The following is a 57,671-nucleotide window of genomic DNA, read 5'->3' as shown; positions in this document are numbered from 1 at the left end:
AGGCATGTACCACGGCTTTAATCAGCGTGGCGAGCGGGATCGCAAAGAACACGCCCCAGAAGCCCCATAGCCCACCGAAGATCACCACCGACAGAATAATCACCAGCGGATGCAGGTTCACCGCCTCCGAGAAGAGCACCGGCACCAGCAGGTTGCCGTCCAGTCCCTGAATGATCAGGTAGACCGCAAAGCAACTCCAGAACTCCGTTCCCAGACCAAACTGAAACAGCGCCACGCCGATCACCGGCAGGGTCACAACAAACGCGCCGATATAAGGGATCAGCACCGAGAAGCCCACCAGCACCGCCAGCAGCAGCGAGTAGTTAAGACCGAAGAGAATAAAGCCGATCCACGTCGCCACGCCGACGACAATCATCTCCAGCACTTTGCCACGGATATAGTTAGTGATCTGCTGGTTCATCTCCACCCACACCTGGCCTGCCAGACCACGGTTACGCGGCAGAATGCGGCGCACGGCGTTGAGCATCTGCTCCTTGTCTTTCACCAGGAAGAAGACCATCAGCGGAACCAGCACCAGGTAGACCGCCAGAGTCAGCAGCCCCACCAGCGAGGCGACGGAGTACTTCACTACCGAATCACCCAAACTTTGCATACGGGCACGCATGTTCTCCGCCATGGCATCGATAATGCCCGCGTCCATCAGCGCCGGATAGCGCTCCGGCAGTCTGGCAGCAAAATCGGAGAGCTTGTTGAGCATCCCTGGCATATCATGAATAAGATTGATCCCCTGCTGCCAGGCAACGGGCATCACCACGAAGGCCATTAGCATGAGAATACCGACAAACAGCACCAGCACGATGCTGGAGGCGACGGTGCGCGAGCAGCCGATGCGCTCGAGCCGGGCGGTAGGCCACTCCAGCAGGTAGGCCAGCACGATGGCGACCAGCAGCGGGGCTAATAACCCGCTAAAAAAGAACAGGATACTAAACCCTGCCAGCAGAATGACCAGCAGCGCAATCGCCTCCGGATCGCTAAAGCGACGGCGATACCACTGCATTAACATTTCGAGCATAACTTACCTTACCTGTAGGTCTCCGGTGGGGTTTTCCGGAGGAATTGTATCGGAGTGAAACAAAAAAGACTTCGCTTTTCGACGCTGCCACAGGAAACTAACGCATCAATTGATTAAGATGTTCATCATGCTCGCCATACAGGATTGAGGTTATGTTCAGGACGTTGAGAAAAACGCTGGTTGCTACCCTGATTGCTACCCTGACGCTGGGCCAGGCCGCGCCGGTCTTTGCGGATTCAGCGGATACCCTGCCAGATATGGGTACCTCGGCAGGCAGCACGCTGTCGATTGCCCAGGAGCTGCAGATGGGCGACTACTACGTTCGCCAGCTGCGCGGCAGTGCGCCGCTGATTAACGATCCCCTGTTGGTGCAGTACATTAATGGCTTAGGGATGCGCCTTGTGGCCCATGCCAATTCGGTGCGTACCCCCTTCCACTTCTACCTAATCAATAACGACGAAATTAACGCCTTCGCCTTCTTTGGCGGCAACGTGGTGCTGCACTCGGCTCTCTTCCGCTACGCCGATAACGAGAGCCAGCTCGCCTCGGTGATGGCCCATGAAATCTCCCACGTTACCCAGCGCCACCTTGCGCGGGCGATGGAGGATCAGAAAAACAGCGCGCCGCTGACCTGGGCGGGGGCGTTAGGCTCTATTCTGCTGGCGATGGCCAGCCCGCAGGCGGGGATGGCGGCGCTGACCGGTACTCTGGCGGGGACGCGTCAGGGAATGATCTCCTTTACCCAGCAGAACGAGCAGGAGGCAGACCGCATCGGCATTCAGGTGCTTCAGCGCTCGGGGTTCGATCCGCAGGCGATGCCAACCTTCCTCGAAAAGCTGCTGGATCAGGCCCGCTACTCCTCACGGCCGCCGGAGATCCTACTCACCCACCCGCTGCCGGAGAGCCGCCTCTCGGATACCCGCAACCGTGCCAACCAGATGAGGCCGGTGGTAGTCCAGTCCTCAGAGGATTTTTACCTGGCGAAGGCGCGCACCCTGGGGATGTATAACAGCGGGCGCAACCAGCTTACCAGCGATCTGCTGGATGCCTGGGCCAAGGGCAACGTCCGCGAACAGCGTGCCGCCCAGTATGGCCGGGCGCTGCAGGCGATGGAGGGCGCTAACTACCCCACCGCCAGCCAGGCGTTGCAGCCGCTGCTGAGCGCCGAGCCAGGCAACAGCTGGTATCTCGATTTAGCGACCGATATCGATCTCGGGCAGAAAAAGTTTGATCAGGCGATTAACCGGCTGAAAAATGCGCCAAAGCTGAAAACCGACCCGGTGTTGCAGCTTAACCTTGCCAACGCCTATTTACAGAGCGGGCAGGCAAACGAGGCGGAGAAGATCCTCAACCGCTACACCTTTAACTATAAAGATGATACCAACGGCTGGGAGCTGCTGGCTCAAACCGAGGGCACGCTCGGCAATCGCGATCAGGAGCTGGCCGCCCGCGCCGAAGGCCTCGCGCTGAACGGCCAGCTGGATCAGGCTATCTCCCTGCTGGGCAGCGCCAGTGCGCAGGTCAAGCTGGGCAGCATGCAGCAGGCGCGCTATGACGCCCGCATCGATCAGCTCCGGCAGATGCAGGAACGCTTTAAGCCCTATACCAAGATGTAACCAGGAGAATGTATGTCCGACGCGGTCACTATCTACCATAATCCCCGCTGCTCGAAGAGCCGTGAGACGTTGAGCCTGCTGCAATCCCACGGCGTCGAGCCGCAGGTGGTGCTCTATCTGGAGACGCCGCCGGATGCGGCCACGCTACGCGACCTGGTGCAGATGCTCAATTTAAGCAGCGCCCGGGATCTGATGCGCCAGAAAGAGGAGCTTTACCGCACGCTCAACCTGGCGGACAGCGGTCTTTCGGAAGAGGCGTTAATTCAGGCGATGGTCGAGAACCCGAAGCTTATTGAGCGCCCTGTCGTGGTGAAGCGCGGCCAGGCGCGCATTGGCCGTCCGCCTGAACAGGTGCTGGAGATCCTGTAGGCCGGTAAAACATCGTGCCGCCCGGCGCAATCACAGCTTCAGAATTTCCTTCACAAACGGGATCGTCAGCTTGCGCTGGGCGGTAATCGAGGCGCGGTCCAGCTGATCCAGGGTCTCAAACAGGGTACGCATCTCGCGATCCAGCCTTTTCAGCAGAAAACGACACACGTCCTCCGGCAGCTCGAAGCCGCGCTGCCGAGCGCGCAGCTGTAATGCCAGCAGCTTATCCTCATCCGACAGCGGCTGCAGCCGGTAGATCTGCCCCCAATCGAGGCGCGAGGCGAGATCCGCCAGGTGCAGGTTGAGCTGGCGCGGCGGGCGATCGCCGGTGATCAGCAGGCGCGTGCGGCCTGATTCAAGAATGCGGTTATAGAGATTGAAGATCGCCATCTCCCAGGGATCGTCCCCGGCGATGCACTCAATATTGTCGATGCAGACCAGTGAGAGCTGCTCCATACCGTCCAGCACCTCCGGCACGAACCAGGTACGCTTATCAAGCGGCACATAGCCGACGGCGTCGCCGCGCGCGGAGAGTTCAGCGCAGGCGGCGTGCAGCAGATGGCTGCGCCCCGCGCCTTCCCGCGACCAGAAGTAGATGTATCCGCTATGATCCTGACGCAGCACGTTTTGCACAGCCGCCAACAGAGAGGGGTTATCACCCGGCCAGAAACTGGCAAAGGTTTCATCGTCGGGAAGATAGAGTGGCAGAGAGAGCTGCGCCGGTGCGTTCAGAGATACCTCAACAGGGCTTACGTTAAACGCAGCGAGTTTACCACAAAACGATGCGCGGTTTGAACCGGGCACGACGCCCGGTTCAATTTCCAGATTAATGCGGAGTGACGTCGTTCTCCTGGGCGTCAATCACCTCTTCTTCCGGACGCAGAACGCTGATCAGCTTGAAGATCAGCGCCAGGCCGATGCCGACGATGGTGGCCAGCGCCATGCCCTTCAGCTCTGCCGCACCGATGTGCACCTTCGCCCCGCTGACGCCGATGATCAGGATCACCGAGGTGAGGATCAGGTTCTGCGCTTTGCTGTAGTCCACCTTGGACTCAATCAGCACGCGAATACCGGATGCGCCGATTACCCCGTACAGCAGCAGCGACACGCCGCCCATCACCGGAACCGGGATAATTTGGATAGCCGCCGCCAGCTTGCCGACGCAGGAGAGCAGAATGGCAATGATCGCCGCCCCGCCGATCACCCAGGTGCTGTAGACGCGGGTAATCGCCATCACGCCGATATTCTCGCCGTAGGTAGTGTTTGGCGTAGAGCCGAAGAAGCCGGAGATGATGGTAGAGAAGCCGTTGGCAAACATCGAGCGGTGCAGGCCCGGGTCGCGGATCAGATCGCGCTTGACGATGTTGGCCGTGACCACCAGATGGCCAACGTGCTCGGCAATCACCACCAACGCCGCAGGCAGGATGGTGAAGATGGCAAACCACTCAAAGCGCGGGGTGTAGAAGGTCGGCAGAGCAAACCAGTGCGCCTGGGCAATCGGGGTGGTATCCACCACGCCCATGGCGAACGACAGCGCATAGCCCGCCAGCACGCCGATCAGGATCGGGATAATCGCCAGGAAACCACGGAACAGCACCGAGCCAAACACGGTTACCGCCAGCGTGACCAGGGAGATGATCACCGTTTTGCTGTCCGCAGACTGCCCTTCTGCCGGCAGCAGGCCCGCCATGTTGGCGGCAACGCCTGCCAGCTCCAGGCCGATAACGGCCACGATCGCCCCCATCGCCGCCGGAGGGAACATTACGTCCAGCCAGCCGGTGCCCGCTTTCTTAACGATAAACGACACCAGGCAGAACAGTACGCCGCACATAATAAACCCGCCGAGCGCCACCTCGTAGCCGAGCGGCAGCAGGAGCAGCACCGGAGAGATAAACGCAAAGCTGGAACCCAGATAGGCAGGGATCTTACCCTTACAGATAAAGAGATAGAGCAGCGTCCCGATGCCGTTAAACAGCAGCACGGTGGCCGGGTTAATGTGAAACAGGATTGGCACCAGCACGGTTGCGCCAAACATGGCGAACAGATGCTGTAAACTAAGCGGGATTGTCTGTAAAAGCGGCGGTCTTTCACTCACCCCGATAGCACGGCGCGTCATAGTGTTTTCCTCTGAGTTGTGTTTTGTATAAGGCGAACTGCGTCTTTTATTCAAAAAAAAGCCGACTATCAAAGTCGGCTCTTTTTCATTTATTCAATCACTTGGTACCAAAAATCTTGTCGCCGGCATCGCCGAGGCCAGGAATAATGTACCCGTGCTCGTTAAGGCCCTGATCGACCGATGCGGTATAGAGTTCGATATCCGGATGCGCCTTCTCCAACGCGGCCACGCCTTCCGGAGCAGCAACCAGAACCAGCACCTTGATGCTGGTGCAGCCCGCTTTCTTCAGCAGGTCGATGGTGGCGATCATCGAGCCGCCGGTTGCCAGCATCGGGTCCACCACCAGCGCCATACGCTCGTCGATGTTCGATACCAGCTTCTGGAAGTAAGGTACTGGCTCCAGGGTTGTTTCGTCGCGGTAGACACCGACCACGCTGATACGCGCGCTCGGCACGTGCTCCAGCACCCCTTCCATCATCCCCAGACCGGCACGCAGGATCGGCACCACGGTAATTTTTTTACCTTTGATCTGCTCGATTTCCACCGGGCCGTTCCAGCCCTCAATGGTCACCTTCTCGGTTTCCAGATCGGCGGTCGCTTCATAGGTCAGCAGGCTGCCTACTTCAGAGGCGAGTTCACGAAAGCGTTTGGTGCTGATGTCATGCTCACGCATCAGTCCCAGCTTGTGTTTGACGAGTGGGTGTTTTACTTCCACGATCTTCATACTCTTCTCCTTCCCCAGACAGTTGGCAGCCACAAAAAAAATCGCCGGATTATACCGCTTTTTTTCCGTTGCGCTATAGGTAGAGCGTTGATCCCGATCAATCAGACTGAAAATCAGTATATCGCAACGTTCTCTGAGAGCCATGAATAATGGACTCGCAAACGTTTGCCTTGGCTGTTAGAATTGCGCCGAATTTTATTTCTATCGCCATGTGGGGATCCAAGCAGTGACCGATAAAACCTCTCTTAGCTACAAAGATGCCGGTGTTGATATTGACGCAGGTAATGCACTGGTTGACCGAATCAAAGGCGTAGTGAAGAAAACCCGCCGCCCGGAAGTGATGGGTGGACTGGGTGGCTTCGGTGCGCTGTGCGCGCTGCCGCAAAAATATCGTGAGCCGGTGCTGGTTTCCGGTACTGACGGCGTGGGCACCAAGCTGCGTCTGGCGATGGACCTTAAGCGTCATGACACTATCGGTATCGATCTGGTGGCCATGTGCGTTAACGATCTGGTGGTTCAGGGCGCTGAGCCGCTCTTCTTCCTCGACTACTACGCTACCGGCAAGCTGGACGTCGACACCGCTGCCAGCGTAATCAATGGCATCGCAGAAGGCTGCTTGCAGTCCGGCTGTGCGCTGGTGGGCGGCGAAACTGCTGAAATGCCAGGCATGTACCATGGCGAAGATTATGACGTCGCGGGCTTCTGCGTGGGCGTAGTTGAGAAATCGGAAATCATCGACGGCTCTAAAGTGACCGACGGCGACGTGCTGATCGCCCTTGGCTCCAGCGGCCCGCACTCTAACGGCTACTCGCTGGTGCGCAAAATCGTTGAGGTAAGCGGCTGCGATCCGGAAACCACCCAGCTCGACGGTCAGTCGCTGGCGGATCACCTCCTCGCCCCGACCCGCATCTACGTGAAAAACATTCTTGAGCTGATTGCCAGCGTTGACGTGCACGCCATCGCCCACCTCACCGGCGGCGGCTTCTGGGAGAACATTCCGCGCGTGCTGCCGGACAACACCCAGGCCGTGATCGACGAATCCAGCTGGCAGTGGCCTTCCGTCTTCAACTGGTTACAGCAGGCAGGCAACGTGAGCCAGCATGAGATGTACCGCACCTTTAACTGCGGCGTCGGCATGGTCATCGCCCTCTCTGCCCAGGATGCAGATAAAGCGATCGAACTGATGAACGCGAAAGGTGAAAAGGCATGGAAAATCGGTATGATTAAAGCCTCTGATTCCAGCGAGCGCGTGGTCATCGAATGAAAAACATAGTGGTGCTCATTTCCGGTAACGGAAGCAACTTGCAGGCAATTATCGACGCCTGTACGCAGAAGAGAATTAACGCCACTATCCGTGCGGTATTCAGTAACAAGGCCGACGCGTTCGGCCTGCAACGCGCGCGTGAGGCCGAGATTGCGGCCCACGCCATCACGGCTGACCAGTTTGCCAGCCGTGAAGCTTTTGACCGTGAGCTGATGATGGAGATCGACGCCTACGCCCCGGATCTGGTGGTGCTGGCGGGCTATATGCGCATTCTCAGCCCTGAGTTTGTCGCCCACTATCAGGGCCGCCTGCTGAATATCCACCCCTCCCTGCTGCCGAAATACCCTGGCCTGCATACTCACCGTCAGGCGCTGGCCAACGGCGACGAAGAGCACGGCACCTCCGTGCATTTCGTTACCGACGAGCTGGACGGCGGACCGGTGATCCTGCAAGCCAAAGTGCCGGTATTTCCCGGCGACAGTGAAGAGGACGTGACCGATCGCGTCCAGACCCAGGAGCATGCGATCTATCCCCTGGTGGTAAGCTGGTTTATTGATGGCCGTCTGGCGATGCGCGACGGCGCCGCGTGGCTCGATGGCATCCCGCTCCCCCCGCAAGGACACGCCGCCGAGTAGTATATTTACTGCCGGACAGCCTGCCTCGTCCGGCAATAAACGCTGCATTATCAGATTACTGTCATACTTATCTGTCACAATTGGACAAGCTGTGGTAATTCTCACCATAATAAAGGCTGAGATGGATTTGCCACGTCCCGAGATTGAACCGGAGTGTGAGTTGTAATGGGTCAGGAAAAGCTATACATCGAAAAAGAATTAAGCTGGTTAGCGTTTAACGAACGCGTGCTGCAGGAAGCCGCCGACAAGAGCAACCCTCTTATTGAGCGAATGCGTTTCCTGGGCATCTACTCCAACAACCTTGATGAGTTCTACAAGGTGCGCTTTGCTGAGCTAAAGCGCCGGATCATCATCAGCGAAGAGCAAGGCTCCAACGCCCACTCCCGACACCTGCTCGGTAAGATCCAGACCCGGGTATTAAAAGCTGACCAGGAGTTCAACGGTCTCTATAACGACCTGCTGCTGGAGATGGCCCGTAACCAGATCTTTTTGATCAACGAACGCCAGCTCTCCGAGAACCAGCAAACCTGGCTGCGTCACTACTTCAAACACTATCTGCGCCAGCACATTACGCCGATCCTGATCAACCGCGAAACCGATCTGGTGCAGTTCCTGAAGGATGACTACACCTATCTGGCGGTAGAGATCATTCGCGGGGAGACCATTCGCTACGCGCTGCTGGAGATCCCATCGGATAAGGTTCCGCGCTTCGTCAACCTGCCGCCGGAGACGCCGCGCCGCCGTAAGCCGATGATCCTGCTGGATAACATTCTGCGCTACTGCCTGGATGATATCTTCTACGGCTTCTTTGACTACGATGCGCTCAATGCCTACTCGATGAAGATGACCCGTGACGCCGAGTACGATCTGGTGCACGAGATGGAGTCGAGCCTGATGGAGCTGATGTCGTCCAGCCTCAAGCAGCGCCTCACCGCTGAGCCGGTACGCTTTGTCTACCAACGCGATATGCCGGACGCGATGGTTGAGATGCTGCGCGAGAAGCTGACTATTTCGCGCTATGACTCTATTGTACCGGGCGGCCGCTACCACAACTTCAAAGACTTCATCAACTTTCCGAACGTGGGCAAAGCCAACCTGGTAAACAAGCCGCTGCCGCGCCTGCGTCATGTCTGGTTCGATAACTTCCGCAACGGCTTCGACGCCATTCGCGAGCGGGACGTGCTGCTCTACTATCCGTACCACACCTTTGAGCACGTGCTGGAGCTGCTGCGCCAGGCCTCGTTCGACCCTAACGTGCTGGCGATCAAGATCAACATCTACCGCGTGGCGAAAGATTCACGCATCATCGATGCGATGATCCACGCCGCTCACAACGGCAAGAAAGTGACCGTGGTGGTGGAACTCCAGGCGCGCTTCGATGAAGAGGCCAACATTCACTGGGCGAAACGCCTGACGGAGGCCGGGGCGCATGTGATCTTCTCCGCGCCAGGGCTGAAAATCCACGCCAAGCTGTTCCTCATCTCGCGTAAAGAGAATGATGAGGTGGTGCGCTACGCCCATATCGGTACCGGTAACTTCAACGAGAAGACCGCCCGGCTCTATACCGACTACTCCCTGCTCACCGCCGACGCGCGCATTACTAATGAAGTGCGCCGGGTGTTCAACTTTATCGAGAACCCCTACCGGCCGGTACACTTCGAGTACCTGCTGGTGTCGCCGCAAAACTCGCGCCGCCTGCTGTATGACATGATTGACCGTGAAATTGCTAATGCGCAAAACGGCCAGCCGTCGGGGATCACTCTGAAGCTCAACAACCTGGTCGATAAAGGCCTGGTGGATCGGCTCTATGCTGCCTCCGGCTCCGGCGTGCCGGTTAATCTACTGGTGCGCGGTATGTGCTCCCTGATCCCAGAGCTGGAAGGGCTGAGCGACAATATCCGGGTGATCAGCATCGTGGACCGCTATCTGGAGCACGATCGCATCTATATTTTCGAAAATGGCGGTGATAAGCAGGTTTATCTCTCGTCTGCCGACTGGATGACGCGTAATATTGATTACCGTATTGAGGTTGCGGCCCCGCTGCTCGATCCGCGCCTTAAGCAACGCGTGCTGGATATCATTGAGCTTCTGCTCAGCGACACCGTAAAGGCGCGGTATATCGACAAGGAATTGAGTAATCGCTATGTGCAACGGGGCAACCGCCGCAAGGTTCGCGCGCAGTTGGCGATTTACGACTACATCAAATCACTCGAACAACCAGACTAATCTATGCCGATAAATGACAATACCCCACGCCCGCAGGAGTTTGCTGCGGTCGATCTCGGTTCGAACAGTTTCCACATGGTCATTGCCCGCGTGGTGGATGGGGCCATGCAGATCATTGGCCGCCTGAAGCAGCGCGTGCACCTGGCCGATGGCCTGGATGAGAATAGCGTTCTTAGCGAAGAGGCGATTGAGCGCGGCCTGAGCTGCCTGTCGCTGTTTGCCGAACGCCTGCAGGGCTTTGACCCGGCCAACGTCTGCATCGTCGGGACGCACACCCTGCGCCAGGCCGCCAACGCTGCGGACTTCCTCAAGCGTGCGGAGCAGGTCATCCCCTACCCGATTGAGATCATCTCTGGCAACGAAGAGGCCCGGCTGATCTTTATGGGCGTTGAGCACACGCAGCCGGAAAAAGGCCGCAAGCTGGTGATTGATATCGGCGGTGGCTCTACGGAACTGGTGATCGGCGAAGATTTCCAGCCTATCCTGGTGGAGAGCCGCCGCATGGGCTGCGTCAGCTTTGCACAAACCTACTTTCCGGGGCGAATCATCAACCGGGAGAACTTCCATCGTGCTCGCATGGCGGCGGTGCAGAAGCTGGAGAGCCTCACCTGGCAGTATCGCATTCAGGGCTGGAACGTGGCGCTGGGGGCATCAGGCAGCATCAAGGCTGCCCATGAAGTGCTGCTGGCAATGGGCGAGAAAGATGGTTTCATCACTCCCGAGCGGCTGGATAAGCTAGTCGCCGAGGTGCTGAAGCATACCAGCTTTGACACTCTCAACCTGCCGGGGCTTTCCGACGACCGCAAAGCGGTCTTCGTACCTGGCCTGGCAATTCTCTGCGGCGTGTTTGATGCGCTGGCCATTCGCGAGCTGCGTCTCTCTGACGGTGCGCTGCGTGAAGGGGTGCTGTACGAAATGGAGGGGCGCTTCCGTCATCAGGATATCCGCAGCCGCACGGCGCAGAGCCTCGCCAACCAGTACAATATTGACCGGGAGCAGGCCCGTCGCGTACTGGAGACGACGACCCATATGTACGCGCAGTGGGAGGCGCAGAATCCGAAGCTGGCGAATCCGCAGCTGGCCGCCCTGCTGAAGTGGGCGGCGATGCTGCATGAGGTTGGGCTGAACATCAACCACAGCGGGATGCACCGCCACTCGGCCTACATTCTGCAACACAGCGATCTGCCGGGCTTTAATCAGGAGCAGCAGCTGATGATGGCGACCCTGGTGCGCTTCCACCGTAAAGGCATCAAGCTCGACGAGCTGCCGCGCTTTACCCTGTTCAAGAAGAAGCATTTCCTGCCGCTGATCCAGCTCCTGCGCCTCGGCGTGCTGCTGAACAACCAGCGCCAGGCGACTACCACCCCACCGACTCTGCGTCTGACCACCGACGATCACCACTGGACCCTTAGCTTCCCTCGCGACTGGTTCAGCCAGAACGCGCTGGTGCTGCTGGATCTGGAGAAGGAGCAGGACTACTGGGGAGGCGTCACCGGCTGGCTACTGAAGATCGAAGAGGAGCACTCCTCAGGTGTCGCAGCCTGATCCTGCCCCTCTGATGCTCAGGCACGTTTAAACAGTGCCTGAGCATCCCCCATCAGCGCCTCAAGCGGCGCGGGTTTACCAATCAGATACCCTTGCAGATAGTCGATCCCCAGCGACACGGCTGCGCTGCGCACCTCCTCGCTTTCTACATACTCTGCCACTACCTGCATCTTTTTCATTCGTGCCAGATGGCAGATAGAGGCCACGATCTGATAGTCGAGACTGTTTGAGGTCAGGTTGCGGATAAAGCTGCCGTCGATCTTCAGGATGTCGGCGTTAACATTTTTCAGCCGCGCATAGCTGGCATAGCCGGTACCAAAATCGTCGATAGCTACCCGACAGCCCATCTGCTGGAGCTGGCCCAGCGTCTGGTTTGCCTGGTTGATATTGCTCAGCGAATTGCTCTCGGTTACCTCAAAGATGAGCTGCCAGGCCTCAATCTCATAGCATTTAAGCAGTCTGGCGACCTCATGAGCAAAGTTGCTCCGGCAGACGGAGGTGGGTGACAGGTTGATGGAGAAGCGCGCCCCAGGCTCCTTCTCCCGATAGTGCGCCATAAAACGCAGGGTATGCTCAATCACCCACAGGTCGATGCGTGACGAGAGACCAAACTCATGGGCCACCGGCAGGAACGCATCCGGGCCGATCGGCTCCCCGTTATCGTCAAGCATACGCAGCAGTATCTCATGGTAGTCGTCGCCGCGTACGCCCGCGATCGGCTGCGCCATCAGGCGGAACCTGTCCTCCTCCAGCGCTCGCTGCAGGCGGTTCATCATCTCCACCTTGCTTTTCAGGCTGCGCTGGAGGTTGACTGCCCCGCGATGCTGGAGGCTTTCCGGGCTGTGGGTCTCCAGAGAGAGATCCGCCGTGGTGCTCAGCTCCCCTAATAAGAGATAGAGATGCGACACGGGCGAGCGCACGTAGCAGTAGCTAATCCCCACCTGTGGCTGGAGCGGCATGCCGTCCCAGGCGAAGCGGAACTGCTTGATCAGCTTATCCAGCCCGGCAATGCGCAGCGCATGGGATTCGGTATTCAACCGGATCACGATATCGTGCCCCGACAGGTGGTAGACGCACTCATTGTGGTGCAGGCTCTGCTTCAGCCACTCCGATAGCATCTGCTTGTACTGAATGCGCAGCATTACACCATAATGCCGCCCCAGCAGCTCCAGATCGGGGATACGCAAAAAGCAGAGCACCGACCAGGGGGCATCCGCCAGAGCGCGGTTGAGCGCCCGCAGGTTGGGCATATTGAGCACCGGATCGAGCCAAGCCAGGCGGCTGGCCCGCTCGTGCATCACCCGCTGACGCGTTGCCAGCATCGACATCCAGGTGATGATAAACGAGAACACCAGGTAGCTGGCTGTAAGGATCGTCAGCTGGATATCGTAGCGCGGCGAAATGGGCGTATAGCGGTAGAAATAGTGAATGCTTACCATCAGGAACGGTGTCCAGACGATAGACATAAAGCGGTAGCCATAGCGCATCGATCCCCACAGCATCACCGGGAGCAGGAGCGCCAGCGTATAGTTGGTGCTGAAAAGGCTGGGACTTTCATCCCATGGGGAGAGCATCAGCATCATGAGCAGCGCGATGACGGCAAACCAGGCGACTACCTCCAGCCGGGACACCTTTGGGTCAAAATCCTGACGCAGGCGGGAGAGATAGCCCTTCAGGTGACGCGGATGGTGGATCAACCTGATCAGCAGATAGCAGAGCGGCGTCCCAGTCAGGCCGCTGACCAGTAGCGCCTGATAGTTGATCAGCGTGCGCAGACAGAAAGGCGTCACCCCGGTCAGGGCCTGATAGTTCTCATACAGGCCAAGCCAGGTGATGGTATGAAAGATCAGCAGGAACAGGGTGGCCGGACATAAGACCTGCCAAAACATGCGCTGCGCGGTGAGCTGGGCATCGCCGTAGGAGACGTTGTGCCGCCGGGTAACGAAGACGCGATAGCCGCCCCAGCTCACGATGATGGGCACCATAAAATGGAGGATTTTGGTCAAAGTCTCCGGGGCGCTGGTTTCGGGATAGTAGTGCCAGGCCAGGGAGAGAATAATGCCGGGCAGCGCCGCCCAGCCGTAGAAAAGCATCAGGCTCAGAAAGAGCGACAGCGGCAGATAGTAGAGCACTACGCTGCCATCAACGGCCCAGGTAAAGGTGTTGACCATGCGGGCCAGGGGCAGCATCAGTAAGGGCAAGACGAGCGGTAGCGCCCACCATTTAGCTTTATAGAGATTATAAATTTTCGTGTAGCTCATTGATGTTCAGTGTAAAACCCAGTGTCCTGATGAGTGTGTCAGGCCGGGTTCCAGGCTAACCATGAAGATTATAGCGTCGGTCAGACTGTGACATTTGTGAAGAGTTTAGTGCCACAAAAACGGCGCCGATTGACCAGGATCAAGCAACCGTGTGCCTTTCAAAACATCCTACTCTCTTACCAGCGCAATTTTTCTAGAAAATTCATGCGCTTTATCATTATTTCATTATTATGGCTTTAGTAAATGCTTTCTTTGACGAAATTTTACATAATGGCCGATTGATCTGCGCTTCGCTCTGTGCATTAATACACCAATCGCCCGCCTGTCGGGTTAACCCTTAGGAACCTCTTGTGAGTCAGTCACACAGTATGCGAAAACGACAGCGATTTGACAGTCGCATGACCCGTATCGTATTGCTTATCAGCTTTATCTTCTTCTTTGGACGCTTCGTCTACTCCTCTATCGGTGCCTGGTACCATCATCAGGACAAAGCCCAGTCACAGCAGATTAGCCAGCCAGTCGACACGACAGCATCACAACGCTGACAAAATCTGTTTTATTCGACGGCAGTAACATTCCGGAACACAACGCATGTAGTAGTTTTTTCCCTCTTTTTCGCACCTGGCGTACCTCGCATCGAACTGCGCCAGCCCGTGATTATCTCTGAAAAGTTAATACAGATAACGTCTCTACAATGAGAATCAACGATGTGCCCTGAAGTTAAAAAAGGCTCAGAAGTGAGCCTTGTTTACGTTAATTATCTTTCTATCCCTAAATCACTTGCAAAGTAACTTGCCAAATTTATTTGATAATTTGATAGATGGCATATCTATATACCTTTCAAAAAATATAGCAACAGGGATTGAAATGCATACAGTTAATAAGGATGCTGCCAAAAACATAGAGAAGCCAACCTCACCATACTTTGATTTTAAAACAAATGATATTACATAAATTATTGTGGCATGAGTTAAATACAGCGGGAAGGATATCTTGCCAAGAAATCTCATTAATGGCGTTGTCAATACTTTGATGGACAATGTAGAACCAACAAGTGATGCAAAGAGAATCATGCTACCGATAATCTCAAGGTATCTTGAAACCTGCACATAGTTATAATCTTTGAGTAGCTCAAGATATATGTAAAAACCACCATGAGGAATCACATTATCTCTTGGGAATGGCGTGGTTGCTAAAAACAAACCAACCACGAAAAGGATCAGCCTTATGCCTGGGCTGATCTTGAAGTTTCCGCCTTTGGTCAAATCGCAAATGATGACCCCAAAAATGAAGAGTGTATAATATACATTCTCCAGGCTGAATAAAAAATAGACCATGACAAACAGGTAAAAAGATATACGATATTTACTCGTTCCAAATATTGCAAGGATAGCAAATACTAAAAAAGAGCCAAAAAGTTCATATGATATTGTCCATAGCGGATAGTTTGTTAATGCATTATGAGTGAACGGTATTTCCACCATGATCTGCTTAAAAATAAACAAAAAAGAGTCCCACGTTCCTGACCAGAAATTATGCCCTATAAACTTATCTGAAAGCAATAATATAAAAAACATAAATAACATGGATGCCGCAACTGGAAGCATTATTCTGGGGTATCGCTTCACCACGCCTGAAAGAATATATTCATAGTTTTTTGTTTTGTTGAATTTTAGCGACAAAACAAAGCCACTCAAAATAAAAAATATAGCCACTGAGATATCGCCACTATAAATAAAGTTGAGAGGGGAAAGGCTTACAACCCTTCTTATCATGCCAGCAAAACCCTCAAGCTCTGTAAAACGTATATCCGGCTTGTAGAAATTAATACAATGTTCAATAACCACTAAAAAACAACATATCCCTCTTAATCCATCAAGATATCCGAGATTATTATTTTTTGCTTCATCTTTTCGTATAGCATCAATTACAGAGGTCATAACCCACCCAATCCATTTAACAAAATGATACACTCTTTATAAAATTTTGCCGAAACACTAACCATTTCTCTGGTTTTTTGCAACTAAAGGTTTATGGTGAAAACCCTTTCGCTGTGCTACCGATTTTTGGCACCCTGATTAAAAAGATAATTTTGGATGTTAGATGTGTTGTCTTGGTCAATTCATAACGATTAATGCGTATCCATTGTCAGCCACAACCGGCGCGGTCCGATTTGCTTTAGTTGCGTATGGGAACAATTAGCTAGCTTAACTATGAGCGGTAATTGGCATAAAAAAACCCTCTGTAAAAGAGGGTTAACATCTTTAAATGGGATGAATTGCCATCATCTAGCTACCCATCATTCCCACTCAATCGTAGCCGGTGGCTTCCCGCTGATATCATAAACTACACGCGATATCCCATTGACTTCATTGATGATCCTGTTCGACACGCGCCCTAAGAAATCATACGGCAGGTGCGCCCAGTGTGCGGTCATAAAGTCGATGGTCTCAACTGCACGCAGGGAGACAACCCAGTCGTACTTACGACCGTCGCCCATCACGCCTACGGAGCGTACCGGCAGGAACACGGTGAAGGCCTGGCTGACTTTGTTATACAGGTCAGCTTTACGCAGCTCTTCAATGAAGATAGCGTCAGCGCGACGCAGTAGGTCGCAGTACTCTTTCTTCACTTCGCCCAGAACGCGGACGCCCAGACCCGGACCCGGGAACGGGTGACGGTAGAGCATGTCGTACGGCAGGCCCAGCTCGAGACCAATCTTACGTACTTCGTCTTTGAACAGCTCACGCAGCGGTTCAACCAGGCCCATCTTCATCTCTTTCGGCAGGCCGCCCACGTTGTGGTGGGATTTGATGACGTGTGCTTTACCGGTCGCGGACGCAGCGGATTCGATAACGTCAGGGTAGATAGTCCCCTGCGCCAGCCACTTAACGTCTTCCAGCTTCAGCGCCTCTTCATCGAATACTTCCACGAATACGCGGCCGATAATTTTACGTTTCGCTTCCGGATCGTTCTCACCGGCCAGCGCGTCGAGGAAGCGTTTCTCGCCTTCAACGTGAACGATGTTCAGGCCGAAGTGGTCGCCAAACATGTCCATCACCTGCTCGGCTTCGTTCAGACGCAGCAGGCCGTTGTCCACGAATACGCAGGTCAGGCGATCGCCAATGGCGCGGTGCAGCAGCATTGCGGTAACGGAGGAGTCTACGCCGCCGGAGAGGCCAAGGATCACCTTGTCATTGCCAACCTGCTTGCGGATACGCTCAACGGCATCGTCGATGATCTTAGCCGGGGTCCACAGCGCTTCGCACTCGCAGATGTCGCGCACAAAGCGCTCCAGCATACGCAGGCCCTGACGGGTGTGGGTCACTTCCGGGTGGAACTGCACGCCGTAGAAGCGCTTCTCTTCGTTAGCCATAATTGCGAACGGACAGGTCTCGGTGCTGGCAACGGTCACAAAGTCTTCCGGGATAGCGGTAACTTTGTCGCCGTGGCTCATCCACACGTCCAGCAGCGGGTTGCCCTCTGCGCTCAGGGAGTCTTCAATGCCACGCACCAGCGCGCTCTGCGTTTTTACTTCAACCTGGGCGTAGCCAAACTCACGCTCGTTCGAGCCTTCAACGTGGCCGCCAAGCTGCATCGCCATCGTTTGCATACCGTAGCAAACGCCAAATACCGGTACGCCTGCCTCAAATACATACTGCGGCGCGCGCGGGCTGTTGTGTTCAGTGGTGCTCTCCGGGCCACCGGACAGGATGATGCCGTTCGGGTTGAACTCACGGATTTGGGCTTCGGTGACGTCCCAGGCCCACAGCTCACAGTAGACACCCAGCTCACGCACGCGGCGGGCAACAAGCTGAGTGTACTGCGAACCAAAGTCGAGGATAAGAATGCGATGCTTATGAATATTGTCGGTCATTGACGATTGTTCCGAGGCAGAAACAGATAGAGAAAATAAGTGCCGGGTAGCGTTACGCCTACCCGGCCTATAAATTAAATCAGGAACCCATGCGGTAGTTCGGGGACTCTTTGGTGATCGTCACGTCGTGAACGTGGCTCTCCTGAATGCCCGCCCCGCTGATGCGTACAAATTCAGCCTGCGTACGCAGCGCGTCGATAGTACCACAGCCGGTCAGACCCATACAGGAGCGCAGGCCGCCCATCTGCTGGTGAATGATCTCTTTCAGGTAGCCTTTGTACGCCACGCGGCCTTCGATACCTTCCGGCACCAGCTTGTCAGCGGCGTTATCGGTCTGGAAGTAGCGATCGGAGGAGCCTTTGGACATCGCGCCCAGCGAGCCCATGCCGCGGTAGGATTTGTAAGAGCGGCCCTGGAAAAGTTCGATCTCGCCCGGGGACTCTTCGGTACCGGCCAGCATGGAGCCAACCATTACCGCCGCCGCGCCTGCGGCAATCGCTTTAGCGATATCGCCGGAGAAGCGGATGCCGCCATCGGCGATAACCGGAATGCCGGTGCCTTCCAGCGCTGCAACCGCGTCGGAAACTGCGGTGATCTGCGGAACGCCGACGCCAGTGACGATACGGGTAGTACAGATAGAGCCTGGGCCGATACCCACTTTCACTGCGCTGACGCCAGCGTCGGCCAGGGCACGTGCGCCTGCACCGGTAGCGACGTTGCCGCCAACGATCTGCAGATCAGGATATTTAGCACGGGTCTCACGAATACGCTGCAGCACGCCTTCGGAGTGGCCGTGGGAGGAGTCGATCAGCAGCACGTCAACGCCTGCGGCAACCAGCGCATCGACGCGCTCTTCGTTGCCTGCGCCCGCACCTACCGCAGCGCCCACGCGCAGACGGCCATGCTCGTCTTTACAGGCGTTCGGTTTACGTTCGGCTTTCTGGAAATCTTTTACGGTGATCATGCCGCGCAGATGGAAGCTCTCGTCTACGACCAGCGCCTTCTCAACGCGTTTTTCATGCATTTTAGCAAACACGGCGTCGCGGGCTTCGCCTTCGCGCACGGTAACCAGACGCTCTTTCGGTGTCATATAAACGCTTACCGGCTGGCTCAGGTCAGTAACAAAGCGCACGTCACGACCGGTAATGATCCCCACCAGCTCGTAGTCAGCGGTCACGACCGGATAACCAGCAAAACCGTTACGCTCAGTCAGCTCTTTCACTTCACGCAGGGTAGTGGTCGGCAGCACGGTCTGCGGATCGGTTACCACACCGGACTCATGTTTTTTCACGCGGCGTACTTCTTCCGCCTGGCGTTCGATGGACATGTTTTTATGAATAAAACCGATGCCCCCTTCCTGCGCCAGGGCGATAGCCAGGCGTGCTTCCGTCACGGTGTCCATTGCTGCGGAGAGCATAGGAATATTCAGGCGAATGGTTTTGGTAAGCTGGGTGCTGAGGTCGGCAGTATTCGGCAGAACGGTAGAATGAGCGGGAACGAGGAGGACGTCGTCAAACGTCAGGGCTTCTTTAGCGATACGTAGCATGGGCAATATCTCTGACCGGGTGGTTAAATATTGCCGTGGCATTATACAGAGCGTAACCGTTTGCATCTACACTTTTTTCGAAAAATAGTTGCGATTGCAGCCCATCGGGTTACTATCGATTAATTAACCTTCTGATTTAAAATTTGATCTGGCTCACATGTCATCGATGCAATCCCCCGCAATTTTTACCGTTAGCCGCCTGAATCAGACGGTGCGCCTGCTGTTGGAACGAGAAGTTGGCCAGGTCTGGATCAGCGGTGAGATCTCAAACTTTACCCAGCCTGCGTCCGGTCACTGGTACTTCACGCTGAAGGATGATACTGCCCAGGTGCGCTGCGCGATGTTCCGCAACAGCAACCGTCGGGTTACCTTTCGTCCCCAGCACGGACAGCAGATCCTGGTGCGCGCCAGCATTACGCTCTACGAGCCGCGCGGCGAATATCAGATTATTGTCGAGAGCATGCAGCCGGCAGGCGAAGGCTTGCTTCAGCAGAAGTACGAGCAGCTCAAGGCCAAGCTGGCGGCTGAGGGGCTTTTCGATCAGCAGAACAAGCAGCCGCTCCCCTCCCCCGCCCACTGCGTGGGGGTGATCACCTCGAAAACCGGGGCCGCGCTTCACGATATTCTGCACGTGCTTAAACGACGCGATCCCTCCCTGCCGGTGGTGATCTACCCTACCGCCGTTCAGGGTGAAGATGCGCCGGGACAGATCGTTCGCGCTATCGAGCTGGCGAATAGCCGTCAGGAGTGTGACGTGCTGATCGTCGGGCGCGGCGGCGGCTCGCTGGAGGATCTCTGGAGCTTCAACGACGAGCGCGTGGCCCGGGCGATTTTCGCCAGCCGCATCCCCATCGTCAGCGCCGTCGGCCATGAAACCGATGTTACGATCGCTGACTTTGTGGCCGACCTGCGAGCGCCAACCCCGTCCGCCGCCGCAGAGATAGTCAGCCGCAACCAGCTTGAGCTGCTGCGTCAGCTGCAAAGCGGCCAGCAGCGGCTGGAGATGGCGATGGATTACTACCTCGCTAACCGCACCCGTCGCTTTACCCAGCTGGAGCACCGCCTGCAGCAGCAGCACCCGCAGCTGCGGCTGGCGCGTCAGCAAACCGTGCTCGATCGCCTGCGCCAGCGGATGACCTACGCCATGGATACCCAGCTTAAGCGTTCAGGCCAGCGCCAGCAGCGGATGACCCAGCGTCTGAACCAGCACTCTCCACAGCCGCGTATTCACCGCGCCCAGAACCGGGTGCAGCAGCTGGAGTACCGTCTGGCCCAGCTGATGAGCGCCAGACTCAGCGCCACCCGGGAACGCTTCGGCAACGCTATGACTCATCTTGATGCCGTCAGTCCTCTGGCTACCCTGGCACGCGGCTATAGCGTGACCACGGCCAGCGACGGCAACGTATTAAAGCAGGCGAAACAGGTGAAAGCCGGGGAGATGCTCACCACCCGCCTGGCTGATGGCTGGGTGGAAAGCGAAGTGAAAGGCGTGACCGTTGCTAAAAAAACCCGGGCACGCAAAAAACCTGACGCTAGCTAGCTTGCCTGATGCTTGCCGTCAGGCGTAACGGCAAGCATCACCCAGGACAGACCGGAGAAAACAGCCAATGCGCCAACCGCACCGATGGTGCCATAGAGCTGTCCAAAGAGAATCGAGCCAGCTACCTGCCCAGCGGCCAGCATCAGGAAAGCAATACTGACGCCAGCCGCCGGTGAAGGTTGGGCAATCGCAGCGCCCTGTACCAGCAGCACGCCGGACAAAATGACATACCCCGCGCCACTCATTGCCACCACCGGAAAAAGCCACCCGCTAAAACCGTGGCTCACGGCCAGCGCAGCCAGAGAGGCGGCCATAAAGAACTGCGATCCCCAATAAACGCCCCGCATGCCGATACGTCGCGCAGCGGTGCCGGTAAACACGGCGATAACGCCTGCCCCGCCGCTCACTAGCCACAGGACATTTGTCATCGCGCTATCTACCCTGGTGTGCTGCTGAAGTAACTCAGGCCCAAAGCTCCACCATGCCGCGCTGGCAATGCCGCTAACAAAAGCGATAACTAACAGCCGAAACATTCCCGGCTTGCGAAAGAGGATGTGCCAGCGCAGCACTTCCTCTGTTGATTTAGACGCACTTTTAGGAAGATGACGCCACGCCGCGATCAGGCATACCAGCGCCAGTAAAGCGAATACGCCGCAGGCCACGCGCCATCCACCCGGCATGAAAAACAGAATGGGAACAGACAGAATGATGCCTCCGCTGGTCCCGGCATTAATCACCGTATTTACCTGTGTTTGTCGCTCAGGGGGAACCCTGTCGTTTACGGCCCCGGCAAGGGACGGGGAGGCCAGCCCAGAGCTGAGACCCGCGATAAACAGGCCGATCGCCAGCCAGAGCGGTGCCGCCGAAAAGGCCAGAATGAGTAACCCGGCGGCGGCCACAGTGGCAGCCAACATTGCCGGGATGCGTGGACCGAAGCGGCTGGTTAAGGAGGAAGCGATGAAGACAGATAAGCAATACGCTATATAGCTGCAGGCAGCAATCAATCCGGCAATCTCGGGGGTGAAAGGGATCTCCTGCCGAATATCGGGCAGCATGATCCCCCATGAAAATCTCGCCATCCCATAGGTTACGGCGATCAAAGCAAAGCCGGTAATTCCCAACGCCACGTCTCTTTTCATTACGTTTCTCTTTTTATGAGTCGTTAAAAAACGTAAGTGCTAAGAGACGATTGCGCAAATTTTGTAATTAGGCGTCAGACCTGACGAACTCGACGCGCTTTTTAGAGATCAGCCCGTGACCGTGCTGGCAGAAATAATCCACGGCACCGCATGCCTTGAGCACCTCTAATGGCTTGTGGCAATCGGGGCAGAGCGCATGCAGCTGAATATCTTTATTGCAATTTTCACAGTGGGCTACGCCGTTGTGTGGCTCCAGCTCTGCATGACAATCTGGGCAGGTTATCGACATAGTGACTCCTTTACAGGGAATGCATAACTATTTTGATTTTAACACGATATGCGATAGGACGTTACCGGAGCATGGCGCCTGCCCCGGCAACGTTGAGGTATTACCCGGCGTTAGCGGCCGGTTTAGCCTGCGCATTTTCCAGCATGCGACGGACCGGAATAATCAGGACGATCAGCACGGCGGCACAGATTAAGAGGGCAACGGAGCAGCGGGCAAAGAGATCCGGCAGCATATCGAGCTGGTCGGCCTTCACGTGACCGCCAATCAGGCCTGCCGCCAGGTTACCCAGCGCGCTTGCGCAGAACCACAGCCCCATCATCTGACCGCGCATTCTTTCCGGTGCCAGCAGGGTCATGGTCGCCAGACCAATCGGGCTGAGACACAGCTCGCCGAGCGTCAGCATCAGGATACTGCCCACCAACCAGAACGGAGAGACGCCTGCCCCGCCGTTATTCAGCACGTTCTGTGCCGCCAGCATCATCAGGCCAAAGCCTGCCGCCGCAAAGAGAATACCGATCACGAACTTAGTAATACTGCTCGGGCGAACGTTCATGCTCGCCAGCTTCGGCCATGCCCAGCTGAATACCGGGGCCAGCAGAATGATGAACAGGGCGTTGATCGACTGGAACCACACGGCAGGGATTTCAAAATCACCGATCATGCGATTCGTATAGTCATTGGCGAACAGGTTGAACGAGGTCGGCTTCTGCTCAAACGCAGACCAGAAGAACGCCGCGGAGACCAGCAGGATAAAGCAGACCAGCAGTCGAGCGCGCTCTTTACGGTTCAGGCCCGCAAAGACAAACAGGTAGATGAAGTAGAGCGCTACCGATGCCGCAATCACGTAGACCAGCATGCTGGCGACCGCGACCGGGTTGATGACAATCACGCCCTGCGCAATCAGCGTAACGACGACCGCCACCCCGAGTGCCAGCGCCAGCAGCCACATGCCCACGCCCTTTCTCTTCACTACCGGGCTGTTCCAGGTGGAGTCCAGACCCACTTCACTGTCGTAGCGTTTCATGGCTGGAACGGCAAACACGCGGAAGATAATCAACGCCACCAGCATCCCGATGCCGCCGATACCGAAGCCCCAGTGCCAGCCGTGGCTTTTAATCAGCCAGCCGGAGATCAGCGGTGCAATGAAGGAGCCCATGTTGATGCCCATGTAGAACAGCGAGAAACCGCCGTCGCGACGTGCATCGCCTTTCTTATACAGTGTGCCGACCATGACCGAGATACAGGTCTTGAACAGACCAGAGCCGAGCACGATGAACATCAGGCCGATAAAGAACAGGTTGTCGCCCATAAAGGCGGAGAGCGCAATCGACAGGTGGCCGAGGGCAATCAGGATCGAGCCATACCAGACCGCGCGCTGCTGGCCGAGCCAGTTATCCGCCAGCCAGCCACCCGGCAGCGCAGCAAGATACATAGTACCGGCAAAGATACCGACAATGGCGGAGGCGTTCTCACGTGCCAGCCCCATCCCACCGTCATACACCGTGGCAGCCATAAACAGGATCAGCAGCGGACGAATGCCGTAAAACGAGAAACGCTCCCACATCTCGGTGAAGAACAGCGAGCCGAGCGGATAGGGATGGCCGAAGAACGTTCGGCTCTCTTGATGATTAACAGAGGATTGCATATTTCTCCCGAAAGGTATGTCGTTGTGCAGGCAAACGCCGCGATATACGCCGATCAGTTACGTATCTGACCGATTTTTTTACATGCGGCGAAGAGTTATATAACTATTTGATAATCTGGCGCTAGTTTTGTCTAGTACCAACCCCGGGACTTTAAGATGAAAACTCGACGTTTGTCTACTTTCTTAGATTTAAAGTTGGTCAGAAGCGAATAGTGTTTGACACAGCGCAGGAAAATTTATGCTTTCAATAGACGAAAAAAACCCGCGACAGGCGCGGGTTTTATCGATGTTGGCATAAGCTACTGGCTTATACGAAGCCGCTGGCAATGAGCTTAAAGTCCCGCCAACATAGAAAAAATAGCGGCCCCAATCAGGATACAATCCTCATTAACAATGAAGGGATTGGAATGCAGGGGGTTATCGATCCCATTACTGTGGTCACCACTTCCCAAAAAGAAAAAAGCGCCGGGTTTCTCTTTAAGGAAAAAAGAGAAATCTTCGGATCCCACCATGGGTGGATGGTCCGTCAAAACATTCTCTTCGCCAAGAAAAAGCCGCGCTGTTTCAGTCAATATTTGTGTTTCTGCAGGGTGGTTATTAATGGCTGGATAACCCCTCATCTCAAGCTCTACGGTATACCCTCTGCGACGTGACTCCTGAATTTCCTCCATAAAACTACCAATTAGCATTTTGTGTACAGTAGGGTCAAAAGAGCGTATAGACCCTTGTAATTCAGCAGTTCTGGCCAGAATATTGGGTGCCTCCCCAGCATTTAGCATACAGGTTGAAATCAAGGCTGCTTTGTTTGGATCTATACGGTCTGTGATAACAGCCCGGAACGCCGTCAGCAGACGTACCGCTTCTGATAACGCATCCAACCCTAGATGCGGAGAAGAGGCATGTGCACTTTTCCCTGCAATGTTAAGCCGAAACTGGTCGCCATTAGATGACATGATCCCCGGGTGGACAGCAATTTGCCCGCAGTCAATCTGTGGGTCGTTATGCAGGCCATAAACTGCGTCCACTCCTTCCAGTGCGCCTTCTCCAATCATCCCTTTGGCACCGCCCCGGAACATCTCTTCGGATGGCTGAAAAAGAAAACGGATATTGGCCTGCAAGCGAGTTCGCTGATCGCTCATCATTCTTGCGGCTGTCAGGGCAATGGCCATGTGGAGATCGTGCCCACAAAGATGCGCCACGCCGGGATTCTGGGAGATGACGACTTCACCGGGCTTTTCTGTGGCTGGCAGGGCATCCATATCAGCTCTGAAGGCGAGCCGGGGAAGTGTGTCGCTCACATGAAGATCAGCATAAAACCCAGTGCCAAAACAAAGGGTAATATCGTAGCCCATCTGCTTCAGCTGATTAACACACCAGAGCTGGGTTTCACATTCCTGGCGGCCAAGTTCTGGATGCTGGTGTAAGTGTCGGCGCATACTGACGCCATAATCATGGTAGGTTTGATGATTCATATTTATCTCCATCAGATGATGCCCTGAATATTTAGAATGAATTGCGCAACAAAAGCCGCGCCAAAAAATGCGGTGGTGAAAACGAGTAATGAAATAATGATAATGCGCCAGCTGAGGGATTTCAGTTTATCAAGGCTGTTACCAACAGACAGTCCGGCGAATGCAAGTAAAGGTGTAGTCGTAGCCAAAAAGTCGATCCGGTTGGTGTAGTGCATGAATAATTTACTTACCGGTGAATATGGAACACTAAGTAATAGTGCGATAAGCGTGGCCCAGGCGAAAGCTGGTAGGGGCAGTTTGGGTAGCCAGGCTTTTATTTGTAGTGAGGCCAGAATAATCGACAGCATCATCAGAGCGCCGGGGATGGCTGCAACAGGTGACATTCCCTTTCCGACCCATTGAGCGATCAGCACTAGAAAAATGCACGGAATAATAATGCGGGCACTGGATACGTATTCTTTCAGTGTCATGGTGATTTATCCTTTTAAATCAATGTGATTTTTTAGGCAGCAACCGGTACATTAGATTACTGAGCGGCAGGGCAAGAAAGATCAGAGCGTACATTCCAGTAAACGCGGCCAGCATGTTACTGGTTGCTGCGAAAGCCAGAATTTGCGAGGACATAGCTGGAACTGCGGCAGAGAGAGATGCAGAGGCGGCTGCCATCATACTGCCGGATCCGAGTCCGCATGCGACGGCAAGTGATAACGGGTGAAGCCCGAGCTGTAGCCCCAGCGGGCTGATAACACCGAAAAAGACTGTACCTATCACGGAGCCGACTAGATAGGTGCCAAGTACGCCGGTTCCTTCCGGACTTTCAATACCATATTTTTCGCCAATAACTCCCAGAGAGGGTTCACGAGAAATACTTGAACAGGCACCAATCGCTTCGCGGCGCATGCCTAGCATCAACGCTACGGGCATCGCGATGAGAACGGACCCGAGATTACCAATCTCTTGAAGAATTAATGCGGGCCCAGCATTGATAACAGCTTCAATATTTGGGCCAACTAGCGTGCCATACTTAACGCCGAGGGGTAACAGTGCCATCATCACCACATTCCCGGTAATACTAATTTCTTTACAGGTAATAAACCGCCCAAGTAATTTTATATGCTTACCAAGGAGATCGGGAGTTATGATTACTCCCAAAATAACGGCGTACAACATAGGCAAGAAACCAATCGTGGTTTTGCCAAAATGAATTGACGTTACGCCGATCCACTCGGAAATGATCACAAGAATTAACACTGCGACCATTATTTTAACCAACGAAATAATACAATTACATTTTCCATCCGCACTCATATTAAATCTCCATATAAATAAAAAGTGAGTGCGCACATCATGATTAGATATTAAAAAAATTTGAAGACCAAAAATACCTATCGTGATAATTAAAAGTTATCAACTTTTGTTAAAAATTGATCTCAGTCAATAAAAAATAGCGTAATTGATAAGAAAGCATTTTCAATTCAAAAGGTTATGAAAATTGATACTTGTATCACAAAATGCGAAAAGCAATTTTTGCACATCTTAGAATAATGAACAGTGAGAGTATTTATACTATTTAAAACCCTAAGATTCACAAAATGAATACACTACCAAAAACTCATCATTTAATTATATTCCATGAGGTTGTTAGATGCGGAAGTATCAGGGCGGCAGCGAGGTCATTAGGAATTACTCAACCTTCAGTAACCAAAACAGTTCATGCTATTGAGCACTATTTTGGACTTGATTTAATCGTTAGAAACAATAATGGTATAGAGTTAACCGAAGCTGGAAAACTACTCCTGCCGCACTCAAGAACGGTACTCAAGGATCTAACGCAGACGGTAAATGATATGCGCAGATTATTGAACGATCCCGTAACCGAAATTGCTTTTGGATTTTCTTCATTAATCGCTTTTACAGCTATACCTGATATTGTTCAACAGTTTAACTGCTTATACCCTACGGCCAGGGTAACCATTCAGGAGGCGCAGCTTTCGACGCTGTTACCGGCTCTGCGGGAAGGTCGGCTGGATTTTGCTATAGGAACCGTGACGCCGGATATGCCGGTCCAGAATATGACTGTTCATCCATTGTTTGATGCAGAATTTGCCTATATCTCAAGTCAGGATCATCCACTCGCCGCCTGTGAGACGCTGAATGCCCTGCAACATGCTCGTTGGGTGTTACCCCGAACCGACATGGGTTATTACCAGGCTCTATCAGAGCTACTGGAAAACAATGTTGTGAATACAGATCGCGTGGTGAGAACCGATTCGGTTATCACGATATTTAACCTGGTAGCGCATGCAGGGTTTATCACGGTACTGGCCAATGCCATGTCTACACCATTCGACGGATGTCAATTTACGGAAGTGCCAATCAGAGAGATGCTGCCCAGGGCGCACTATGCTCTGGTGTATTCGAGAAACAGGCGACTGAATCCAGAGGCAGAAGCGCTGATTTCTATCATCCGCAATTATAACTGGTCTCTTTTTCCGGGGTTGTGTAAAGCATAAAGGTTAGCTCAGGCCACATTGAAATACGGCCCGCCTATATCGCATAAATAAAAAAGCCCGCAATATGCGGGCTTGATAATAGCGTTACGCTCAGGACTGTTACTTGCCTTTCTTAATATGCTTGATCAAACGCTTACGCTTACGCATCTGGTTCGGGGTCAGGGTGTTGCGCTTGTTAGCGAACGGGTTATCCCCCTCTTTGAACTGAATGCGGATCGGCGTACCCATAACGTCCAGCGATTTGCGGAAGTAGTTCATCAGGTAGCGCTTGTAGGAATCCGGCAGGTCTTTCACCTGGTTACCGTGGATCACCACGATCGGCGGGTTGTAACCACCGGCGTGGGCGTATTTCAGCTTCACGCGGCGACCGCGCACCAGCGGCGGCTGGTGATCTTCTGCAGCCATATTCATAATGCGGGTCAGCATCGCGGTGCTCTGGCGGCGGGTTGAGCTGTCATAGGCTTCGCGTACGGATTCAAACAGGTTACCGACGCCGCTGCCGTGCAGGGCAGAGATAAAGTGCACGCGAGCAAAGTCGATGAAGCCCAGACGGAAGTCGAGGGTCTCTTTCACCTGCTCTCTCACTTCATTGCTCAAGCCGTCCCACTTGTTGACGACGATGACCAGCGAGCGGCCGCTGTTGAGGATAAAGCCCAGCAGGGAGAGATCCTGATCGGAGATGCCTTCCCGGGCGTCGATCACCAGCATCACTACGTTGGCATCTTCAATCGCCTGCAGGGTCTTGATTACCGAGAACTTCTCTACGGTATCGGTGATCTTGCCGCGCTTGCGCACGCCCGCGGTATCGATTAGCACGTATTCACGTTCGTCGCGCTGCATCGGGATGTAGATGCTATCGCGAGTGGTGCCCGGCATGTCGTACACCACCACGCGATCTTCACCGAGAATGCGGTTGGTCAGGGTAGATTTACCGACGTTAGGACGACCAACAATGGCCAGCTTGATCGGCAGATCCAGCGGGTTGAAGTCGTCTTCCGGCTCTTCAGCTTCTTCACCGTTCTGCTCGGCTTCAAACTGCGCCCAGTAGGCCGCGTCTTCATCCACCTCTTCCTCTTCACGCGGATCGACTTCCTGCATCCACGGCACCAGCACGTGCTCCAGCAGGCTGGTCACGCCGCGCCCGTGAGAGGCGGCAATTGGGTGGATCTCGCCCAGACCAAGAGAGTAAAAATCAAGGACTGCCTGATCGGGATCGAGACCGTCGGTCTTGTTAGCCACCAGGAAGGTCGGTTTTTCACGCGAGCGCAGGTGCTTGGCGATGGCCTCATCGGCAGGCATCAGGCCTGCGCGGGCATCTACCATAAACAGCACCACATCCGCCTCTTCAATCGCCAGCAGGGACTGCTCCGCCATGCGGGTTTCGACGCCGTCTTCCGTACCGTCAATACCGCCAGTATCGATACAGATAAACTCGCGGCCTTCGACCTCGGCCCGACCGTATTTACGGTCGCGCGTCAGCCCCGGGAAGTCCGCTACCAGCGCATCACGAGTACGCGTTAAGCGGTTAAAAAGGGTGGATTTGCCAACGTTCGGGCGTCCGACAAGCGCGACCACAGGAATCATGTTTAAAGCCTCATTCAAAAAATCATTGTCAACGTCGCCAATTCGCGCCGCTGGTAAATCAGTAAAAATTAAAAACAGTAAAACGGCCCCTGAAACAGGAGCCGTTTTTCAACGCCAACGACCGCCGTAATTAACGCGTAATCGCGTAGAGCGTACCGTCTTTCGCCTGGATCAGCAGTTTGCCATCGGCGACAACCGGCTCGGTCAGCAGACCGGAGCTGTCAACTTTCTGCTGTGCCACAAAACGTCCGTCTTCCGGATTGATCCAGTGCATGTAGCCTTCGCTATCACCCACTACGATGGATCCATTATACAACGCCGGCGAGGTCAGGTTACGGTGCAGCAGATCGCTTTGTGTCCAGAGCGTGACGCCGCCGTCAGTCGTCAGGGCCAATACGCGATCGTTCTGGTCAACCAGGTAGATGCGGTTGCCATCAACGATGAAATCATTCACCGAACCCAGCTCGCGTTTCCACATAATCTGGCCGCTGCGCAGATCCAGCGCGGTCAGATTACCGTTATAGGCCAGCGTATAGACCACGCCGTTCACCACTACCGGGGTAGTATCAACGTCGCTCAGACGGTCAATCTCCGTTGCGCCAGTGGCCTGGGAGATACGCTGCTGCCAGATCATCTGGCCCTCTTTCAGCATAACCGCGCTGACGCGACCGTTATCACCGCCGACAATCGCCGCACCAAAGGCCGGAGCCGGGGCGGACTCACCGCGCAGCGACAGGGCTGGCATGTCGAGGTTAACGGTCCACTTCACCAGACCATCGCTCTCGTTCAACGCCTGCAGCTGGCCGTTGCTGGTATGGATCAGCACCAGGCCGTCGCTCACGACCGGACGGGAGAGCACTTCCCCGGCGGCGGTGGTCTGCCAGGCCTGGGAGCCATCGTTGGTGTTCAGGGCATAGACCTGCGCCTTTTCACTGCCGACGTAGACGTGGCCGCCAGCCACCGTCAGCCCGCCAGAGAGCAGCGCTGGACGGGTGGAGAACCAGCCGCTCTTCTCGGCCAGGCTAATGGACCACACCTCTTTTCCATCGTCGGCATTGATGGCTTTCACCACCCCGTGACGATCGGCAGCGTAAACCACGCTGTCAGCAAACGCCGGATGCAGGTTAGAGTAGAAATCGCCAATGCCGTCACCGACAGAGGTGCTCCACGCGGTCGACGGGTCAAACTGGTTCTCCACCGTCGGCAGCGGAGACATTTTAACAACGTCCTCTTCGCCATTAAACAGAGAACAGCCACTCAGCAAGGTGACCGAAAGCAGCCCTGGCAGAAGTAATTTACGCAATTGCATCGGGTCCCTCTCAGATGGACAAATTATTGATTTTCATCTGCAACATTTCACTCAGCGCTGGCGAAGCGTCGCTTTTCGCGCCCGTTTCCCATGCGCTGCGCGCACCTTGTTTATCGCCCTTGCTGAGCAGGGCTTCGCCGCGCAGATCGGCTACGATGGCCGTCCAGCCTTCACCCTTGATTGACTCCAGGGTTTTCAGCGCTGCATCGGCCTGCTTCAGCTGTACCTGAACACGCGCCAGGCGCAGGTTGATCACCGCTTTCAGATTCTCATCGCTGGCGGCGGCCAGACCCTGCTGCAGCTGCGCTGCGGCTTTATCCAGCTGGTTGCTCTCTACAAACTGCTGGGCCAGCTCAAGGGAGGCAAAGGCACCATAGGTGTTTTTGGTATCAGCAGCAAACTTCTCTGCGGCTGCCAGCGTCTCTGGCTTATCCGCCCGCAGCGCCGAGACGGCATTTTCATAGGCATACGATGATTCACGCACGGAATCATCCTGATGGCTCGCCCAGTAGCGCCAGCCTACCAGTGCCCCAACGCCTAAAATAACCCCAACGGCCAGCGCTTTGCCATTCTCGGCAAAGAAGCGTTTAATCGCATCAACCTGGTCGTGCTCGTTCTCGTAGATTTCCACGCAGTCCTTCTCCTAAACGATAATTCCCCGGGGAGATTAGCCCAGTAGTGTGCGCAAATGCGCGGCAACGCTATCCTGCGCTACGGTCGTCTGCTCACCAGAGCGTAAATCTTTCACTACCACGTTGCCGTCAGCCACTTCTGACTCACCCAGCACCAGTGCGACGCGAGCGCCCCACTTGTCGGCACGGGCAAACTGTTTCTTGAAGTTGCCGCCGCCGTGGTTGGTCATCAATTTTACCTCTGGCACTGCATCGCGGACCCGCTCAGCCAGCTGCAGCGCAGCGGCCTGCGTATCGGTACCCGACGCGACCAGGTATATATCGACAACGGGATCGGCATTAAATTCCGGATTAACTGCCTGAACTAACAAAACAAGTCGTTCAAGGCCCATCGCAAAGCCAACCGCTGGCGTTGCGCGTCCGCCAAGCTGCTCAACCAGGCCGTCGTAGCGGCCGCCTGCGCAAACCGTACCCTGCGAGCCAAGGCTGGTGGTCACCCACTCAAAGACGGTGCGGTTGTAGTAGTCGAGACCGCGCACCAGGCGCTGGTTCACGGTATAGGCGATGCCTGCCGCTTCCAGCAGTTTGCACAGGCCGGCGAAGTGCTCGCGAGAGTCGTCGTCCAGGTAGTCGCCCAGCGCCGGAGCGTCATTTAACAGCTGCTGCACGTCCGGATTTTTTGAGTCCAGCACGCGCAGTGGGTTGCTGTACATGCGGCGCTTACAGTCTTCGTCAAGCTTATCTTTATGCTGCTCAAGGAACGCAACCAGCGCATCGCGGTAGTTAGCACGCGCCTCCAGCGAGCCGATGGAGTTCAGCTCCAGGCTAACGTGATCGGCAATGCCCAGCGCGCGCCACCAGCGGGCGGTGAGCAGGATCAGCTCGGCGTCGATGTCCGGACCTTGTAGGCCAAAGACTTCACAGCCCAGCTGATGGAACTGGCGGTAGCGCCCTTTCTGCGGACGCTCGTAGCGGAACATCGGCCCGACGTACCACAGACGCTGCTCCTGATTGTACAGGAGACCATGTTCGATGCCGGCGCGTACGCAGCCCGCCGTACCTTCCGGACGCAGCGTCAGGCTATCGCCGTTGCGGTCGTCAAAGGTATACATCTCTTTTTCAACCACGTCGGTCACTTCACCGATGGCGCGTTTGAATAACGGGGTCTGCTCTACAATCGGCAAGCGGATTTCACTGTAACCGTAGCTGCCGAGCACGTTCTTAAGTGTGCCTTCAATGCGCTGCCAGATGGCGGTGTCGCCTGGCAGGTAATCGTTCATGCCGCGAATGGCTTGAATATTCTTTGCCACGTTTATTCTCTTTATAAATATAAAAATGAACCCTCAGGGCAAATCCGAACGTGCGGACCCTGCGGGTTCAATCATACACGGGAAGCCAGCCGCTTCCCAGCTACGTTATTTTTCCAGCTGCTGAACGTCAATGCGGCGGGCTTCATCAAGCATAGAGGCCTTGGCGCGGATGCGGGCTTCCAGCTGGGCAATCATGTCGCCGTTGTCCAACCGATCCTTACGCACGCCGTCTTCGTACAGGCCGCTCTTCTTGTTGCCGCCGGTGACGCCGAGGGTGGAGACCAGCGCTTCGCCGGGACCGTTCACCACGCAGCCGATGATAGAGACGTCCATCGGGGTAATGATATCTTCAAGGCGCTGCTCGAGGGCGTTCACCGTGCCGATTACGTCAAACTCCTGACGGGAGCAGGTTGGGCAGGCAATAAAGTTAATGCCACGGGAGCGGATGCGCAGGGATTTGAGGATATCGAAACCGACTTTGATCTCTTCAACCGGATCCGCCGCCAGCGAGATACGCAGCGTGTCGCCGATCCCTTCCGAGAGCAGCAGTCCGAGGCCAATGGCTGACTTCACCGAGCCTGCACGCGCGCCACCGGCTTCGGTGATGCCGAGGTGCAGGGGCTGATCGATCTGCTTCGCCAACAGGCGGTAGGATTCAACGGCGAGGAAGACGTCGGAGGCTTTGACGCTCACCTTGAACTGGTCAAAGTTGAGACGATCGAGATGATCCACGTGGCGCATGGCGGACTCCAGCAGCGCCTGCGGCGTCGGCTCGCCGTACTTCTCCTGCAGATCCTTCTCCAGCGATCCGGCGTTAACGCCGATGCGGATCGGAATGTTTTTGTCACGCGCGCAGTCAACAACGGTACGAATACGCTCTTCGTTACCGATGTTGCCTGGGTTGATACGCAGGCAGTCAACGCCGTACTCCGCCACCTTCAGCGCAATACGGTAGTCAAAGTGGATATCCGCGACCAGCGGAACGCTAACCTGCTGTTTGATGAGCTTAAAGGCTTCCGCCGCGTCCATGGTAGGCACGGAGACGCGGACAATATCCGCACCTACGCGCTCAAGGGCTTTGATCTGGTTGACCGTGGCTTCCACATCCGTGGTACGCGTATTGGTCATTGATTGAACGGCGATAGGGGCACCATCGCCGATCGGCACATTCCCCACGTAGATACGTTTCGATTTTCTACGCTGAATAGGGGCCTGGTTATGCATTGAAAACTCTCCCGCGTTGCCCGTCAGTTACTGAGCTGCTGATTGTTCGGCATTGAGGGTCAGGCGCGCAACCTGGTTCGTTCTGATAAAGCGGCTCAGATCGACGGGCTTGCCCTGGAACTGGATCTGCACGGCTGACGGTGCACCAATTTTTAATTTATAAGGGGTCTGGCCGGCCAGGTTCAGGCTGGCACCGCTACGCTGGATACCGCTGAACAGCTTCTTGCCGGTGGCGTCGGTCACTTCCAGCCAGCAGTCGGCGGTAAAGGTCATCGCCAGCGCGTTGGCATCGACGGTATTCGTCACGCCTGCCTGATCGATCGGCAGCGGGGCTGCGTCCGGTGCGGTATTCGCTGTCGCATTCGCCGCTGGCGCAGCGGTTGCTGCAGGGGCAGCAGCGGCGTCAACGTTAGCCTGGGACGGAGAGACCACGGCGTTTTGTGCGTTACTCTGCGCTGGCGCGGTGGTTGCCGCCGCTGGCGGTGTCTGGGTTGCTACGTCGGCCGGCGCGGTACCGGTGGTCTGCGCGTCAGCAGGCTCGGCCGGGTCGGTATTCAGAGGGATGCTTTGCGTTTCGCCGTTGCTGGCAAGTTCTGCGGAGGATTGATCGGCCATGGTGCTGATCTCCTCCTGCTGGGCTTTGTGGTTCTGCCACCACCATGCGCCGGTCAGGCCAACCACGACAAAAACAATCAGCCAGGTGATGCTCGACAGCCAGCCATCGCGCTTCTTACGGCGTTTGCCAAGGGAAAAAGAGTGCATCGGGGCGACCTTTGCCGCTCTGACCGGAGCCTGTTTTTCCATCATTGGCAGCAGCTCTTCTTCCGGGATGTGCACGAGGCGTGCATAGGAGCGGATATAGCCCCGCAGGAAGGTGGAAGCCAATTCGGCAGGCGCTTTGTCTTCTTCGATATCGCGAACGGTGGAAACCTTGAGGCACAGGCGTTCAGCGACCGCTTGTTGGCTTAGCCCAAGCTGCTCGCGGGCGTTGCGCAGGCGGACGCCAGTGGTTTGTGTTGCATTTAGGTCTTGAGTGGCTTCAGTATTCATTCGCTACAGCTGCTGGTACGTGAAATGTAAAATCAGGTGCCGGTAAGTCACAATGCCCACCCGCACCGCGAAACTTCTGGGTCAGTTAACCTTAGACCGACAGTATAGAGCTGTCAGGCCGGGGATAACAGAACAGCTTTTACCTCGTGGGCTAAACTGTTGTTCCATCGTTACATACTGCCTCAATCACGACGGAAACGCACCGTAATTATTTATCGAAACTGTATATTTGAGTAAGTTACGCCACGCAATTATGCTGCACGATCCCGTTTCGGGACCGTGCAGAAAGCATAATTAGACGGCTTTAACCGAAATTGGCTCGCCCTGCATACGCTTGCGCAGGGTGCGCTTGGTACGGTCGATCACCTCACCCGCCAGCTGGCCGCAGGCTGCGTCGATATCATCACCGCGGGTTTTACGCACGATAGTGGTAAAGCCATACTCCATCAGCACCTTAGAGAAGCGATCGATACGGCTGTTTGAGCTACGGCCATACGGCGCGCCGGGGAACGGGTTCCATGGGATCAGGTTGATCTTGCAGGGAGTGTTCTTCAGCACTTCTGCCAGCTGGTGCGCATGCTCGGTGCCGTCATTGACGTGATCCAGCATAACGTACTCAATGGTGACGCGGCCCTGGTTAGCGTTGGATTTGCTAATGTAGCGGCGAACGGCATCAAGGAAGGTTTCGATATTGTACTTTTTGTTGATCGGCACAATTTCGTCACGGATCTCATCCGTCGGCGCGTGGAGCGAAATCGCCAGCGCCACGTCGATCATATCGCCCAGCTTGTCCAGCGCAGGCACAACGCCCGAGGTGGACAGGGTCACGCGGCGCTTGGAGAGACCAAAGCCGAAGTCATCCAGCATGATCTCCATCGCCGGAACGACGTTGTTCAGGTTGAGCAGCGGCTCGCCCATGCCCATCATCACCACGTTAGTGATTGGACGCGTGCCGGTGACTTTTGCCGCGCCGACGATTTTCGCCGCACGCCACACCTGGCCGATGATCTCAGAGACCCGCAGGTTGCGGTTAAAGCCCTGCTGGGCGGTAGAGCAGAATTTACACTCCAGGGCGCAGCCGACCTGGGAAGAGACGCACAGCGTGGCGCGATCCTCTTCCGGGATGTAGACCGTCTCAACGCGCTGGTCGCCCACCGCAATCGCCCATTTGATGGTGCCGTCGGTAGAGCGCTGCTCTTCCACGACTTCCGGGGCGCGGATCTCGGCGACCTCTTTGAGCTTGTTACGCAGCACCTTGTTGATATCGGTCATATCATCAAAGTTATCGCTGCAGTAGTGGTACATCCACTTCATCACCTGGTCGGCACGGAACGGCTTTTCGCCCAGGTTTTTAAAAAATTCGCGCATCTGCTGACGGTTGAGATCCAGCAGGTTGATTTTGGCGTCTTTGTTGGGAACCGTCGAGACGACGATTTCAGGCGTAACTGTTTGTTCAGACATAATAGATTCCGGCCTCGTTGTTACACGTTGTGGCCCCTGGAGGGTTGAAAAAAGAAGCGCCCCGGTAAGCTGCTGCTCGTCCGGGGCGCTGCATTGTACAAATTCTACTGCATCAATGCCACGTCTGTCGGCGGCATTAGCGAAATAATTAACGAGTGCGCGGGCAGACTTCGTTCTCACCGAAGAAGAAGGCGATTTCACGGGTAGCAGACTCAACGGAGTCAGAACCGTGGGTGCCGTTCTCGGTGAAGCTGTCAGCGTAGTCGGCGCGCAGGGTACCGGCCAGCGCGTTGTCCGGGTTGGTCGCACCCAGCAGATCGCGGTGACGCTGTACGGCGTTTTCGCCTTCCAGCACGGATACTACAATCGGGCCAGAGGTCATGAACTCAACCAGACCGTCAAAGAATGGGCGACCTTCGTGCTCAGCATAGAAACCGCGAGCCTGCTCAACGGTCAGATGCAGCATTTTGGTGCCAACGATTTTGAACCCAGCGGATTCAAAGCGTGCAAAGATGCTGCCAATAACGTTTTTTGCCACCGCGTTCGGTTTGATGATGGAAAAAGTACGTTCAATTGCCATGATAACCTCTGTTATGTATTTGTTGTCGTGCATACACCCGTATGACCTGGCGCGAATTATAGAGAGCAACGCCCCCCTTGCCTATGGATGAAGATAACATTTTTTTAAAATAAGATGAGTTTTAGCAACCTTCAGCCACAAACTGGCGCTACAGTACCCGAAAAAGCACCGTTGCGGTCTGTCCGGCCCTATCCATGACTACCAGCTGATACTCCCCCCGCTTCTCAAGACGCAAGCTTAACGCTCGTCCGTGGTTATCTAACGGCTCGCCGTTGATAAACCACCAACGCTCCCCCTCCCCGCCCGACGCCTGTAACGGTAGGGAGACGTACGCCTCGCCGGGAAGCCGCTTCACCACCGCTCCCTCTCTTACGCCGGTGAGCAGCAGCGGGGGCGGATACTCCTCCTGACGTGGTGGGCAAGAAACTGACGGTGCAGGCAGGCGTGCGGCGCGGCGCTCGCTGGCGGGCAACCACGGCTCCAGCGGCAGGGGCCATACCACCAGTGTCTGCTCATGTGCGTCCGGGCAGTCCGCCGCCACGCGCTGTCCCTGAGTATTGAGCCAGACCGGGAAGCGGATCCCCCGGATCCCCTCCTGCTGGGGAAGTAAAAGCGTCGGCGGCTCGCTCTTATCCAGCAGCCAGGTGGCAAGACGGCGGCGGCAGTTGTTATCCCCGGCAGGCAGGCTTTGACCACCGGGCCAGCAGATGACGCCCCGGCTGACTGACTCCGGGCGGGGATCGCGCGGCTGGCGGGCAACCTCCAGCGCCGAATGAGCTTGCAGCATATTGTTGACCTGGTTAAGCAGCGGCACGGCGCTGGCGAAGCCAAACTGTCCGGCGACCGGGGTACTATCGGGCCGACCGGTCCAAATGCCAATCACATAGCGGGCGTTGATACCCACTGCCCATGCATCCCGGTAGCCGTAGCTGGTGCCGGTTTTCCACGCAAGAGGGACAACCTGACTAAGATCCGCATCGGGAAGCGGCTGCGCCTGGGAGGCGAGGATGCGGCGAATTATCCACGCTGCCCCAGGCGACATCAACGGGCGCTCTACCAGCGGATCGTGCGGCTGGAGGCGTAAAAAACCGGCCTTGCCGTGGCGGGCAAAGGCGCTGTAGGCGGCAGTGATATCGGCCAGGGTCGCCCCTGCCCCGCCGAGGATCAGCGACAGGTTCGGCTCGGCCCCGGCGGGCAGGGTCAGCGGCAGACCGGCATTGCGCAGGCGGGCGGCGAAGCGCTTCGGGCCATAGGCCTCCAGCACCTGCACTGCGGGCAGGTTAAGCGATCGGACCAGGGCTTCGCTCATGCTGACCGGACCGTGAAAACCGCTGTCAAAGTTACCGGGGCGGTAATCTTCCGCTAAACGGGGAACGTCCTGTAGGAGCGACGCCGGGTGGATCAGCCCCTCGTCCATCGCCAGCCCATAGACGAAGGGCTTGAGCACCGAGCCAGGAGATCGCACGGCAGTGACCATATCCACGTGGCTGAAACGGCTGTCGTCGTTGATATCTACGGAACCAACCCAGCCGCGCACCTTCATGGTGGTGTGATCGACAACGATCATCGCCAGCGAACTGCGCGGCGGCAGCTGCGGCTTAACGTTGAGCGCCAGCGCCTCCAGCTGCCGTTGCAGCGTGGCGTCGAGGGTGGTGACAATTTTGCTCTGCTTATCTCTGCCCGCCACCCGTCGGGCAAACAGCGGCGCAAGCTGGGGCATCTGTCGAGGCGCAAGCCAGACCGGCTCCTGGCGGGACTCACGCACCTGCCGCGCGGACCAGACCTGCTGCGACGCCATGCGCTCCAGCACCTTATCCCGCGCCGCCTGCGCCCGCTCGGGCCAGCGATCCGGGCGCAGGCGACTCGGGGCCTGGGGCAGCACCGCCAGCAAAGCGGCCTCGGCATAGCTCAGCTGCGCCGGGGATTTACCAAGGTAGGCCCAGCTGGCCGCGCCGACGCCCTGCAAGGTGCCGCCGAAGGGCGCACGATTGAGATAGAGCGTTAAGATTTCACGCTTAGAGAGATGCCACTCCAGCTGGAGCGCACGCCACAGCTGGCGCATCTTGCCGCCGAAGGTGCGCGGATGGGGATCGAGCAATCGGGCAACCTGCATGGTGAGGGTGCTACCGCCGGAGACCACTCGGGCCGAGCGCAGATCCTGCCAGGCGGCGCGGACAATCGCCAGCGGGTTGACCCCTGGGTGCGACCAGAACCAACGATCCTCATACTGGATCAGCGCCTGCAAGTAGCGCGGCGACACCTCTTCAATGGTCACCGGATAGCGCCAGATGCCATCGGCGTCAGCAAAGCGCCACAGGGGCGTGCCGTCTTCGGCCACCACCACCCGCGCCGGGTTAACCTCAGCGAGGGGCAGCGGCCAGATCCGGTCCGCAAGCAGCAGGGCAATAAGCAGAGCAGCCAACGCTCCCGGCAGCAATAGCCAGCAGGAGCGCCCTGTACGACCACGCTTCACGCTATGGCCGAACGATCAGCGGGCCGCTTGCCGCGCCCGTTGCCCGCCACTGAGGGACATACATCGACTCAACCTGCGGCATCGGTACCTGATAGCTGCCCGGCGTAACGGCGCGGGCCAGATAAACCAGCGTGACCGGCTGGCCCTCGTTTACCGCCACCGCCGCCACGAAGCGATCGTCACGGAACTCCATATGCTGAATATCCGCCTGCTGCATCTGGTTAAGCAGGTTCTGCACCTCGCTGGCGCTCTCCTGCAGGCTGGCGCTGCTGCTGGCCAGGTTCTGGTTCTCCAGCTCCAGTCCAGCGGGCAGCAGATCGACCACCAGCGCATCCGGCACGTTCTGGCTAGCCTTTACCTCCAGCCAGACCAGCACCAGCTCGCCGCTCTTCAGCTCTGAGAGCGATTTGCTCTTGCCGTCGGTGCCGAGGATCTGCCGTTCGATCTGCAATACGTTTGATGAGGGTGCTGGCGCGTACTGCGCGTAGCCGCTGGTATCGAGACGCAGCCAGAGCGGCGCGCTGCCGCTGTTGGTGACCTGAAGCGCCGCAAGTTTGTCCGCCGTCAGCGGCAGCGTCCGGGCGCGATCGCCGCTCAGCGCCTCCCCTGCAAGCGAGGTCTGGGCCTGCCAGCTGCCCGGGCTGGCCGCCAGGGTTCTGCCCGCGAGGAAGAGCGCGTTGCTCTCCTGGGTAGAGAGCCAGCGCTGGCCAAATGCCTGCGCGGAGAGCGTATGCAGCAGACGGCTTTGCTCATTTGGCAGCAGGTTGTTCTCCTGTAACAGAGAGAGCATCAGAGCGTTATCACGGAGAGCGCTGCTGTAGTCCGCCAGCCAGCGGGTACCGTCCTGGCGCGGCGTTTTTAACCCCAGCGCCACGGCCTGATCGCCTCGCTCACCGTCGCCCATCAGCTTCAGAGCAATGCCCAGTTGCACCAGAGGTAGCCCTGCCGCCGCCTGGTCATGGCGCTGCCAGATCTCACGCAGCGCCCCCAACGGTGCCTTTTGCTGTTGGGCCAGCACCAGTCCGGCGTAGGCCTGCACGGCAAACTTACTCGCCTGGCTGTCATCGCTGTAGCGGATCGCCATCATGCCCGGATCTTGCAGGTAGCGCAGCAGACGATTATTAGCCTGGGTCAGCGCCTCGGCGGGCACGCTATAGCCCTGCTGCCCGGCGCGTACCAGGAAGTCGGTAACGTAGGCGGTGAGCCAATACTCCTCTGGCCCGCCCTTATCCCAGAGCGCAAACCCGCCGTCGTCGCGCTGCATTTGCAGCAGGCGGGAGATGCCTGTATCCACCGCGGCACGGCGCTTCTCGTCGCTGTCACCGGCAATGCCCAGCGATTTGAGTTGCGCGGCGTTGGTATAGAGCGACGGGAAGAGACCGCTGGCGGTCTGCTCCAGGCAGCCATAAGGGTAGGCCTTCAGCTCACGGATATAGCGCGCCAGGTTTAGCGGCGGCTTCCCGCTCAGCAGCAGCTGCCCCTGCAGCGTGGCGGGAGCAAACCCTGATACCAGATCGGCAGGTGCGGTCCAGCTCTGGCCTGGCGCCAGCATTGTTCCGGCACTGACCGTCTGTGCAGGCCAGGCGGGACGCACGCCGATCTTCCAATGCTTATGCTGCGGAGCAAAGGTTTCGTTGGGCAGGGTCAGGCCGCTAATCTGAGCGCTGATTTCGCCATCACCAAAACCCTCTTTGGCAGCGATGGGTATGAAAATAGTGGTTCGCGCCTGGGGGGCGAGGCTTACCGGAGCAGGCTGCTGGCTTTGCAGCTCCACCAGACCGCTGGCAGAGAGCGCGACGTTCAGGGTCTGCGGGCTGTCGGTCAGGTTAGTGATATCCAGCGCCAGCCGGGTGCTGTCCCCGCTGGCAAGAAAGCGCGGCGTGTTCAGCTCGGCGATCAGCGGCGCGGCCACCACCACTTTGCTTTCAGCACTGCCGAACTCATCCTCGCTCCAGACCTGGGCCATTACCCGCAGCTCACCGTTGAAATCACCGATGGGTAGCGTCACCGTACCTTCGCCGTGCTCATCGAGCACTACCGGCTGCGCCTGCTGGGCGATGATATTGACGTGGTTAACCGGCGGCTTACCGCCCCGATTGAGTTCGTCACCATCGCCGCCAAAGCGCAGCGTGGCCGCCCGGCCCTGGCCTTCAATCACCTGGCCATAGATATCATAGATATCGGCCCCGTAGCGCTTCTGGCCAAAGAAAGATTTCCACGGGTCCGGCGTCACGTAGTCGGTAATATTGAGCACGCCGCTGTCTACCGCCGAGAGCAGCACGTTCACTTTTTTCGGCATCTCACCCGCGTTAACGCTGGCCTTGACCTTGACGGTTAGCGTCTGGTCAGGCCGCATCTTCTGTGGGCCGTCAAGGGTTACCGCCAGACGGCGGCTCTCATCGCCAAGCGGCAGATGAAGCAGGCCAACGGCGCGCTTCGGCGTGGCGGCGCGGGACTTATCGCCAGGGCGCACCACCAGCGTGCTGAGGTAGAGATCGTGACGGTGCCAGGCTTTATCCACCGGGATAGCGAGATCCAGACCCTCGGCCGGGACGTCGATCTCCTGCCACCATAGCGGGCCATCGCTGGACTCCACCATCGCATAGCCTTTACCGGCGGCAGGAGCAGTAATATGCAGCTGGATAGTATCGCCAGGCTGGTAGGCAGGTTTGTCGAGCTTCAGAGTGACGCGGTCAGGACGTGCCGCGTCCGCCCCCTCGTTGTTATCCTGCCAGCTGTATCCTGCCCAGAAGCGTACGCTGCTGACGGTCTCATCCGGCGCTTTCACCTCAAGGCGGTAGGCGCCCCACTCCACCGGGAAGCTGACCTTGCCGGTCTCATCCGCAGCCAGATCGAGAGACTGCTCGCTCTCTACCAGATCTTTTTGATCGAACTGTGATTGCCAGCCGTCGCTCTCGGACCAGTTCCAGTAGTAGTCACGGCGCTCGCGGATCAGTCGCACCTGCAGACCATTCACCGCTTTTTTCACACCGTTGGCATCAACGTAGACAATGTCAAACCCGGCCTGGCTGTTCTCGTCAACCGTAGGTCGATCAACGGTGGTATCCGTGCGGTAGTCGTAGACCGATTTAGCGGCAAACTGTGGCCGAATACCCGGCAGCACGGCGGCGGGCCAGATAGCCTGCTCGGCACGACGAGTAACAGGACGACCGCCGGACTCCAGCAGGCTGGCCTGGAGGATCAGCTGCAACGGCGAATGGGCTTCCTGCCACTGGCTCTCGGTCGTTACCTCGCCGTGACCTTTGTCGTCCAGGGTAACCTGTACCTCATCGAGGCTGCGGGAGAGATTCTCCTCAGCAATATTGCCGAACTGGAAGCCCGGCAGCGCGGCGACGGCCTCGCGTAGCGGACGCAGGAAAAGTTGCCCCTGCAGGGTGTTGCCGTTGGCAGGCGCGCCGTAGAGGTAGCGCCCCGTAACGTCGAAGCTGACGCTGTCGGCCATCGCCAGCGGCGCTTTTTGCGCGTTAAGGTTGAGCGCCATCCGCTCCGGCATAAAGTCTTCTACCTGAAAGCGCCACTGCGGATTCTGGTTATCGCCGGTATTGGCGCGAGCGTGCCACATGCCGGTTGGCGCCCCCGCGTCCAGCGTATAGGTAAATTGATAGAGTCCACCCTCCTGCGGCTGGCTGACCACCGTGCGCACCACCTGGCCGTCCGGCTTAACCACCTCCAGCTTCACCGGCTGGGCGGGAAGCGGCTTGCCATCCCGATCGCGCAGCAGGGCGTTGAGGATCACCGTTTCGCCGGGGCGATAGAGATCGCGCGGGCCAAACATAAACAGCTGCTTGCTGTAGCCCGGCTCCCCGGCAATAGCAAACTCAGCCAGATCCAGCGCCGGCAGGGTTAAATCGAGCAGCGTGGTTTCGCCATCCTTGCGCGCCAGCAGCAGAGCCGCCTCTTTGTCGGTGTTCAACACCGCATGGCCTTTGGCGTCGCTGGTGGCCTGAGCCAAAGTCTGCCCCTTCTCATTAAGCAGCGTCACCTCCACACCCTCACCCGCCGCGCCGTTCTCCAGGCCCTGGGTAAAGACATCCAGCTGATTGTGGTAGCGATGCACTGACAGACCGATGTTGCTCAGGGTAAACAGCGTGGCGGCGTTGCTGTAACTGTAGTGTCCGGCCTGGTTCATGACGGCGATATAGACCCCCGCCTGCTGTAGAGGTTTGATCTCGGCCAGCGGCAGAAGCAGCTTCTCACGGGTATTGCGCGCCGGATTAAGGTCAAAACGCCCGGTATAGACCAGATCCGCCATCTTCAGCAGCGTATCGGACTCCCAGTTAGTCAGCGAGTTGCGATACTCCCACTGGCTGACAAAGGCCGTCAGCGACTCGGGCTTCACGCGGTAGAAGTTTACGTCAACGTTATTGACGTTAAGCGCCATCACCGGCAGCCCCTCGACCACCTTGCCCGGCAGCAGCGAGCCTCGGCTGGCGAAGCCGACGCTCGGCTCTACGTCGCGGGTGGTAATGGTTTTCTCAAAACTGCTGCCGAAGGTGCCCTTGTTCAGCGCCACCAGCCCGCTATCAACGGAGACGATCAGCTCCCGGTTCGGCTCCAGATGGCGAAAGCGCAGCTCTTTCAGGTTGGGTGCCAGCTCCCAGGCCCCGTCCAGCTTGCCGCTCTTCTTATCGACAAGGTGTACCGTCTGGGAGAAGTCCTGATCGGGATCAAGAGGAATATTAAAGGCGAGCACCAGGGTGGCCGCGCCATCAAGCTGCACTTCTGAGGCATCCTGCAGGGTCAAGGATTTGCCTGCGCTCTGGGCGGCGAGCTTCTCCCGCTGGGCGCTGTCGACTTTAGCGATCGGCTTTGGGTCAGCCTCCGCGGCTTTGGTGACCGCTGCCTGGGGCGCGCCGCTGTTATCACAACCCGCTAAAAAAGAGGCGGCTACCAGCGCCATCGCAAGCGCAGTAAAACGTAACGGTTTCATTCCTTTATCCCTGCCGTTGTTCGAGAGTCAGGCTTAGTATGCGCCAGTTTTCGTACGATCAAAAAGAGAATACAAACTCTGGAAAGTGGCTCGCAAACTTTGCCTGACGGCAGACTCGACTGTTACGGCGATCACAGCCCAAAACGTTACATGTTACGTTGGCCGTCATTTGTTTTTAAAACAAGAAGATAGCTGGCACGAAACCGCTTAGCGCTGCTAACGTTACTCTGTTATCGCACCTTCGTGCGCGGTTCATAATGAGAGAAGACGATGAAAAGAGCCGTTAATGCCCTACAAAACTTTGGTAAGTCCCTCTACGGTCCGGTGCTGATTTTACCTATTGTCGGCCTGTTCATTGCCTTTGGTAATCTGTTGGGCAACGGCAACCTGGCGGAGTACCTGCCCTTCCTCGGCTATCCCTTTATCCAGAGCCTCGGCCAGCTAATGGCGAAATCGGCGGTCTCGGTGTTGGTGAACCTGGCGCTGGTCTTCGCCGTGGGCATTCCCGTCGGTCTGGCGGCCCGTGATAAGGGCTACGCGGCGCTGATCGGCCTTGTCACCTTCGTCGTTTTTATCAATGCCATGAGCGTTACCCTAAGCCTACAGGGCCAGCTGGCAGCGGCGGACCAGATGAAAGCTGCCGGACAGAGCATGGTACTGGGCGTTCAGGTGCTGGAGATGGGCGTCTTTGCCGGGATCCTCACCGGCGCACTCGCCGGCTACTTCTATAACAAATACTCCGGGGTCCAGTTCTCCGGCGCGATGGCGGTCTACTCCGGACACTGCTTCGTGGCGATCATTATGCTGCCGGTCTCGATGCTGCTCGGCGTGATCATGAGCGAGCTGTGGCCCTTTGCCCAGCAGGGGATCAGCGCGGCGGCGCTGGCGATTAAGGGGGCGGGACCGTTTGGCGTGGCGGTGTACGGTTTTCTGGAGCGCATTCTGGTTCCCACCGGCCTGCATCACCTGGTCTATACCCCGTTTCTCTATACCGAACTGGGGGGCACGGCAGAGGTCTGCGGCCAGACCTACCAGGGCGCACGCAATATCTACTTTGCCGAGATGGCCTGCCCCTCGGTGCACCAGCTGAGCAGCACCGTGGTGTGGGACGCCCGCGGCATCAGCAAGATGTTTGGCCTGCCCGCCGCCGCGCTGGCGATGTACATGACCGCTAAACCCGAGCGCAAAGCAACAGCCAAGGCGATTCTGATCCCAGCGGCGTTAACATCATTACTGGTGGGCGTAACCGAGCCGATTGAATTTTCATTCCTCTTCGTCGCCCCGCTGCTGTTTGTGGTTCACGCGGTGCTGACCGGCATCGGCATGATGCTCTTCTATCTGCTTGGGGTCCACGCCATCGGCGCGAACGGTATTATTGATTTCATCATCTATAACCTGCCGCTTGGCACCGAAAAATCCAACTGGCCGATGTATATCGTGGTCGGCCTGATTATGTTCACCCTCTACTTTGTCATCTTCCGTTTCCTGATCCTGCGCTTCGATATGAAGACGCCGGGCCGCGAGGATGAGGATCAGGAGACCCGCCTCTACAGCAAGCAGGAGTACCAGGCGAAAAGCGCTAACGACGGTCTGGGCGAGGCGATCGTTGCCGGACTAGGCGGGCGCGACAACGTTGAAGTGGTGGATAACTGCTATACCCGCCTGCGCGTAACGGTGAAAGACGTGGCGATTATCGACGAGCCACGCCTGAAGGCGACCGGCGCGAAGGGGGTGATCAAACAAGGCAATAACGTTCAGGTGGTCTACGGGCTGCACGTCAAAAAAATGCGAGAGGCCGTTGAGGCGTTTCTTTGAAGGAGGCACACATGCTTACCCCCCCATTTATCCTGTCCATCGCCGGCGGCGGCAGCACCTATACGCCAGGCATCGTTAAAAGCCTGATGGTACGGCTGGAGGATTTCCCGCTGGCGGAGATCCGCCTCTACGATATCGACGAGACACGCCAGCGCACGCTCGCCCCGGTGGTGGAGAAGGTGATCCGCGACCACAGCGACACGATCAAATTTACCGTCACCAGCGACGCCGAGACCGCCTTCAGCGGGGCGCACTTTATCTTCGCTCAGATGCGCGTCGGCCAGTACAAAATGCGCGAGCAGGATGAGAAGATCCCGCTGCGTCACGGCGTAGTGGGTCAGGAGACCTGCGGGCCGGGCGGCCTGGCCTATGGCCTGCGCACCATTCTGCCGATGGTAGAGCTTATCGACCTGGTGGAGCAGTACGCGGATAAAAAGGCATGGATTGTGAACTACTCCAACCCGGCGGCGATTGTGGCTGAAGGGGTTCGTCGTCTGCGTCCCAACGCGCGGGTGCTCAATATCTGCGATATGCCGGTGGCGGCGATGCGTAACATCGGGGCCATTCTGGGGGTCGATCGTCACAAATTACAGGTGGACTATTTTGGCCTGAACCACTTCGGCTGGTTTACCCGCATTGTGGTGGACGGCGAGGATCGCCTGCCCGAGGTGCGTCGTCATGTAGCGCAGTTTGGCCTGCTGACCGAGGATGCCTCCAAAACCGATCCGCAGCACGCCGATCCCTCGTGGGTGAAGACCTGGCGCAACATCAAGCCGATTATGGATCACTTCCCGGAGTATCTGCCGAACCCTTATCTGCAGTACTACCTGATGCCGAACCAGATCGTGGAGCATCAGGATCCGCACCTCACCCGCGCCAACGAGGTGATGAACGGCCGCGAGAAGAAACTGTTTGCCGCTGCCGAAGAGTACCAGCGCACCGGGATCCTGCCGGATGCCTTCCACGTTGGGGTTCATGGGGCGTTTATCGTTGACGTTGCTTGCTCGCTGGCCTTCGACCTGCGCCAGCGTCATCTGGTGATCGTCGAAAACAAGGGAGCAATCGCTAACTTGCCCTATGATGCCATGGTCGAAGTGCCGGCCTACATCACCGCCAACGGGCCTGAGCCGGTACGGATGGGCGCGGTGCCGCTGTTTCACCAGACCCTGCTGATGCAGCAGCTGGCCTCTGAACAACTGCTGGTGGAAGCAACCATTGAGGGCAGCTATGAGAAAGCCCTCCAGGCCTTCACGCTGAACCGCACCGTACCGACGATGCAGCATGCGAAAGCGATCCTCGACGATATGATTGAGGCCAACCGCGACTACTGGCCGCAGCTGCAAAAAGCCTGGCAGGATGGAGAATCCGTATAAATTTCTGAAGCCTGCTCGCGGCGTTGAGAGGGTAAACTTGTCGGTGTGAGAAAAAACACCGACAATCCTTTAGTCAATACATTAAAGGAGGCCCACCTGCTATGACTACCTCATTCTTCGTTGCTGCCGACTGGCTGATTGAACACGGCGACTCTCCCGACGTACAGATTATTGATGCGCGCATGGCTCCCCCAGGGCAAGAGCACCGTGATATGCGCGTCGAATACCGCGCCGGGCATCTTCCGGGCGCGGTCTTTTTTGATATCGAGGCCCTCTCTGACCATACCTCTCCCCTGCCCCACATGATGCCGCGCCCGGAAGCCTTCGCCGTGGCCATGCGCGAGCTGGGGATTGGCAGCGACAAGCATCTGGTTATCTACGACGAAGGGGACCTCTTCTCTGCGCCTCGGGCATGGTGGATGCTGAAAGCCTTTGGCGTGGAGCAGGTCTCAATTCTGGCGGGCGGGCTGGCCGGCTGGCAGCGCGATGAGCTGCCTCTCCAGCAGGGTGACGTGACGCTGCCCGAGGCTGAATTTGAAGCTCACTTTGACGCCGACCGGGTGAAGCGCCTGACCGACGTGCTGCTGATTAGCCATGAAAAAACTGCCCAGCTGGTAGATGCCCGTCCCGCCCCGCGCTTCAACGCCGAGGCGGATGAACCGCGTCCGGGGCTGAGGCGCGGACATATTCCTGGGGCGCTGAACGTGCCGTGGGGCGATCTGGTATTTGAAGGCGAGCTGAAGACCACCGACGAGCTGAGCGCCGTTTTTGCCCGTCAGGGGGTCGATCTCAACAAGCCTATTGTAGTGAGCTGCGGCTCAGGCGTGACCGCTGCCGTGGTAGCGTTGGCGCTGGAGACGCTGGGCGTTGAAGGCGTTACGCTGTACGACGGCTCATGGAGTGAATGGGGCGCGCGGGACGATCTGCCCGTTGAACCGGCCTGAGCATGGACAACCGCCTTGCGCCGCTGCTGTCGCGCGGCGAGTCGCTGACCCGCGCGGAGTACCGTGTGCTGGCCCATCTGACCGCCCACCCGCTGCTGGTGGGCAACATCACGGTGCGCGAGCTGGCACAGGAGACCTTCGTCTCTACCGCCACCATTATGCGTCTGTGCCAGAAGCTGGGCTTTAGCGGCTATAGCGAGCTGATTTGGTACTGCAAACAGTTGCTCGCCGATACGCCACATCTCGCGGTGCCAGCGGGTGAAACTGCCGATCTCTCGGTGCGGTTTAATCAGTTTATTGCTAACTATCAGCAGACCTTTCGCTGGGCGACGGAGGAGAAGCGCCGCTATTTCGCCGCCCTGCTGCACGAGAAAGAGAGCTTTTTTCTCTACGGGGCGGGCTTCTCCTATCTTTTTGCGGAGTATCTCACCAAGAAGTTACAGGTGCTGGGCAAGACGGCATTTATCTCCGGCCCGGGGGACAGCCGCAATATTTTTCTGAGCAACGCCGCCCGCTATGAGGTGTTTATTGCCGTCTCCCGTAGCGGTGAGACGGAACAGGTGCTGGATAAAGCGCGGATCGCCAAAAACGTTGGCATGACCATCGTGGCTTTTACCCGTGCCTCGGCCAATACCCTGGCGGGAATGGCGGATCTTCATTTCGGCCTGTATGACGAGGCGGTGCACTTTGCCGCTGAAGCCGCAGGTGTGACCTCGTTCGAGTCGAACCTGGTGCTGCTGATGGATCTGCTACTGCTGGAGGCAACGGGGTGAAAACTCACCCCGTCAGAGGAACTAGATGATGCGCTGCTTGAAGTCGCGCAGGAAGCTGCCCCAGCGCCGCTCGTAGAAAGGCGTAATGTGAGCCAGCATAAAGTGGCTGATACCCTTCTCGCCTTCGGCAACCAAGCAGATATCGACAGGTTCATCCCCTGGCAGGGTGTCGGTAGCAACGCTGCCAGCCGCCTGAATGATGGCGTCAATATCGCTATCGGCCTCGGTCTCAATACCAATCAGTAGATTAGGCTCGGCGTCAGCCTCCTCTTTAATAGAGCAGAGAAACGCCCGCTTAACCGTTTTCATGGTCTTGAATAGCGTCGTCAGGGAGTCAATCATCTGCGCAGGCGGCTCGGCCACTTCAGAGAGCAGCAGCGCGCTGCCGCCCTCTAACACCTCCTGCTGGCTAAGAGGACTTCCCTCCTCTTTGCCTACCAGATGGGCGATCTCACGCGGCGTAAACTCTTTCCCTGTCGGCAGTTTCGCATTGAGGAACAGCGTCTCGCCGAGGGTCATCTCAAACAGGGTGCGCACCGGCATTACCACGAACGCCTGTTCGTCCTCAACCACCTGCTGCAACGCCTCAAGAGAGGTGAAAAACGGGATCACCGAGGTGCCGTCGTCTTTCTCCCAGTGCTGGATATCCAGCGCGCTATCCTCAACTACCGTCTGGCCCTCTGCCGCCGTGCCGGGAACCCAGACGGTGGAGGCCATTAGCGTGCGGAAGAACGCAGGACGGTGGCCTGGCTCAGTCGCCGCCTGCTCAAGCAGGGTTTCTAATTCGTTTTTTGTTTCAGACATAGACTCACAACTTCGTAAATCGCCGGGTGGCGATACGCTTACCCGGCCTACGTTATTATTCCGCTGTTAACAGGTTGGCGATGGTACGCACGCCCAGGCCGGTCGCCCCGGCAGCCCACTGATCCACCGCCGCTTTACGGTAGGTGGCAGAGCAGTCGATATGCAGCCAGCCTTCACGGTAGTTCTCCACAAAGTGGGAGAGGAAACCGGCGGCGGTGCTGGCCCCGGCCGGGAAGGCAGCGCTGGCGGTGTTGTTCAGCTCGGCAAAGTTAGACGGCAGTTGGCTGCGGTGGAACTCCGCCAGCGGCAAACGCCAGAACGGCTCATTCTCCGCGCTGGCGCTGGCCAGCAGGCGGTTTGCCAGCTTGTCGTCAAAGCTCAGCAGCGCATGGTAGTCGTTACCCAGGGCGGTTTTTGCCGCGCCGGTCAGGGTTGCCGCATCGATGATCAGCTCTGGAGCCTGCTTCACTGCGTCGATCAGGCCATCGGCCAGCACCAGGCGGCCTTCGGCGTCGGTATTCATGATCTCAACGGTTTTGCCGTTGCGGTAGCGAATGATGTCGCCAAGCTTGAAGGCGTTGCCGCTGATCAGGTTGTCCGCGCAGCAGAGGTAGAGCTTAACGCGCTTGTTCAGGCCGCGGGTAATGGCAAATGCCAGCGCGCCGGTGACCAGCGCCGCGCCGCCCATATCGGATTTCATCGAGTCCATAAAGGCGCTCTGCTTGATGCTGTAGCCACCAGAGTCAAAGGTGACCCCTTTACCTACCAGGCAGGCGTAAACCGGCGCGTTTTTATCGCCGGTGGGGTTGTAGTCCAGCGCCAGCAGAACTGGAGTCCGCTCGGAGCCACGCCCTACGGTGTAGATCCCCATGTAGTTCTGCTCGCGCAGATCTTCGCCTTTGGTGATACGGTAGGAGACGTTATCTCCCCCCACGCCGCTCAGCAGATCTACCGCGCGCTGGGCCAGCTGCTCCGGTCCCAGCTCCTCAGGTGAGGCGTTGATGGCGTCGCGCACCCAATCGATAATGTTACGGCGGCTCTCCAGCTCTTTCTGCTGGGCTTCATCCAGGGTCGGCCACTCAATTTTACGGCTGCCTTTTGGCCCTCTATAGCCCTGCCAGAATGCCCAGCTGCGATCGACGTCCCAGCCCTCGCCTGCCAGCTGAACGTGCTTGATGCCCATACCGTCGATCTTACGCGCTGCGCGCTGGATCAGGCCCAGATCGTCTGCGCCGGTAAGATGTAGCGCAACGCCGTCGCTATTGATGCTGTAAGCGGCTTTCTCGCCCCAGCGCGCATCGGCGGGCTGAGTCGTCAGGGTGATTTTCATGGCTTCGGTTGTCATTGTTCTGTCCTTATTATCAAGCCTGCGATGTGAAAACGGGCTACCCGAAGGCAGCCCGCTGTGCATTATGACGCTTCGTCTAACCAGACTAACAGAATCGCTTCCAGAATCTTTTCATTGGATGCGTTTGGTTCGTCATCAAAGTCGTCCAGCTCACAAATCCACTGGTGCATATCGGTAAAGCGCACGGTTTTCGGATCGAGATCCGGGTAAGCGTCATACAGCGCCTCGCCGATTTCACGGCTGTCACTCCACTTCAGGCCCATATCAATGCTCCCGCGCGTGGTTAATAGTATAACGTGGCATCTCGACCACCAGATCTTCGTCGGTGACGCGTGCCTGACAGCTCAGACGGCTCTCCGGCTCCAGACCCCAGGCTTTATCCAGCATGTCGTCTTCATCTTCAGTGCTCTCCGCCAGCGAGTCAAAGCCTTCACGCACGACGCAGTGGCAGGTAGTGCAGGCGCAGGATTTTTCGCAGGCGTGCTCAATCTCAATGCCGTTACGCAGGGCAACGTCAAGAATGGTCTCGCCGACATTCGCTTCCAGAACAGCGCCATCCGGACAGAGATCCTGATGGGGCAAAAATACAATCTTTGGCATATTAAACCTCGTCCACGGAGTGGCCCTTCAGCGCCTTACGAACCGACTGGTCCATGCGGCGTGCGGCAAACTCCTGGGTTTGTTTGTCTATATTTTTAATGGCTTGCTCTATGGCGTCAGCGTCATCGCCCTCGGCGGCTACACGCAGACGTGCAGCGGCGTCGTCAATAACCTGACGTTCTGCGGCGCTTAACAGCGCGGCATCGGTTCCGAGCGCGCTTTGCAGACTCTCCAGCACGCGCGCGGCCTCCACTTTCTGCTCCGCCAGCATTCGCGCTTTCACGTCCTCGCTGGCAAAACTCATGGAATCCTGGATCATGGTGGCGATCTCGCCGTCGGTCAGCCCATAGGAGGGCTTGACCTGAATTGAGGCGGCCACGCCGGTGGATTTCTCCATGGCGGTGACGCTCAGCAGGCCGTCAGCATCAACCTGGAAGGTGACGCGAATGTGCGCCCCGCCGGCAGGCAGCGCCGGGATACCGCGCAGGGTAAAGCGTCCCAGCGAGCGGCAGTCGGCAACCAGCTCACGCTCGCCCTGCATCACATGGATGGACATGGCGGTCTGGCCATCTTTAAAGGTGGTGAACTCCTGAGCGCGCGCCACCGGTATGGTGGTGTTGCGCGGGATCACTTTCTCTACCAGCCCACCCATGGTCTCAAGGCCCAGCGACAGCGGGATGACGTCCAGCAGCAGCATCTCGCTGTCCGGCTTGTTGCCTACCAGAATATCGGCCTGAATGGCGGCGCCAATAGCGACAACCTTATCTGGATCGATAGTGGTCAGCGGCTGGCGGCCAAAGAACTCGCCGACGCGATCGCGCACCAGCGGCACGCGGGTGGAGCCGCCGACCATCACCACTTCCAGCACGTCGTCAGCCTCTACGCCCGCGTCTTTCAACGCCCGACGGCAGGAGAGCAGCGTACGTTTGACCAGGGTGGCGATCAGCTCATTAAATTCGGCGCGGGTTACGCTACCCTGCCAGCCCGCAACGTTAACATCGACGCTTTCGGCATCGCTGAGGGCGATTTTAGCTGCAATGGCAGCGTCCAGCAGCTGACGCTGCAGGCGCGGATCCTGACGATCGGTAATGCCGGCCAGCTCGCGGATACGATCCGCCAGCAGGTGATCGAAATCGTCGCCGCCCAGCGCCGAGTCGCCGCCGGTGGCTAAAACTTCAAATACGCCACGGCTCAGGCGCAGGATAGAGATATCAAAGGTGCCGCCGCCAAGGTCGTAGACGGCGATCACGCCCTCTTTGCCGGAGTCGAGACCGTAGGCAATCGCCGCCGCCGTCGGCTCGTTGAGCAGGCGCAGCACGTGCAGGCCCGCCAAACGTGCAGCGTCTTTAGTGCCCTGACGTTGAGCATCGTCAAAGTAGGCCGGGACGGTGATCACTACGCCGTCCAGCTCGCCCGCCAGCGCTTCAGTGGCGCGAGCGGCCAGCGCCTTGAGGATATCGGCGGAGATGCGCACCGGATTCAGCAGGCCCGCTTCCGTGGCGATCATCGGCAGGCCGTTTTCGCTCGCCTGCAGCTGATATGGCAGATGCGGATAGCGCGCCTGGATGTCGGCCAGCGAGCGGCCCATCATGCGTTTAACCGAGCTGATGGTGTTAGCCGGATCGTTGACCGCATTGCTGCGCGCCTCAAAGCCCACCCGGTGACCGTGCTGCTGATAGTGCACCACGGACGGCAGCAGGTGACGCCCTTCGCTGTCCGGCAGCGTTTGTGCCTGGCCGCTACGCACGGTAGCCACCAGGGAATGCGTTGTACCCAGATCAATGCCCGCCGCCAGACGACGCTGGTGCGGCGCGGCACTCATGCCCGGCTCACTAATTTGTAATAAGGCCATGTTTGCTTCCGAAATTTAAAAATCGAGCAGCTTTTCTTCGAGTTGTTCTGCTGTGCTGCGTAGTTTATCGAGAAAACGGAGTTTACGCACCGTCTCTGCGGCGTCGTCCCACGACTCGCCGTCAAGCTGCTCGACCATGATCTGATGGCGCGAGGTATACATCGCCGCGACGCGCTTCAGGAACGCTTCCAGCCGGTCGCTATCGCGGGCCTGCTCAATCTCATCCAGCTCTTCGCGCAGCTCAAGCTGCTCCATCAGAAAGGTGGTATCGCGAACGGTGTGCTGCTCGCTGGCGAGGTCGAAACCGTGCAGGGAGAGCAGGTACTCGGCGCGCAGCAGCGGATGACGCAGCGTCTGCCAGGCCTGATTGATGGTTGCAGAGTGTTGGACGGCGGCAAGCTGTTCAGCGGAGGTGCCACTGGCAAACCGGTCGGGGTGATATTGACGTTGCAGATCCTGAAAGCGGGTAGCCAGCGCCTGCGTATCCAGATGATAACTGGCGGGCAACCCAAAGAGGGCAAAGTAATCCATAACAGTCTCGGGGTTAGGCGGGTTAAAGCAAACCCCACCGCAGAGCAGTGGGGTTGAGTCGTTCAGGCGCGGTTAAACGTGGAAGCTTTCGCCGCAGCCGCACTCATCTTTAACGTTCGGGTTGGTGAACTTAAACCCTTCGTTAAGGCCCTCTTTTACGAAGTCCAGCTGAGTGCCGTTCAGGAACTGCAGGCTTTTGCCATCGACCACGACCTTAACGCCTTTGTCTTCGAACACGGTATCTTCTGCCGCAGGCTCGTCAACAAATTCCAGCACGTAGGCCATACCCGAACAGCCGGAGGTTCTCACCCCCAGGCGCAGGCCAAACCCTTTACCCCGGTTGGCCAGGAAGCTATTTACTCGCGCGGCAGCACTGTCGCTAAGGGTAATCGACATACAAACCTCTGCTCGTTATTTCACGTCACGCTTGCTTTTGTAGTCCGCAATCGCAGCTTTGATTGCATCTTCCGCCAGGATAGAGCAGTGGATCTTAACCGGCGGCAGCTCCAGCTCATCGGCGATGTCGGTGTTTTTAATCGCCTGAGCTTCGTCCAGGGATTTACCTTTCACCCACTCGGTGACGAGGGAGCTGGAGGCGATCGCCGAGCCGCAGCCGTAGGTTTTAAAACGCGCGTCTTCGATGATGCCGTCGTTGTTCACTTTGATCTGCAGCTTCATGACGTCGCCACAGGCCGGTGCACCCACCATGCCGCTGCCAACGCTTGCGTCGCTGTTGTCGAAGGAGCCAACGTTGCGCGGGTTTTCGTAGTGATCGATTACTTTTTCGCTATAAGCCATTTTAAATTCTCCTGATGCCGCTACCGATTAATGATGAGACCATTCAATGCTGTTCAGATCCACGCCCTGTTTGAACATCTCCCACAGCGGAGAGAGGTCGCGCAGACGGCCAATGGAGTTGCGAACCAGATTGATGGTGTAGTCAATCTCTTCTTCGGTAGTGAAACGACCTAAAGAGAAACGAATAGAGCTATGTGCCAGCTCGTCAGTCATGCCCAGCGCGCGCAGCACGTAGGATGGCTCGAGGCTTGCAGAGGTACAGGCGGAACCGGAAGAGACCGCGAGATCCTTCAGCGCCATGATCAGCGACTCGCCTTCAACGTAGTTGAAGCTGACGTTGAGGATGTTTGGTACGCCCTGCTCAAGATCGCCGTTCAGATACACTTCTTCCATATCTTTTACGCCGTCCCACAGACGGTTACGCAGCGTACGCAGGCGCGCCATCTCGGTTTCCATCTCTTCTTTGGCAATGCGGTAGGCTTCGCCCATGCCGACGATCTGGTGTACAGGCAGCGTACCGGAACGCATACCGCGCTCGTGACCGCCACCGTGCATCTGTGCTTCGATGCGGATACGCGGCTTACGACGCACGTACAGCGCGCCAATCCCTTTCGGGCCGTAGATTTTGTGGCCGGAGAAGGACATCAGGTCCACTTTCAGCTGGCTCAGGTCGATAGGCAGTTTGCCGACGCTCTGGGTCGCATCTACGTGGTAGATGATACCGCGCGCACGACAGAGTTCGCCGATGGTCGCGATATCCTGTACAACGCCGATTTCGTTGTTCACGTGCATGATAGAGACCAGAATGGTGTCGTCGCGCATGGCGGCTTCCAGCTCTTTCAGGTCAATAATGCCGTTGCTCTGCGGCGCGAGATAGGTGACTTCAAACCCTTCACGCTCCAGCTGACGACAGGTGTCCAGCACGGCTTTGTGTTCGGTTTTGCTGGTGATGATGTGCTTGCCTTTTTTCTGGTAGAAATTGGCAGCACCTTTGATCGCCAGGTTGTCAGATTCGGTTGCACCGGAGGTGAAAACAATTTCACGCGGGTCAGCGCCAACCAGCTCGGCAATCTGATTACGGGCGATATCTACCGCCTCTTCAGCATGCCAGCCAAAACGGTGTGAACGGGAAGCTGGGTTACCAAAGTTTCCGTCCAGGGTCAGACACTGCATCATTTTCTCGGCAACACGCGGATCCACCGGCGTGGTTGCGGAGTAGTCGAGATAGATCGGTAATTTCATTGCTCTATAAACTCCGTACATCGCTTCAATGCAAGGAATCAGGCTACCGGCTGGATGTACGGCCGAGTACACGAGGTATTTCTACCCCGGCCTGACTCTAAAATCTTTATGTTTTTATTACGCGCGCAGTTTGACGTCGATAGCGTCCTGCGCGCGGGTCGTGCGCTGTGTTTCCTGGCTGTGCTGGCGATCGGCAACGTCCATCACCTCCTGGTTATTCACCAGTTCACCGAGGGTGATATTGTTCAGGAAGCCGGTCAGGCGATCGCTCAGGTCGCGCCACAGGGCATGGGTCAGGCACTTATCGCCGCCCTGGCAGCCGCCTTTACCCTGACAGCGGGTCGCGTCTACCGATTCATCAACAGCGCTGATCACTTCGCCAACGGCGATGCTGTTAGCATCTTTACCTAACAGATACCCACCGCCCGGACCGCGTACGCTGGCTACCAGGCCATTTTTACGCAGGCGTGAGAAGAGTTGCTCCAGGTAGGAGAGGGAGATACCCTGACGCTCGGAAATATCAGCCAGCGGAACCGGGCCCGATTCAGAGTTGAGCGCAACGTCCAGCATTGCAGTAACGGCATAACGCCCTTTCGATGTCAGTCTCATGTCTTACTTAACCTCAAACTCGCCCCTGCCCGGGGTTGTAGTTATAAAACGTTGTTATAAAAACAGTGATATAAATGGTCTGTTACATAGCAGGCGCAAGTGTGACATTCCCGACTAAATTGGTCAACTATTTACTTGACTGTTTTAGTCAGGTATTTGGCGTTTCGTGCCGTTTTATTGCTCTCTATTCTTCTGCTCGATCGACGCCAGAATGCCGCGCAGGATGTTCAACTCCTGGCTCTCCGGACGTGCGCGGGTAAACAGACGGCGCAGCTTGTTCATCACCTGCCCCGGATGCTCAGGACGGATAAAACCGGTCGCCAGCAGGGTCTGCTCAAGATGACCGTAGAAGCGCTCAAGGTCATCCACCAGCGGGTACGCTGTCTCTTCGCTCTCTGGCTCTGCGCCCTCTTCCTGCGCCGCCAGCCAGGCCATACGCACTTCATAGGCGATAACCTGTACCGCCATCGCCAGGTTCAGCGAGCTGTACTCCGGGTTCGCGGCAATAGCGACGTGGTAGTGGCACTTCTGCAACTCTTCGTTGGTCAGGCCCACGCGCTCGCGGCCAAAGACCAGCGCCACCGGGGCGTGCTGCCCT

General features: G+C 57.0%; 48 protein-coding genes (2 of these 48 only partly in view). 13 read left to right on the top strand and 35 right to left on the bottom strand.

What is annotated here, in order from left to right; translation table 11 throughout:
• Nucleotides 1–1,033: the 5' portion of an AI-2E family transporter gene (locus RTN40_RS17775; protein ID WP_312229626.1), read on the bottom strand. The gene continues 29 nt to the left of window position 1, outside the view; only the first 1,033 of its 1,062 coding nucleotides appear in the window; it begins with the start codon at nt 1,031–1,033; its stop codon lies off the left edge, out of view.
• A gap of 152 nt (nt 1,034–1,185) precedes the next feature.
• Between RTN40_RS17775 and bepA the strand changes: the two genes are divergently transcribed.
• Nucleotides 1,186–2,649, top strand: a complete 1,464-nt coding sequence (gene bepA, locus RTN40_RS17770) for a beta-barrel assembly-enhancing protease (RefSeq protein ID WP_312229625.1) — start codon at nt 1,186–1,188, stop codon at nt 2,647–2,649.
• A 12-nt stretch (nt 2,650–2,661) separates the two neighbouring features.
• Nucleotides 2,662–3,018: an arsenate reductase (glutaredoxin) gene (arsC, locus tag RTN40_RS17765; RefSeq protein WP_312229624.1), complete on the top strand. Its 357-nt coding sequence runs from the start codon at nt 2,662–2,664 to the stop codon at nt 3,016–3,018.
• 30 nt (nt 3,019–3,048) lie between these two features.
• Here arsC and RTN40_RS17760 read toward each other — a convergent pair whose 3' ends face one another.
• The 3 genes from RTN40_RS17760 to upp all read right to left on the bottom strand — a co-directional run bounded on the left by RTN40_RS17760 (nt 3,049) and on the right by upp (nt 5,858).
• On the bottom strand, nt 3,049–3,750 hold the full coding sequence (locus RTN40_RS17760) for a DnaA inactivator Hda (protein ID WP_103818889.1): 702 nt from the start codon (nt 3,748–3,750) through the stop codon (nt 3,049–3,051).
• A 94-nt stretch (nt 3,751–3,844) separates the two neighbouring features.
• Nucleotides 3,845–5,134, bottom strand: coding sequence for a uracil permease (gene uraA / locus RTN40_RS17755; protein ID WP_312229623.1), 1,290 nt, complete (start codon nt 5,132–5,134; stop codon nt 3,845–3,847).
• Between the two features lie 97 nt (nt 5,135–5,231).
• Entirely contained in the window at nt 5,232–5,858 is a 627-nt protein-coding gene (upp, locus tag RTN40_RS17750) for a uracil phosphoribosyltransferase (RefSeq protein ID WP_312229622.1), read from the bottom strand.
• 226 nt (nt 5,859–6,084) lie between these two features.
• Between upp and purM the strand changes: the two genes are divergently transcribed.
• From purM to ppx, 4 genes are all read left to right on the top strand, one after another.
• Nucleotides 6,085–7,122, top strand: a complete 1,038-nt coding sequence (gene purM, locus RTN40_RS17745) for a phosphoribosylformylglycinamidine cyclo-ligase (protein ID WP_312229621.1) — start codon at nt 6,085–6,087, stop codon at nt 7,120–7,122.
• Nucleotides 7,119–7,757, top strand: coding sequence for a phosphoribosylglycinamide formyltransferase (gene purN / locus RTN40_RS17740; RefSeq protein WP_312229620.1), 639 nt, complete (start codon nt 7,119–7,121; stop codon nt 7,755–7,757). The genes purM and purN overlap by 4 nt, the downstream gene beginning before the upstream one ends.
• Nucleotides 7,758–7,922: 165 nt before the next feature.
• Nucleotides 7,923–9,983, top strand: coding sequence for a polyphosphate kinase 1 (gene ppk1, locus RTN40_RS17735; RefSeq protein ID WP_312229619.1), 2,061 nt, complete (start codon nt 7,923–7,925; stop codon nt 9,981–9,983).
• A 3-nt stretch (nt 9,984–9,986) separates the two neighbouring features.
• Nucleotides 9,987–11,528: an exopolyphosphatase gene (gene ppx / locus RTN40_RS17730; RefSeq protein WP_312229618.1), complete on the top strand. Its 1,542-nt coding sequence runs from the start codon at nt 9,987–9,989 to the stop codon at nt 11,526–11,528.
• 17 nt (nt 11,529–11,545) lie between these two features.
• Here the strand turns inward: ppx and RTN40_RS17725 are convergent, their stop codons facing one another.
• Nucleotides 11,546–13,789 carry an EAL domain-containing protein gene (locus RTN40_RS17725; protein WP_312229617.1) on the bottom strand — a complete coding sequence of 748 codons (2,244 nt, stop codon included), beginning with the start codon at nt 13,787–13,789 and terminating at the stop codon, nt 11,546–11,548.
• Between the two features lie 350 nt (nt 13,790–14,139).
• Here RTN40_RS17725 and RTN40_RS17720 point away from each other — a divergent pair, with 350 nt between their 5' ends.
• The gene (locus RTN40_RS17720; RefSeq protein WP_312229616.1) at nt 14,140–14,334 is read left to right on the top strand and encodes a YfgG family protein; all 195 of its coding nucleotides are present in this window, start codon (nt 14,140–14,142) and stop codon (nt 14,332–14,334) included.
• Nucleotides 14,335–14,565: 231 nt separating this feature from the next.
• Here the strand turns inward: RTN40_RS17720 and RTN40_RS17715 are convergent, their stop codons facing one another.
• From RTN40_RS17715 to guaB, 3 genes are all read right to left on the bottom strand, one after another.
• Nucleotides 14,566–15,729: an acyltransferase gene (locus RTN40_RS17715; RefSeq protein WP_312229615.1), complete on the bottom strand. Its 1,164-nt coding sequence runs from the start codon at nt 15,727–15,729 to the stop codon at nt 14,566–14,568.
• Nucleotides 15,730–16,088: 359 nt separating this feature from the next.
• The gene (gene guaA, locus RTN40_RS17710) at nt 16,089–17,666 is read right to left on the bottom strand and encodes a glutamine-hydrolyzing GMP synthase (protein WP_312212684.1); all 1,578 of its coding nucleotides are present in this window, start codon (nt 17,664–17,666) and stop codon (nt 16,089–16,091) included.
• Between the two features lie 79 nt (nt 17,667–17,745).
• The gene (gene guaB, locus RTN40_RS17705; RefSeq protein WP_312212685.1) at nt 17,746–19,212 is read right to left on the bottom strand and encodes an IMP dehydrogenase; all 1,467 of its coding nucleotides are present in this window, start codon (nt 19,210–19,212) and stop codon (nt 17,746–17,748) included.
• Nucleotides 19,213–19,369: 157 nt separating this feature from the next.
• Between guaB and xseA the strand changes: the two genes are divergently transcribed.
• Complete coding sequence (gene xseA / locus RTN40_RS17700; RefSeq protein ID WP_312229614.1) at nt 19,370–20,752, top strand: exodeoxyribonuclease VII large subunit; 1,383 nt, start codon at nt 19,370–19,372, stop codon at nt 20,750–20,752.
• Here the strand turns inward: xseA and RTN40_RS17695 are convergent.
• The 6 genes from RTN40_RS17695 to RTN40_RS17670 all read right to left on the bottom strand — a co-directional run bounded on the left by RTN40_RS17695 (nt 20,749) and on the right by RTN40_RS17670 (nt 26,605).
• Nucleotides 20,749–21,891, bottom strand: a complete 1,143-nt coding sequence (locus tag RTN40_RS17695; protein ID WP_312229613.1) for an MFS transporter — start codon at nt 21,889–21,891, stop codon at nt 20,749–20,751. The two genes, xseA and RTN40_RS17695, sit on opposite strands and share 4 nt — an antisense overlap.
• Before the next feature lie 67 nt (nt 21,892–21,958).
• Entirely contained in the window at nt 21,959–22,180 is a 222-nt protein-coding gene (locus RTN40_RS17690) for a zinc ribbon domain-containing protein (RefSeq protein WP_312229612.1), read from the bottom strand.
• A gap of 100 nt (nt 22,181–22,280) precedes the next feature.
• Nucleotides 22,281–23,825 (bottom strand): peptide MFS transporter, encoded by a 1,545-nt coding sequence (locus RTN40_RS17685; protein ID WP_312229611.1) that lies wholly within the window; start codon nt 23,823–23,825, stop codon nt 22,281–22,283.
• Between the two features lie 332 nt (nt 23,826–24,157).
• Entirely contained in the window at nt 24,158–25,297 is a 1,140-nt protein-coding gene (locus RTN40_RS17680) for a M20 family metallopeptidase (RefSeq protein ID WP_312229610.1), read from the bottom strand.
• 11 nt (nt 25,298–25,308) lie between these two features.
• Nucleotides 25,309–25,767 (bottom strand): hypothetical protein, encoded by a 459-nt coding sequence (locus RTN40_RS17675; RefSeq protein ID WP_312229609.1) that lies wholly within the window; start codon nt 25,765–25,767, stop codon nt 25,309–25,311.
• Between the two features lie 19 nt (nt 25,768–25,786).
• Complete coding sequence (locus RTN40_RS17670; protein ID WP_312229608.1) at nt 25,787–26,605, bottom strand: DUF3100 domain-containing protein; 819 nt, start codon at nt 26,603–26,605, stop codon at nt 25,787–25,789.
• A gap of 284 nt (nt 26,606–26,889) precedes the next feature.
• Here RTN40_RS17670 and tdcA point away from each other — a divergent pair, with 284 nt between their 5' ends.
• Nucleotides 26,890–27,810 (top strand): transcriptional regulator TdcA, encoded by a 921-nt coding sequence (tdcA, locus tag RTN40_RS17665; protein WP_312229607.1) that lies wholly within the window; start codon nt 26,890–26,892, stop codon nt 27,808–27,810.
• Between the two features lie 99 nt (nt 27,811–27,909).
• Here tdcA and der read toward each other — a convergent pair whose 3' ends face one another.
• The 10 genes from der to RTN40_RS17615 all read right to left on the bottom strand — a co-directional run bounded on the left by der (nt 27,910) and on the right by RTN40_RS17615 (nt 44,384).
• Nucleotides 27,910–29,394, bottom strand: a complete 1,485-nt coding sequence (gene der, locus RTN40_RS17660) for a ribosome biogenesis GTPase Der (protein WP_312229606.1) — start codon at nt 29,392–29,394, stop codon at nt 27,910–27,912.
• 130 nt (nt 29,395–29,524) lie between these two features.
• Nucleotides 29,525–30,703, bottom strand: a complete 1,179-nt coding sequence (gene bamB, locus RTN40_RS17655) for an outer membrane protein assembly factor BamB (protein ID WP_312229605.1) — start codon at nt 30,701–30,703, stop codon at nt 29,525–29,527.
• A gap of 10 nt (nt 30,704–30,713) precedes the next feature.
• On the bottom strand, nt 30,714–31,334 hold the full coding sequence (locus RTN40_RS17650) for a YfgM family protein (RefSeq protein ID WP_312212695.1): 621 nt from the start codon (nt 31,332–31,334) through the stop codon (nt 30,714–30,716).
• A 36-nt stretch (nt 31,335–31,370) separates the two neighbouring features.
• The gene (gene hisS, locus RTN40_RS17645) at nt 31,371–32,645 is read right to left on the bottom strand and encodes a histidine--tRNA ligase (RefSeq protein ID WP_312229604.1); all 1,275 of its coding nucleotides are present in this window, start codon (nt 32,643–32,645) and stop codon (nt 31,371–31,373) included.
• A gap of 105 nt (nt 32,646–32,750) precedes the next feature.
• Nucleotides 32,751–33,869, bottom strand: coding sequence for a flavodoxin-dependent (E)-4-hydroxy-3-methylbut-2-enyl-diphosphate synthase (gene ispG, locus RTN40_RS17640; protein WP_312229603.1), 1,119 nt, complete (start codon nt 33,867–33,869; stop codon nt 32,751–32,753).
• Nucleotides 33,870–33,896: 27 nt separating this feature from the next.
• Nucleotides 33,897–34,919 (bottom strand): cytoskeleton protein RodZ, encoded by a 1,023-nt coding sequence (rodZ, locus tag RTN40_RS17635; protein ID WP_312229602.1) that lies wholly within the window; start codon nt 34,917–34,919, stop codon nt 33,897–33,899.
• Between the two features lie 294 nt (nt 34,920–35,213).
• A complete protein-coding gene (locus tag RTN40_RS17630; protein ID WP_103818865.1) occupies nt 35,214–36,380 on the bottom strand; it encodes a bifunctional tRNA (adenosine(37)-C2)-methyltransferase TrmG/ribosomal RNA large subunit methyltransferase RlmN in 1,167 nt (388 codons plus the stop codon).
• Nucleotides 36,381–36,528: 148 nt separating this feature from the next.
• A complete protein-coding gene (ndk, locus tag RTN40_RS17625) occupies nt 36,529–36,960 on the bottom strand; it encodes a nucleoside-diphosphate kinase (RefSeq protein WP_312212698.1) in 432 nt (143 codons plus the stop codon).
• A gap of 148 nt (nt 36,961–37,108) precedes the next feature.
• On the bottom strand, nt 37,109–39,433 hold the full coding sequence (gene pbpC / locus RTN40_RS17620) for a peptidoglycan glycosyltransferase PbpC (RefSeq protein WP_312229601.1): 2,325 nt from the start codon (nt 39,431–39,433) through the stop codon (nt 37,109–37,111).
• A 1-nt stretch (nt 39,434) separates the two neighbouring features.
• On the bottom strand, nt 39,435–44,384 hold the full coding sequence (locus RTN40_RS17615) for an alpha-2-macroglobulin (protein ID WP_312229600.1): 4,950 nt from the start codon (nt 44,382–44,384) through the stop codon (nt 39,435–39,437).
• Between the two features lie 270 nt (nt 44,385–44,654).
• Between RTN40_RS17615 and RTN40_RS17610 the strand changes: the two genes are divergently transcribed.
• The 4 genes from RTN40_RS17610 to RTN40_RS17595 all read left to right on the top strand — a co-directional run bounded on the left by RTN40_RS17610 (nt 44,655) and on the right by RTN40_RS17595 (nt 49,289).
• On the top strand, nt 44,655–46,199 hold the full coding sequence (locus tag RTN40_RS17610; protein WP_312229599.1) for a PTS transporter subunit EIIC: 1,545 nt from the start codon (nt 44,655–44,657) through the stop codon (nt 46,197–46,199).
• A gap of 11 nt (nt 46,200–46,210) precedes the next feature.
• On the top strand, nt 46,211–47,572 hold the full coding sequence (locus RTN40_RS17605) for a 6-phospho-alpha-glucosidase (RefSeq protein WP_312229598.1): 1,362 nt from the start codon (nt 46,211–46,213) through the stop codon (nt 47,570–47,572).
• 101 nt (nt 47,573–47,673) lie between these two features.
• On the top strand, nt 47,674–48,516 hold the full coding sequence (sseA, locus tag RTN40_RS17600; RefSeq protein WP_312229597.1) for a 3-mercaptopyruvate sulfurtransferase: 843 nt from the start codon (nt 47,674–47,676) through the stop codon (nt 48,514–48,516).
• Nucleotides 48,517–48,518: 2 nt separating this feature from the next.
• The gene (locus RTN40_RS17595; RefSeq protein ID WP_312229596.1) at nt 48,519–49,289 is read left to right on the top strand and encodes a MurR/RpiR family transcriptional regulator; all 771 of its coding nucleotides are present in this window, start codon (nt 48,519–48,521) and stop codon (nt 49,287–49,289) included.
• A gap of 21 nt (nt 49,290–49,310) precedes the next feature.
• On the opposite strand, the gene sseB is transcribed toward RTN40_RS17595, so the two are convergent.
• From sseB to trmJ, 11 genes are all read right to left on the bottom strand, one after another.
• Entirely contained in the window at nt 49,311–50,093 is a 783-nt protein-coding gene (gene sseB, locus RTN40_RS17590; RefSeq protein WP_312229595.1) for an enhanced serine sensitivity protein SseB, read from the bottom strand.
• Between the two features lie 55 nt (nt 50,094–50,148).
• Entirely contained in the window at nt 50,149–51,438 is a 1,290-nt protein-coding gene (gene pepB / locus RTN40_RS17585) for an aminopeptidase PepB (protein WP_312229594.1), read from the bottom strand.
• 65 nt (nt 51,439–51,503) lie between these two features.
• Nucleotides 51,504–51,704 (bottom strand): Fe-S cluster assembly protein IscX, encoded by a 201-nt coding sequence (gene iscX, locus RTN40_RS17580; RefSeq protein ID WP_042389051.1) that lies wholly within the window; start codon nt 51,702–51,704, stop codon nt 51,504–51,506.
• Between the two features lies 1 nt (nt 51,705).
• Nucleotides 51,706–52,041 (bottom strand): ISC system 2Fe-2S type ferredoxin, encoded by a 336-nt coding sequence (gene fdx, locus RTN40_RS17575; protein WP_034459208.1) that lies wholly within the window; start codon nt 52,039–52,041, stop codon nt 51,706–51,708.
• A gap of 1 nt (nt 52,042) precedes the next feature.
• Nucleotides 52,043–53,893, bottom strand: coding sequence for a Fe-S protein assembly chaperone HscA (hscA, locus tag RTN40_RS17570; protein WP_312229593.1), 1,851 nt, complete (start codon nt 53,891–53,893; stop codon nt 52,043–52,045).
• 15 nt (nt 53,894–53,908) lie between these two features.
• Complete coding sequence (gene hscB / locus RTN40_RS17565; RefSeq protein ID WP_312229592.1) at nt 53,909–54,424, bottom strand: co-chaperone HscB; 516 nt, start codon at nt 54,422–54,424, stop codon at nt 53,909–53,911.
• 72 nt (nt 54,425–54,496) lie between these two features.
• On the bottom strand, nt 54,497–54,820 hold the full coding sequence (gene iscA / locus RTN40_RS17560) for an iron-sulfur cluster assembly protein IscA (RefSeq protein ID WP_103818854.1): 324 nt from the start codon (nt 54,818–54,820) through the stop codon (nt 54,497–54,499).
• Nucleotides 54,821–54,835: 15 nt separating this feature from the next.
• A complete protein-coding gene (iscU, locus tag RTN40_RS17555; RefSeq protein ID WP_312212716.1) occupies nt 54,836–55,222 on the bottom strand; it encodes a Fe-S cluster assembly scaffold IscU in 387 nt (128 codons plus the stop codon).
• A 27-nt stretch (nt 55,223–55,249) separates the two neighbouring features.
• Entirely contained in the window at nt 55,250–56,464 is a 1,215-nt protein-coding gene (iscS, locus tag RTN40_RS17550; RefSeq protein ID WP_312229591.1) for a cysteine desulfurase, read from the bottom strand.
• 117 nt (nt 56,465–56,581) lie between these two features.
• On the bottom strand, nt 56,582–57,073 hold the full coding sequence (gene iscR, locus RTN40_RS17545) for a Fe-S cluster assembly transcriptional regulator IscR (RefSeq protein WP_042389039.1): 492 nt from the start codon (nt 57,071–57,073) through the stop codon (nt 56,582–56,584).
• Nucleotides 57,074–57,247: 174 nt separating this feature from the next.
• Nucleotides 57,248–57,671: the 3' portion of a tRNA (cytosine(32)/uridine(32)-2'-O)-methyltransferase TrmJ gene (trmJ, locus tag RTN40_RS17540; RefSeq protein WP_312229590.1), read on the bottom strand. The gene runs 308 nt beyond the window's last position; only the last 424 of its 732 coding nucleotides appear in the window; the start codon falls outside the window, past its right edge; it ends in the stop codon at nt 57,248–57,250.

It is taken from the genome of Pseudescherichia sp., assembly GCF_031987975.1.
In the GTDB taxonomy this organism is placed as follows: domain Bacteria; phylum Pseudomonadota; class Gammaproteobacteria; order Enterobacterales; family Enterobacteriaceae; genus Pseudescherichia.
This window is presented reverse-complemented; position numbering and strand designations above follow the sequence as displayed.

Bases quoted from the DNA above. Each gene is read 5' to 3' on its own strand.
- RTN40_RS17725 (WP_312229617.1), bottom strand. From the start codon at position 13,789: ATGAGCTACACGAAAATTTATAATCTCTATAAAGCTAAATGGTGGGCG.
- RTN40_RS17615 (WP_312229600.1), bottom strand. From the start codon at position 44,384: ATGAAACCGTTACGTTTTACTGCGCTTGCGATGGCGCTGGTAGCCGCC.
- ndk (WP_312212698.1), bottom strand. From the start codon at position 36,960: ATGGCAATTGAACGTACTTTTTCCATCATCAAACCGAACGCGGTGGCA.
- hscA (WP_312229593.1), bottom strand. From the start codon at position 53,893: ATGGCCTTATTACAAATTAGTGAGCCGGGCATGAGTGCCGCGCCGCAC.
- ispG (WP_312229603.1), bottom strand. From the start codon at position 33,869: ATGCATAACCAGGCCCCTATTCAGCGTAGAAAATCGAAACGTATCTAC.
- RTN40_RS17685 (WP_312229611.1), bottom strand. From the start codon at position 23,825: ATGCAATCCTCTGTTAATCATCAAGAGAGCCGAACGTTCTTCGGCCAT.
- der (WP_312229606.1), bottom strand. From the start codon at position 29,394: ATGATTCCTGTGGTCGCGCTTGTCGGACGCCCGAACGTTGGCAAATCC.
- xseA (WP_312229614.1), top strand. From the start codon at position 19,370: ATGTCATCGATGCAATCCCCCGCAATTTTTACCGTTAGCCGCCTGAAT.
- bamB (WP_312229605.1), bottom strand. From the start codon at position 30,703: ATGCAATTGCGTAAATTACTTCTGCCAGGGCTGCTTTCGGTCACCTTG.
- RTN40_RS17675 (WP_312229609.1), bottom strand. From the start codon at position 25,767: ATGACACTGAAAGAATACGTATCCAGTGCCCGCATTATTATTCCGTGC.
- tdcA (WP_312229607.1), top strand. From the start codon at position 26,890: ATGAATACACTACCAAAAACTCATCATTTAATTATATTCCATGAGGTT.
- fdx (WP_034459208.1), bottom strand. From the start codon at position 52,041: ATGCCAAAGATTGTATTTTTGCCCCATCAGGATCTCTGTCCGGATGGC.
- iscU (WP_312212716.1), bottom strand. From the start codon at position 55,222: ATGGCTTATAGCGAAAAAGTAATCGATCACTACGAAAACCCGCGCAAC.
- rodZ (WP_312229602.1), bottom strand. From the start codon at position 34,919: ATGAATACTGAAGCCACTCAAGACCTAAATGCAACACAAACCACTGGC.
- guaA (WP_312212684.1), bottom strand. From the start codon at position 17,666: ATGACCGACAATATTCATAAGCATCGCATTCTTATCCTCGACTTTGGT.
- hscB (WP_312229592.1), bottom strand. From the start codon at position 54,424: ATGGATTACTTTGCCCTCTTTGGGTTGCCCGCCAGTTATCATCTGGAT.
- RTN40_RS17630 (WP_103818865.1), bottom strand. From the start codon at position 36,380: ATGTCTGAACAAACAGTTACGCCTGAAATCGTCGTCTCGACGGTTCCC.
- ppk1 (WP_312229619.1), top strand. From the start codon at position 7,923: ATGGGTCAGGAAAAGCTATACATCGAAAAAGAATTAAGCTGGTTAGCG.
- ppx (WP_312229618.1), top strand. From the start codon at position 9,987: ATGCCGATAAATGACAATACCCCACGCCCGCAGGAGTTTGCTGCGGTC.
- arsC (WP_312229624.1), top strand. From the start codon at position 2,662: ATGTCCGACGCGGTCACTATCTACCATAATCCCCGCTGCTCGAAGAGC.
- iscS (WP_312229591.1), bottom strand. From the start codon at position 56,464: ATGAAATTACCGATCTATCTCGACTACTCCGCAACCACGCCGGTGGAT.
- purN (WP_312229620.1), top strand. From the start codon at position 7,119: ATGAAAAACATAGTGGTGCTCATTTCCGGTAACGGAAGCAACTTGCAG.
- guaB (WP_312212685.1), bottom strand. From the start codon at position 19,212: ATGCTACGTATCGCTAAAGAAGCCCTGACGTTTGACGACGTCCTCCTC.
- RTN40_RS17690 (WP_312229612.1), bottom strand. From the start codon at position 22,180: ATGTCGATAACCTGCCCAGATTGTCATGCAGAGCTGGAGCCACACAAC.
- bepA (WP_312229625.1), top strand. From the start codon at position 1,186: ATGTTCAGGACGTTGAGAAAAACGCTGGTTGCTACCCTGATTGCTACC.
- iscA (WP_103818854.1), bottom strand. From the start codon at position 54,820: ATGTCGATTACCCTTAGCGACAGTGCTGCCGCGCGAGTAAATAGCTTC.
- RTN40_RS17715 (WP_312229615.1), bottom strand. From the start codon at position 15,729: ATGACCTCTGTAATTGATGCTATACGAAAAGATGAAGCAAAAAATAAT.
- RTN40_RS17595 (WP_312229596.1), top strand. From the start codon at position 48,519: ATGGACAACCGCCTTGCGCCGCTGCTGTCGCGCGGCGAGTCGCTGACC.
- pepB (WP_312229594.1), bottom strand. From the start codon at position 51,438: ATGACAACCGAAGCCATGAAAATCACCCTGACGACTCAGCCCGCCGAT.
- iscR (WP_042389039.1), bottom strand. From the start codon at position 57,073: ATGAGACTGACATCGAAAGGGCGTTATGCCGTTACTGCAATGCTGGAC.
- iscX (WP_042389051.1), bottom strand. From the start codon at position 51,704: ATGGGCCTGAAGTGGAGTGACAGCCGTGAAATCGGCGAGGCGCTGTAT.
- RTN40_RS17670 (WP_312229608.1), bottom strand. From the start codon at position 26,605: ATGAGTGCGGATGGAAAATGTAATTGTATTATTTCGTTGGTTAAAATA.
- RTN40_RS17695 (WP_312229613.1), bottom strand. From the start codon at position 21,891: ATGAAAAGAGACGTGGCGTTGGGAATTACCGGCTTTGCTTTGATCGCC.
- upp (WP_312229622.1), bottom strand. From the start codon at position 5,858: ATGAAGATCGTGGAAGTAAAACACCCACTCGTCAAACACAAGCTGGGA.
- RTN40_RS17610 (WP_312229599.1), top strand. From the start codon at position 44,655: ATGAAAAGAGCCGTTAATGCCCTACAAAACTTTGGTAAGTCCCTCTAC.
- RTN40_RS17605 (WP_312229598.1), top strand. From the start codon at position 46,211: ATGCTTACCCCCCCATTTATCCTGTCCATCGCCGGCGGCGGCAGCACC.
- sseB (WP_312229595.1), bottom strand. From the start codon at position 50,093: ATGTCTGAAACAAAAAACGAATTAGAAACCCTGCTTGAGCAGGCGGCG.
- sseA (WP_312229597.1), top strand. From the start codon at position 47,674: ATGACTACCTCATTCTTCGTTGCTGCCGACTGGCTGATTGAACACGGC.
- RTN40_RS17680 (WP_312229610.1), bottom strand. From the start codon at position 25,297: ATGAATCATCAAACCTACCATGATTATGGCGTCAGTATGCGCCGACAC.
- uraA (WP_312229623.1), bottom strand. From the start codon at position 5,134: ATGACGCGCCGTGCTATCGGGGTGAGTGAAAGACCGCCGCTTTTACAG.